The sequence below is a fragment of the Paracoccus sp. S-4012 genome (genome assembly GCF_009674885.1).
Lineage (GTDB): Bacteria > Pseudomonadota > Alphaproteobacteria > Rhodobacterales > Rhodobacteraceae > Paracoccus.
Window position 1 is genome coordinate 1 of record NZ_WKKA01000016.1, and the last position, 57,671, is coordinate 57,671.

The following is a 57,671-nucleotide window of genomic DNA, read 5'->3' on the forward strand; positions in this document are numbered from 1 at the left end:
CACAACCCGCCGGTCGTCGACCCGAGGCTTGCCCTGGCCCGGTTTCGGCAGCAACGGCTCGACAAGCATCCACTCCGCGTCGCTCAGATCGTATCGCGCCATGAAACCCTCCCGCCAACATGCAGAAATGAATCACCTCACACCAAAAACTGGAATTCCCCTATTGAGTACGACTCCTAGGCGCGGGCCGCTCGCTGCTCCCACCAGTCCAACGGAAACGGTTCCAACATCCGTGCTAGCGTCACGTTCGGTCCTTTCCTACCGTCCAGAATCGCCTCGACGATGTCGGGGGCGAGAAGCGTCAGCCGCAGGACGCGGGTCATGTAAGACGGCGCAATCCCCTCGCGCTCGGCCACTGTCGTCCCGGCGATAGAGGTGCAGACGCAGGTCCTGCTTGATGTCCTCGGCGTCCATGCCGGGGACCGAGCCCGACCGCGCCAGCCGTTCGGCCCGGATGGTGATGTTGCGGGAGACGCGCGAGCGCGCGTCGCAAATGGGGTGGAAACGCTCTATGAAGTTTCGCCTTCGTCCAGGCGGGACGGGCACGCGGCCCGAGTGACCGGGACCGGCGAAAATTCGTTGGAGCGGCGGCCTTGGCGGGCTCAGCACAAAGAGAAACCGCTGAAACCCGGATGGATTCCAGCCGCTTGAGAGGCGAACTCTTTCGAAGAAATTCTTGAGGTCAGCCAACGAATTTTTGCGGAGACTGGCCCAGATTGCCTTGCTGGAGGGCGTCGGCGTTCGCCCGCCTTGAGCCAGGCCTCGATGACTTCTTCGTCCGAGTCCCGTTCATACCTTGCGATGTTCGCCGGCCCGATCGTCACGGACCGCTCCTTCTTGCTGTCCTTGAACGCAAACTTGAAAGTCGCGTGCGTGAACGAGCCGCCAGAAAGACGTTTCTCCCAATTCTCGTCAAACGACTTGAACAGATCCTCGCATTTGCGGGTCTCCATTTCGGAGATCTTCCCCGGCCAGCGACGGCGAAACTCCACGAAACGTACGCCGGCAATACCCTCGATATCGCCATGGGACATCGAATCCGGACCGAGTTCGCGCAGCGGATCCAGCGTGTAACGCTCGAAACGGTCGAAGTAATCCTCGCTGCCGAACGACGCCTCGCCAAAGACCTTGAGGTAAAGTTCCCGCTCGCCCTTGGTCCCAGCGTTCACGCCGATCTCGTCGGTCACGCTGTCATAGATCAGCACGTCATGTTGTTGTGGCCGATAGAACGCGATCCCGCTTTCACCGTCGTCCTGGTGCTCGCCTTCCCGGCGCATCGGCATGCCGTGCCGTACGAGTAGCCAGATCTTCTCGCCTCGCGGAAACGCGAATATCCGGCTGTTTCGGCCGCGTCGCTTCACCTCGAACCAGTTGTCCATCCGGTCCTGCATGGTTTTCGCAATGGCGTCCGTCACGGACGGGAGCTCTGCAGCCTTTTTCTTCGGGCGGGAACCGGCGAAATACATGAAGTTGGAACGCTGAAACGCCACCGTTTCGGCATGCTGGCGCTGCAGCAGCATGGGCTGCGCAAGCGAGATCTGGACCGAGACATCGGCTACCTCGGATCCTTGTCGATCTCGATTCCGGCAGCTGCGGCACGGTCGAGCAGTTCGTCCATCGCCTCATGGGACGCGGTTTCGTGCACGTAATAGAGCGCGTTGACCGGCGTTCTCGGCTGACTGCAAGGCGCCGACGAAGCAACGGTTGATCAACGACGATCTCGACGCCTTCACCCGGATCCCGGCGATGTACGGCAACTCGTGTCGGCCGTGGTGTAGTGCAGGCCTCGACGGTACGGGTGTCGGCATCGGCTGTGTCCGGCGCAGGCTCCGCCGACCGGCGCATGGCCGGCAGTTCAATCATCGTGTCCATGAAGGTCAGTCCTGACCGGCGACGACGAGAGCTTCCGGCAGTCCCGCACGCAGGTCGCGGCCCATATCGCCCGTGCTGTCTCGCTCGGGCGGAGGGGCATGTGATGGCGTTTCACGAGGTCCGGTTCCCAGACAACATCAGCCATGGCGCGCGGGGCAGGCCGGAACGACGCACCCAGATCGTCGAACTCGCCTCGGGCGACGAGGAGCGCAACGCCAGCTGGGCGAATTCGCGCCGCCGTTATGACGTCGCCTATGGCATCCGCCGCGCCGACGATCTGGCGGCGGTGGTCGCCTTCTTCGAGGCGCGCAACGGTCGCCTGCATGGCTTCCGCTTCAAGGACTGGGGTGACCACAAGTCTTGCTTGCCTTCGCGCCGAGCACGCGCGTGATGGCGGCCTTCATTCCTTCGTGCGCATCGGGAGATGACAAGCTTCACCCCGGTCAGCCCACGACGCACCAGATCGCGCAGGAAACTCGTCCAGAACGGCTCGGCCTCGGAAGGGCCGATGTGCAGGCCGACGATCTCGCGCTTTCCGTCCGTGTTGACGGCCACTGCGATTATGGCCGCCACCGAGACGATGCGCCCGCCCTCGCGCACCTTCAGGTAGGTGGCGTCGAGCCACAGACAGGGCCAGTCGCCGGCGAGCGGGCGCTTGAGGAAGGCGTTCACCCGTTCATCGATGTCCTTGCACAGCTTGGACACCGACGATTTCGAGATGCCGGTCATGCCCATGGCCTGCACCAGTTCATCGACCTTGCGGGTCGAGACGCCGTTGACAGGCTTCCTGGATGACGGCGACAGCGCCTTCTCCACCGTCTTCCGCGGCTCCAGGAAGCCGGGAAAGTAGACCCCGGAGCGCATCTTCGGGCTCTTCAGGTTCATCGTGCCTCACCTGCTGACCTGCCCTCCCCGGCGTCCCTCGATCATGACGAGAGTCCTTGGACTTGGTATTGGTGGGTTTCGGGTTGGGCAAGCGCGCCGGGCGCGGAGCTCACGGATTGCTCAAGTGCCCGGCGCTCTTGTGACGGGGCCATTCCGCCGAGCGAGGAATGCGGCCTGACATGGTTGTAGTCGTAGCGCCACAGCGCCAGCTTGCGGCGCGCATCGGCCAGGCTGTCGAAGATCTCCTCATTGAGGCACTCGTCGCGCAGGCTGCCGTTGAAGCTTTCGATGAAGCCATTCTGCTGGGGCTTGCCGGGATCGATGTAATGCCAGGCGACGTCGTTGTCCTTGGCCCATCTGAGAAATGGCCTTGCTGGTGAACTCGGTTCCGTTGTCGCTGACGATGGTCTGGGGCTTGCCGTAGAGCCGCAGCAGCGCGTCCAGTTCCCGCGCGACCCGGGCGCCGGAGATGCTGGTATCGGCGATCAGGGCGAGGTTCTCGCGGCAGCAATCGTCGTTCACGGCCAGGATGCGGAACCGGCGCGATGCCCCGAACGTGTCCGACACGAAGTCCATCGACCAGCGCTGGTTGGGGCGCAGGGCCTCTGGGATTGGCGATCGGGTGCCGCGGGCGCGCTTGCGGCCACGCCGGCGCCGGACCGACAGGCCTTCCTCGCGATACAGGCGATAGAGCTTCTTGTGGTTCATGGTCATGCCCTGGCGCTCGAGCAGGATGCCGATCCGGCGATAGCTGAACCTGCGGCGCTTCTCGGCGATCTCGCCCATCGCCTTGCGGATGTCCGGGTTGTCAGGCGGCCGCTCGCGCCGCACCGTCTTCGGATCGACACCAACCAGGGCACAGGCCCGGCGCTGCGAGACGTCATGATCCCGCATCGCCCGGAGCGCCGCATCCCGCCGCGCCATTGGCGTCGTCAGCTCTTTCCCAGGAGGTCCTTCAGCACGACGTTGTCGAGCATGGCCTCCGCGAGCAGGCGCTTCAGCCTGGCATTCTCGTCCTCGAGCTGCTTCAGGCGTCTTGTGTCGGACACGTCCATCCCGCCATACCGTGCCTTCAGCTTGTAGAACGTCGCCGGGCTGAGCCCGTGCCTGCGGCACACCTCCGCCGTCGCCATCCCGGCTTCCTGTTCCTTGATCATCCCGATGATCTGCGCATCGGTGAAGCGGCTTTTCCTCATCTCGTCTGCTCCTTCAGGTCGGGCAGACTCTACATCACGGCGAGGGAGCTTACGGGGGGCAGGTCATGCCAAGTCGGGTGTCGAGCGAGCGCTCGCGGTAGCCGTTGCGCCAGGTCTGGCGGGCCTCGCCGCGCTCGTAGCGGCCAGCGCCGATCAGGCCGTCGACGTCGGCGTCCATGATCAGCCGCAGCACGTTCTCGGCAATGAGGCGCAGGAAATCGGGATCGCCGCTCTTCGCGGCAAGCTCGGCCAGCGGTAGTCTGTCGTCGGTCATCGGGGTTTCCCTTCGGTCAGGTTGAAGTCGATCAACTCCACCTTACCCGACAGGCCCGGCGACCGCTCGACGCACGGCGAAACCGGCAGCGAAATCTCCACCGCAAAGTCCACCCACGTCGCTCCCCACGCCCTGCGGATCGAGACTGCCCAATCTGCGCATATCCCGCGAACCAGCTCGCGCGTCCGCTCCGGCTTCAAAGCTTTCGGCGGACGACATCCTGGAGCATTTCTCGGGCCGGCGTCAGGTCCGCCACGATCCGCTTCAGCCGGGCGTTCTCGTCCTCAAGCTGCTTCAGCCGCCGCATCTCGTCCGGCAGCAGGCCGCCATACTTCTTCTTCCAGGCGAAGTAGGTCGACTGCCCGATCCCCGCCTTGCGGCAGATCTCGGCGACCGGCGTGCCTGCCTCGCCCTGCTTCAGGATAAACGCCTTCTGCGCCTCCGTGAACCTCGATGCCTTCATCGTTCTCAGCTCCTCCCCCAGCCGGGAAAGCGTAGCCGAAAACTCCAGTTTCAAACGGTCCAGTTCTCAGGAAGCAGAGCACAGTCTCAAAGGCTTCTCCCTTATAACGGCATCACCTGCTCGATGAGCCGGGCCGGCAATGTCTGAGACAATTCGGCGATGTAGGGCTTCTTCTCCTTCCCGGGAACCCAGCGGACAGCCCGCAAGATCTACCGGACCCGTAACAGGGCCCGCTCCGACGGGTTCGAATACATCGAGCGCTTCTACAGCCCGCGTCGCCGCCATTCAAAGCTGGCTATCTCAGCCCGATGGAGTTACAAGCGCCAGCCATGCGGGCTCGACCTGCTGTCCACGAAACGGCAGCGGGCCAATTTGTGACTTCCAAGGATCATCCAGACAGGAGAGCGCCGCAGCTTGGTCTGCCCTTCCGCCGCGGCCGCGACGTCGCGGCATGGCCGGACTTCACGCCGCGGCGGCATTCACCGGCCGCAGCGGCCCGGTCACGACGAAGATGGCAGAACGGCCGGCATGAGTGCGGCCTGCACCTTCTTCGGCAGGCTCGCCCGGATCACCCGATAGGATTCCCCGATCCGGTGCCGCAGTTCCTCAACGGGCGTGTCGAGTGGCAGCGCGATCCAGCTTCGGTGAAAATACGTCACCGGCTGGCCAATCCCGGCCTCGATCAGCATCTCGGCCACTTCGACGCTCTCGGTCTTGACCGACAGCCGTGCATCCACCGCACCGATCACCGCGAAGAGCTTGCCACCCACCTTCCACGCATCATGCCCGCCGCCCCAGGGGTCCGACCACTCGGCCCCCGGCAGCGCCCCGCAGATCGCGTTCACCGTCTCGCGCGTCATCCCGCACTGTGCGCCCGGCGCTTGACAGCGGCAAGCGCTTCCGCCAAGCGGGGCGCATGAACGCGACCGTCGCCAGCATCTGCTGCATTATCGCCTGAGGATCAGCCGCGGGCCGTTCACGCATGACCGATGAACCCCGCGCGAGGGGGAAGTCATGGCCGAGCCTGTCACCATCCGGCTGACGAACAGCAGGACGCGGAAGAAGGAGGTGTTCGAGCCTCTCGATCCCGCCAACGTCCGCCTCTATCTCTGCGGCCCCACGGTCTATGACCGCGCGCATCTGGGCAATGCCCGGCCGGTCATCGTCTTCGACGTGCTGCAACGGCTGCTGCGGCATGTCTATGGCGAGAATTCAGTGACTTACGTGCGGAACTTCACCGATGTTGACGACAAGATCAACGCCGAGGCCCGCCGCCGCCGCGAGGCCGGCGCGGAGGGCACGCTGAAGGAACTGATCCGCGAACGCACCGCGGAGACGATCCGCTGGTATCACGACGACATGGACGCCCTCGGCGCCGCCCGCCCCGACCACGAGCCGCGGGCGACGGACTACATCCCGCAGATGCAGGCGATGATCGCCGACCTGATTGGGAAGGGCCACGCCTACGAGGCCGAGGGGCACGTCCTCTTCGACGTCCGCAGCTACCCGGCCTACGGCCAGCTCTCGGGCCGCAGCGTGGACGACATGATTGCCGGCGCCCGCGTCGAGGTGGCGCCGTTCAAGCGCGACCCGATGGATTTCGTGCTGTGGAAGCCGTCGAGCGACGAGGAACCGGGCTGGGACAGCCCTTGGGGCCGCGGCCGGCCAGGCTGGCATATTGAGTGCAGCGCCATGTCCGATGCTTTGCTGATGAAGGACCCGGAGCACGACAAGTCATTCGATATTCATGGGGGCGGGATTGACCTGATGTTTCCCCACCATGAAAACGAGATTGCACAAAGCTGCTGCGCCAACCCGGACGGAAAGTTCGCGCGGGTCTGGCTGCATAACGAGATGCTGCAGGTCGAGGGGAAGAAGATGTCCAAGTCATTGGGCAACTTCTTCACGGTGCGGGATTTGCTGGATCAGGGGATACCGGGGGAGGTGATCCGGTATGTGTTCCTGATGACGCATTACCGCAACCCGATGGATTGGACGGCGGAGAAGGTGCGAGAAGCGAAGCATACTTTGACAAAATGGTATCGTCAGAGCGGACTGAGCACGTCCACCCAACCATATCAGCCCGTCGTGGATGCCCTCGTCGATGACTTAAACACCCATGAGGCGCTGGCCCAATGTCATGCACTTTCGAATGGCGGTGACTTTCCGGCGCTGCGCGGCAGCCTAACCTTTCTCGGACTGATGGGCGATGCCATTCCCGGATGGGCGCGAGTTCCGGGGTTCTCTGACGCCGAAACTGGCGTTGTCCGCGATATCCTCTGGCAGCGCAGCCGTGCGCGGGAGCGTCAGGACTACGCGACGGCTGACAGACTCCGCGACGGCCTGAAGAAGGCGGGTGTCATCGTGCGAGACGTGGCGGATGGCGAGCCGGAGTTTGAGAAGACGCCGGAGTTCGATGTGAACGTTCTGGATCAGGTGCAGGCCGACCAATGAAAACCCGCCTCACCCTCTACGACACCACCCTCCGCGACGGCCAGCAGACCCAGGGCGTCCAGTTCTCCGCCGCCGAGAAGACCGAGATCGCGCTGATGCTGGACGGCCTCGGCCTCGACTACATTGAGGGCGGCTGGCCCGGCGCGAACCCGACCGACAGCGACTTTTTCGCCGCCGCCCCGAAGACCCGCGCCACCATGACCGCCTTCGGCATGACCAAGCGCGCCGGGCGCTCGGCCGGGAATGACGAGGTGCTGGCGGCGGTGCTGAACGCGGGCACGCAGGCGGTCTGCCTCGTCGGCAAGACGCATGACTATCATGTGCGCGAGGCGCTCGGAATCACGCTGGACGAAAACATCGACAACATCGCCGCCTCGATCGCGCATGTCGTGGCCGAGGGCCGCGAGGCGCTGTTCGACGCCGAGCATTTCTTCGACGGCTGGCGCGCGAACCGCGACCATGCGCTCGCGTGCCTGATCGCCGCGCGTGACGCAGGCGCGCGATGGATCGTCCTCTGCGACACCAATGGCGGCACCCTGCCGGACGAGATCGGCCGCGTCACCGCCGAGGTGATCGCCGCCGGCATCCCGGCCGAGCGGCTGGGCATCCACTGCCACGACGACACCGGCACCGCCGTCGCAGGCAGCCTCGCGGCGGTGGAGGCGGGCGCGCACCAGATCCAGGGCACGCTCGGCGGCCTCGGCGAGCGTTGCGGCAACGCCTCGCTGACGACGCTGATGGCCAACCTGGCGCTGAAGCCCGCCCTCGCGGAGCGCTTCGAGACCGGCGTCACCCCCGAGGCGCTGTCGGGGCTGACCCAGATCAGCCACCGCCTCGACGAAATCCTGAACCGCGCGCCGCTGCGCGAGGCGCCCTATGTCGGCACCTCGGCCTTCACCCACAAGGCCGGCCTGCACGCCTCGGCGATCCTCAAGAACCCGCAGACCTACGAGCATGTGGACCCGGAGAGCGTCGGCAATACCCGCGTGATCCCGATGTCGAACCAGGCCGGGCAGTCGAACCTGCGCGCGCGGCTGGCCGAGGCGGGGATCGAGGTCGAGCCGGGCGACCCGGCCCTCGGGCGCATCCTCGAGCAGGTGAAGGTCCGCGAGGATCAGGGCTATGCCTATGACGGCGCGCAGGCCAGTTTCGAGCTTCTGGCGCGGGCCGAACTGGGCCGGATGCCACGCTTCTTCGAGGTCGAGCGATACCGCGTCACGGTCGAGCGGCGGCGGAATGCGCTCGGCCGCCGGATCTCGGTCTCCGAGGCGGTCGTGGTGGTGGAACTCGGTCAGCAGCGGGTGCTGTCGGTGAGCGAGAGCCAGGACGAGACCGGCTCGGACCGCGGGCCGGTCAACGCGCTGTGGCGCGCGCTCGGCAAGGACCTCGGGCCGTATCAGAGCGCGATCGACGACATGAGCCTCGCCGATTTCCGGGTGCGGATCACCGGCTCGGGGGTGGATGCGACGACGCGGGTGACGATCGACAGCGTGGACGGGCAGGGGCACCGCTGGTCCACCGTCGGCGTCTCGCCCAACATCGTCGATGCGAGCTTCGAGGCGCTGGTCGATGCGATCCGCTGGAAGTTGATCCGCGACGGCCTCGCGCCAGCATGACCGACTGGGCCGCCGGCTTCGCCGCCGCCGAGCCCGACCGCGCCGCGGCGCTGACGCTGCTGCCGGTCCGGCCGCGGCTGCGGATGCTGGCGCTGCTGGCGCTCGGGCATGAGCTGGACCGCGCGGCGCGAGCTTCGGCCGAGCCGATGCTGAACGAGATCCGGCTGCAATGGTGGGTCGAGGCGGTCGGGCGGCTGCCGCAGGGCGCGGCGCAGCACCCGCTGCTGGGGGTTCTGGCGGAGCACTGGCCGGGCGAGGGGGAGCGGCTTTCGACGCTCGTCGAAGGATGGCGGCTGCGCTGCGATCCGGCGCGGCCTGGATCGGCGGAGGCGGTCATGGCGGCGGTGGATGCGACCGCCGCGGCGCTCGCCTGGTTCGGCGCGACCAGGCTTGGGGCGGAGGTCGAGGCGCCGGTTCGGGCGCAGGGCCGCGCGCTCGGGGCGGCCGCGGTGCTGGCGCAGCTGCCGCCCGTTCTCGCGCCGGAGGTTGCGGCCATGGGGCGTGCGGGCGCGGCGGCGGCGGCGGCGCAGGCCCGCCTCGTGCCGCGATCGGCCGCCCCGCTCCTCTATGCCGGGCCGCTGGTCGGCCGTCGCCTCACCGGCAGCCCGCCACCCAGCGAGTTCGCCCGCCGCGCCGCCCTGCTGCGCTTTGCCGTAACGCGAGACTGGCGGATTTCGCTTCCGCGTTAGCCGAATCTTAGCCTTCCCGTGCCAGTCTCCGCGACAGGCGGCGGACGGCATGGCGCATGAGCCATCGACAACCCTTCGCGAAGGCAAGGCCCGGCGCGCGTCCCGTCCGGGTGCTGCTGATCGACGATTCGCCCACGATGCGCCGCCTGATCGCACTCTCGCTCGCCCGCGACCCGCGGATCGAGGTCGTGGGCGGCGCGGGCGGCGCTGCGGAAGCGCTTGAGAGGATCGCCTCGCTGCGGCCGGACGCGCTGACCCTCGACGTGGAGATGCCGGGCACCTCCGGCCTCGACCTGCTCGAGCAGCTGATGCGCGAGCGGCCGATGCCGGTGGTCATGGTTTCGTCCGCGACGCAGGCGGGCAGCCATGCGGCGGTAACGGCCCTCGCGCTCGGGGCCGTCGATTGCGTGGCGAAGCCGAAAAGCTACATGGAGGAGGACTGTTTCGCAGGCCTCGCCGACAAGCTGGTGGTCGCGGCCGCCGCCAATCTCGGCGCCCCCCGCTGCCACTGGACCGGCCGCGCCACGCGCGCCCCGCCGCCGGCGCAGGACTTCGACTGGAACGGATCCATCGTGCTGATCGGCGCCTCGACCGGCGGCATCGAGGCGGTCGGGCGGGTGCTGAGCGGCTTTCCCGCCGACGGCCCGCCCACCGTGGTCATCCAGCACATGCCCGAGGGCTTCCTTGCCAGCTTCGCGGCGCGCCTTCAGGGCGGTGTCGCGCCCGAGGTGGTGCTGGCGCGCGAAGGTCTGCCCCTGCGGCGCGGCCGCGTGGCCATCGCGCCGGGCGGCGCCCATCACCTCGGGATTGCCGCCTCTGCCGAAGGGCCGGTCTGCCGCCTCCTGGCGCAGCCGCGCCGCAACGGTCACTGCCCCTCGGTCGATGTCACGTTTGAATCCGCCCTCACCCTCGCGCCCGCGGTCGTCGCGGCGCTTCTCACGGGGATGGGCCGGGACGGGGTCGCCGGGCTGGCCCGGCTGCGGCAGGCAGGGGCCGCCTGCCTCGCGCAGGACCGCGAAAGTGCGGTCGTCTGGGGCATGCCCGGCGCCGCCTGGACCTCGGGCGCAGCCGGCGAGCTTGTCGGCCTCGACGCCATGGCCGGGCGGCTGCTCGCGCTCACCTCACGCCGCGCGCGGGGATGAGCGCGCGCCGCTCAGCGCAGGATGCCGCCGCCGGCGTATTCGGCCGTCGCGCCCAGCATCTCCTCGATGCGGATCAACTGGTTGTATTTCGCCAGCCGGTCCGAGCGGGCGAGGCTGCCGGTCTTGATCTGGCCGCAATTCGTCGCCACCGCGAGGTCGGCGATGGTCGCGTCCTCCGTCTCGCCCGAGCGGTGGCTCATCACGCTGGCGAACCCCGCGCGGTCGGCCATGCGGACGGCGTCCAGCGTCTCGGTCAGGGTGCCGATCTGGTTCACCTTCACCAGCAGCGCATTGCCGCAGCCGCGCTCGATCCCCTGCGCGAGGCGGGCGGGGTTGGTCACGAACAGGTCGTCGCCGACGAGCTGCACCCGGTCTCCGAGGCGATCCGTCAGCAGCTTCCAGCCCTCCCAGTCGTCCTCCGAGGCGCCGTCCTCGATCGAGAAGATCGGGTAGTCGGCGACGAGGCCCGCCAGCCACTCGACATTTTCTTCTGGCGTCAGGCTTTTACCGTCGCCTTCCATCGCATAGCGGCCTTCCTTGAAGTATTCCGTAGCCGCGCAGTCGAGCGCGAGGACCATGTCCTCGCCCGGCCGGTAGCCCGCCTCCTCGACGGCGCGCAGGATGAAGTCGAGGGCCTCGCGCGCGCTCGAGAGGTTCGGCGCAAAGCCGCCCTCGTCGCCCACGCCGGTGTTGTGGCCCGCCTGTTTGAGGCCCTTCTTCAGCGTGTGAAACACCTCGGCGCCCATGCGGACCGCGTCCGTCAGGCTCTCGGCGCCGACCGGCATGATCATGAATTCCTGGATGTCGATCGGGTTGTCGGCGTGCTGGCCGCCGTTGATGATGTTCATCATCGGCACCGGCAGCAGCCGCGCCGAGGTGCCGCCGACGTAACGGTAGAGGGGCTGACCGGTTGCCACCGCCGCGGCCTTGGCAACCGCCAGCGACACGCCGAGAAGGGCATTGGCGCCGAAGCGCGACTTGTTCGGCGTCCCGTCGAGCTCGATCATCATGCGGTCGATCGCCACCTGCTCGGTCGCGTCCTCGCCGATCAGCGCCTCGCCAAGCTCGCCGTTGACCGCCGCCACCGCCCCGAGGACGCCCTTGCCGAGGTAGCGGCCCTGATCGCCGTCGCGCTTCTCGACCGCCTCATGCGCGCCGGTCGAGGCACCCGAGGGAACAGCCGCGCGGCCCATGATGCCGTCTTCCAGCGTGACATCGACCTCGACGGTCGGGTTGCCGCGCGAATCAAGGATCTCGCGGCCGAAGATGTCGATGATCGTGGTCATGGGGCCTCCGGGGCGCTGACAGGGGGTCGCGCCTCCTTTAGCGGCGCGCCTGCCCGGCGGGAAGCCCGGTCAGCCGACTTCGACGTCCACCCAGACCGGCAGGTGATCCGAGGCCCGCCGCGCATCCTCGCCCGCCTCGACACCCTGGTCCAGCACCTCCAGCTGCGGCGAGAGGGCGAAACGGTCATAGCGCAGCTGTGGCCTCAGCGCGGGCCAGCTCGGCCCCGGCGAGATCAGCTGGAATCCCGCGAGCGCCTCGAGGCCCTTGGCGTCGGCCCATTCGTTGAAGTCGCCGGTCAGAACCGTCGGCTCCGCCCCGAGGCGCGCCGACTGCATCGCGAGGCGCGCCAGCTGCGCCCGCCGGGCGCTGCGCGTCAGCCCCAGATGGACGGCGACCATCGTGATCTCCGGCAGCATCGCCGCGACGGCGCCCCGCGGCTCCAGCCCCGGCAGTGGCAGCCGCCGCACGCGGACCTCGCGGGCGAGGTCGGGGCGCATCAGGATCGTCTGGCCATGCCAGCCGAGCGAGCTCTGGGTGGTTCCGGTCAGGTCAACCGGCACGAGGCCCGTCTCGCGCTCGATCAACGCGCGGGGCAGGGCCTCGGGACGGGCGCCGAAGCGGAAATCGACCTCCTGCAGCGCGATCGCGTCGGGGTCCACGGCCCGGATCGCGGCGAGGTTGCGCAGCGGGTCGTGCGGCCCGGTAATGCCGCGGCACTTGTGCAGGTTGTATGTCGCCAGCCTGAGCTTCATCACGTCCCGCAGAAGGTGGCGCGCACGCGCTCCTGCGGCGCGGGAGCGCGGGCGAAGTCGTCCCACTCGGCCCGATCCTCGCGCGGGTGGGTCACCGCGTCAAACAGCGCGTGGAAGGGCGCGCGGTCCCCTTCGCGGGCGGCGTCGATGACCGCCTCGATGCGGTGGTTGCGGGGGATGCGGCGCGGGTTGGCGGCGGCCATCAGCGCAGCATCGGGCTGCCCGCGGCGGCGCCATTCGGCGGCCCAGGCGTCGAACCGGGCCGGGTCGCGGAACTCGTCGCGCGCGGTGCCGTCGGCGAGGCCGGCGAAGGTGCGGGTGAAGTCGGCCTCTCCGCCCGCCATGACGACCAGCAGCCGCTCGGCCAGGGCGCGGTCCTGCTCGCGCGGGTCGGCGATGCCGAGCTTGGCGGCGAAGCGTTCCAGCCAGGCGGCCTCGTAGGCCTCGGGGAAGCGGTGGACGGATTCGGTCGCGGCCTCGATCGCCGCCTGCCGCTCGCCCATCAGCGGGATCAGGCAGGTGGCGAACTGCGCGAGGTTCCAGACCGCGATCTGCGGCTGGTTGATCCAGGCGTAGCGGCCGCCCTGGTCGATGGACGAAAACACCGTCTCGGGGTGGAACACGTCCATGAAGGCGCAGGGGCCGTAGTCGATGGTCTCGCCCGAGACCGCCATGTTGTCGGTGTTCATCACCCCGTGGATGAAGCCGAGGGCCATCCACTGCGCCACGGTGCGCGCCTGCGCCGCGACCACCGCGTCGAGGAGGCCCAGCGGCCCGTCCGCCTCCGGGTAGTGGCGGGCGATCACGTGCTCGGTCAGCGCCCGCAACGCGTCGGTGTCCTGACGGACGGCGAAGAACTGGAAGGTGCCGACGCGGATATGGCTCGACGCCACGCGGGTCAGGATCGCGCCGGGGAGGGGGGTTTCGCGGAACACCGGTTCGCCGGTCGCCACGGCGGCAAGCGCGCGGGTCGTGGGCACGCCCATCGCGGCCATGAACTCCGAGACGATGTATTCGCGCAGCACCGGCCCCAGCCAGGCCTTGCCGTCGCCGCCGCGCGAGAAGGGGGTGCGGCCGGAGCCCTTGAGCTGGATGTCGAAGCGCGCGCCGTCCGGCGCCACGACCTCGCCCAGCAGCAGCGCGCGGCCGTCGCCGAGTTGCGGAACGAAGCCGCCGAACTGATGACCGGCATAGGCTTGGGCAAGGGGGGCCGCGCCCTCGGGCACGGCGTTGCCCGCGAGCACTGCAAGGCCCTCGTCCGACGCGAGCCAGTCCGCGTCGAGGCCGAGACGGGCGGCGAGCGGGCGGTTCAGCGCCAGAAGCTCCGGTCCCGGCACCGCGGTCGGCGGCTGGCGGGCGAACATGCGCTCGGGCAGGCGGGCGTAGCTGTTGTCGAAATGGATCATCGCAGGGCCTCGCGGGTCGGCGGTTCCCTGTGATCTAGGTAGCCCGAGGCCCCGGCGGAAGGCCGGGGCCGCTGGCGCCTCAGCCGGTGAAGCTGCGGATGGTGGCGAGCGCGCCGTCCAGCTCCTTGCCCTTCTCGTCGCGAAGCGCCGCCTCGATCAGCCGCCGCGCCCAGTCGGCAGCGTCCTCGCGGCCCGCGACAAGGGTGATGCCGTCCATCACGCGGGCGAACTTGCCGTGGCCGCGGGCGTGGGTGTCGGAGTAGCCCTTCACCAGCCGCTGCGCCCGCAGCGTCTCGACCCCGAGGTCGTAGTCGGTCGTCGCATGGCGCAGCGCGGCGTCGAGCCAGCGTTCCCGATGCGCCGCCTCCTGCGCGTGGCGCAGCGTCCGCAGCCGCCACCCCTGCATCCCGCCGAGCGCGTAGAGCATCGAATGCGCCACGATCCCGTCCGAGCGGAAGCGCCGGCCGCGGTTGAAGAGGCGGTCGATGATCCGCATCGCGCGCGGACTGGCCTCGGCGCGGCGGCCCATGCCAGCCGGGAACATGCCCACGATCTCCTCGGCGCGGGGGTGCATGAACTCGGTCAGATGGAGCGACTGGCCATCGCGGCGGCGCATCTCGCGGTCGATGCGGGCGAAGCGCTGCGGCCGGGTCTTCAGCTCGGCCACGCGGATCACGTCGTCATAGGCCATCGCGTTGGCCAAGTATTTCGCTGCCGTGGCGGTGAGCCGCCAGCCCTGCGCCTCGCTGTCGGTGGACAGCACCCGGCCGAGCGTGTCGAGATAGTCGCGGCCGTAGGCGCAGTCCTGGAACTCGACCACCTTGCGAAGCCCGGCCCGCGCCATGTCGCGGACCTCGGGTGGCAGGGCGTCCACGCGAGCCGAGAGCGCGGCCCAGTCCTTCATCGCGGCCTTTGGGCCCGCGACCGGCATCGGCGGGGGCGGCGGCGCGTCGCCCGGCATGGAGCCGAGCTGGGTCGGGATCGCCGCGTCGAAGCCAGACTGCGGGCTGACGGGGTAGGCGCCCTCGGGCCGCTCATCCTCCTCGATGCCGCGGATCGCGGCGTCGGCGGCGGCGTTGAAGGCGCGCAGGCTGGCCTCGACGCCCTTGCCACCGGCGCGGATCGCCTCCTCGAAGGCCTCGCGCGGGAAGGGCAGCGCGCCCGAGCCCGCGAGCGCGCCGAAGAGCGAGGCGGAGATGACCGAGCCCAGATCGACGGCCATGCGGTCCATGTCGAACATCACCAGCCGGCGGGCGGCGATGCGGGCCGCGGCCTCGACTTCCTCGGCATTGGCGATGCCGTCGCCGGGCACGATCTTCTCGGTCACGGCGAGCGCCCGCTGGGTCGAGGCGATCAGCGTGGTGCGATCGGGGGTGACGAAGCCGCGCATGATCGCGCGCCCGGCCTCCATCATCTCGGCGGCGATCAGGATGTCCACGTCGCCCGGCGCGGGGGACAGCGCGAAGACCGGGATCGGGCCACCGGGCGCGACCGGGGCCATCTCGACATAGTAGATCGTGGCCCCGGTCCGCTGCGCCACGCCCGCGACCGAGGTCGCCTGGGCGGCATAGCCGTTGCGGCGCGCGAGATCCTCGATCCAGTTGGTCAGCACGCCGCCGCCCTGGCCGCCCACCGCGAGGACGGCCAGCTTGATGACGCCCTCGAGCGCGGGGTCCTGCGGCTGCGGGGCGAAGCGTTCGGCGAGGGTCATGCTGCGGCCTCGAAGGTGAGCCGGCGGGCGGCGCGGCGGCGGGCGAGGCGGTTGCGCCATTTCGCGCGCACCCCGTCGAGCCAGACCTCGAAGCGGCCGGGATTGTGGACGATGTCGGCGCGGTAGAAGCTGGGGCAGAGGACGGCGGCGTCCGCGACCTCGCCGCAGTTGCCGCAGCCGACGCAGCTCTGGTCGATCGCCGCCACCGGATCGTCGCGCAGCGGGTCGTCGAGCTTCTTGAGGCCCAGCGACGGGCAGCCCGACAGCCGCATGCAGGCGTGGTCGCCGGTGCAGACGGCCTCGTCGACGCCGAAGCGCGGCGCCTCGACCCGGCGGCCCTCCTTGATCGCCTTGGCGCGCAGCGGCTTTTCGCGGCGCTGCTTGTTCAGCATGCATTCGCTGCTGGCAACGATCACCCGCGGCCCCGGCGCATCGGTGGTCAGCGCCTCGCGCAGCGTGTCGCGCATGCGCTTGACGTCATAGGTGCGGTCGATCTGCCGGATCCACGGCACGCCCACCCCGGCCAGCGCGCGGGTGATGGGGTTCTTGGTGGACTTCGTCGCGTTGTCGGCGCGGCTCGACAGCACGTCCTGCCCGCCCGTTGCGGCCGAGTAGAAGTTGTCCACGATGATCGCCACGCCGTCCGACTTGTTAAAGACCATGTTGCCGATCGAGGTCGAGAGCCCGTTGTGCCAGAACCCGCCGTCGCCCACGATCGAGATCGGCCGCCGCGCGCCCGGTCCCGCCTTGGCGCCCGCGTCGAAGGCCGCGTTGCTGGCGGGGCCGAGGCCGTAGCCCATGGTCGAGCCGCCGATCTCGAAGGGCGGCAGCGTGGCGAAGAGATGGCAGCCGATGTCGGCGGTGATCTGGTGCTGGCCCAGCTCCTCCTCGACCAGCTTCATGGCGGCGAAGATCGGCCGTTCGGGGCAGCCGGTGCAGAAGCCTGGCGGGCGGATCGGCACGGTCTTGCTGAGGTCCGGGATCGCGACCGCCGGCGTGTTCGGCGCGCGACCGATCGCGGGCAGCAGGTCGGGCGCGGCCTCGCGCAGGAAGCCCTGCACCGCGTCGATCAGCACCTGCCCGGTATATTCCCCGGCCATCGGCAGCAGGTCCTTGCCGTGCAGCCGCGTCTCCGAACGGGCGCGGTAGAGCATGGTCGAGAGCATCTGCTCGATGAACTCGGGCTGGCCCTCTTCCACGACCAGCACCGCCTCCTTGCCCTCGCAGAAATCGAGGAACTCGTCCTTGACCACCGGATAGGTGACGTTGAGGACGTAGAGCGGGATCTGGCTGTTGCCGTAGAGGTCGGCGAGGCCGAGGCGCTGCAGCGCGCGGATCACGCCGTTATACATGCCGCCCTGAAGCACGATCCCCACGGGCGCGTCCTTCGGCCCGAACTGCTCGTTCAGCCCGTTCTCGACGATGAACTTCTCGGCCGCGGGCCAGCGCTCCTCGATCTTCTCCTTCTCGTGCTTGAAGGACATCGGCGGCAGCACCACGCGGCTGAAGTCGCGCTTGGGGTTGGCGAGCGCCTCGCCCACGGTCAGCGGCGGGCGGATGTTGTCGCGGGTCTCGAAGCTGCCGGTGACGTGGCAGCCGCGGATGCGGACCATCATCATCACCGGGGTGGAACTGGCTTCCGAGAGCTGGAAGCCGTCGCCGACCGCCTTCACGATCGAGGGCAGGTTCGGGCGCGGGTCCATCAGCCAGATCTGGCTTTTCATGGCGAAGGGATGCGAGCGCTCCTGCATGATCGAGGAGCCCTCGCCATAATCTTCGCCCACGATGATGAGCGCGCCGCCCTTCACGCCCGAGGACGACAGGTTCGCGAGCGCGTCGGAGGCGACGTTGACGCCGACCGCGCCCTTGAAGGCGACGGCGCCGCGGATCGGGTAATGGACCGAGGCCGACAGCATGGCCGCGGCCGCGGCTTCCGAGGCGTTGGCCTCGAAGCGCACGCCGTATTCGGTCATCAGCTCCTCGGCATCGGCGAGGACGTCCATCAGGTGGCTGATGGGGGCGCCCTGATAGCCGCCGACATAACCGACGCCGTTCTCCAGCAGCGCCTTGGTCAGCGCGAGGATGCCCTCGCCGGTGAATGTGTCGCCCGCACCTTTCCGCAGGTGCTCGACCTCGGCCTTGAAGGAACGTTCGGCCATCGGGACCTCCTCAGGGTTTGTCGTGCAGGTTGGCGAGCATCTTCTGCAGCGTGGCGGTGAAGGCCGCGCGCTCGCGCGGCGGGATGCCGTGGAACAGGTCCTCGGCGGCCTGCGCCATGCTGGGCCAGAACCGCTCGAATGTCGTCCGGCCGGCGGCGGTCAGGTAGACGCGCACCGCGCGGCTGTCCTCCTCATGCGCCTCGCGGCGGATCAGCCCCTCGGCCGCGAGCGCATCGAGCGCGCGGCTGAGGGTGGATTGCTCGGTCACGGTGTAGCCCGCGAGTTCGCGGATCAGCGGGCCGTCGATCACCGACAGCACCGCGAGCGCCCGCATCTTGGGCGTGGTCCAGCCGAGGCGGGCCATCTCGGCCCGCAGCCCGGCGTTGTAGCGGCCCATCAGGCGGTTCATCAGGTAGGGCGCGAAGCCGTCGAGGCCGATCGCCGCCAGTGCGCCGGCCTCCGCCTCGCGTTCCTCCAGACGCACCGCCCGCATGGCCGTCAGCCCCGCGCCACGAGGGCGAGGGCGCGGATCGGCGAGCCGGTGCCGCCCTCGATCTTCAGCGGCGCCGCGATCAGGATCGCGCCCTTCGCCGGCAGCCGGTCGAGGTTGGCGAGCGATGCCAGGCCGAAGCGGTTCGCCTTGTGCAGAAGGTTGTGCGCCGGGAAGGGCGGATGCATCGCGCCGGCCTGGCCCGCGTCAGTGCCGATGCACTGCGTGCCCCAGCCGACGATGCCCTTGCCGACGAGATACTCGATCACCTCGGCAGTCGGACCTGGCGTGTGCGGCCCGGTCGAATCGGCATTGAGGAAAGCTGCCTCGTCATTGGCGAAGCGGTCCCAGTCGGTCCGCATGACGACCCACTCGCCATTCCCGATCTCGCCGTGCTCGGCCTCCCAGGCCTTCACGTGGTCGACCGTCAGCAGGAAATCGGGATTCTCGGCCGCCTCCTTCGAGCAGTCGATGACGTTGACCGGCGCGACCAGCCGCTGCACCGGCAGGGTGTCGGTGAAGCCGTCCTGATAGTCCCGGCCCGTGATCCAGTGGTGCGGCGCGTCGAAATGGGTGCCGCTGTGCTCGCCGACCTTCAGCCAGTTCCAGGCCCAGAGCGGGCCATCCTTGTCGTATTCGCTGATCTTGTGGACCTCGATCTTCGGCGTGTCCTTGGCGAGTTCCGGCGGCAGCTTCAGCAGCGGCGTGTCGGGGCCGAGCACGCCCGAGCAGTCCACGACCTCGATTCCCCCCGAGATCAGCATTTTCGCGAGATCGTCCAGCACCTTCACCGAAGCCATCATTCCCTCCCTCGAATGGTTCGGGCGAGAGTAGCGCGGCTATGTGCAAATGCAACTATTTTCTGACGCGGCGTCCGTCAGAGGATCTGCGCGAGGAAGGCCTGCGCCCGCGCGCTCGACGGAGCGGAGAAGAAGCGCTCGGGCGGGTTCGTCTCGATGATGCGGCCCTGGTCCATGAACACGACCCGGTCCGCCACTCGGCGGGCGAAGCCCATTTCGTGCGTGACGCAGATCATCGTCATGCCGGCCTCGGCCAGTTCAGCCATGACGTCCAGCACCTCCTTGACCATCTCGGGGTCGAGGGCCGAGGTCGGCTCGTCGAAGAGCATCACCTCCGGGTTCATGCAGAGCGCGCGGGCGATGGCGACGCGCTGCTGCTGCCCGCCCGAGAGCTGCGCCGGGCGCTTGTCGGCATGGTCGCGCAGATGGACCCGGTCGAGGAGGCGCAGCGCGGTGTCGCGCGCCTCCGCCTCCGGCACGCCGCGGGCGCGGCGCAGCGCCCAGGAGCAGTTCTCGGTCGCGGTGAAATGCGGAAAGAGGTTGAAGCTCTGGAACACCATGCCGACCCGCTGGCGCATGGCGGCGAGCGCGCGGCCCTCGCGCGGCCCCGGTAGCGGCGCGCCGCCGATCTGGATCCGGCCCTGCTGGAAATCCTCGAGCCGGTTGATGCAGCGGATCAGCGTGGACTTGCCCGACCCGGACGGTCCGCAGATGACCACCGTCTCGCCAGGATCCACCGTGAGGGTGATGTCCTTGAGCGCATGGAAGCCGCCGTACCACTTCTGCAGCCCGGCGATGTGGACTGCGGGCGTCATGGCGCCTTCATCCTCCGCTCGAGCCAGTGGACGAGGCGCACGGCGGGCAGCAGCACCGCGAGGTAGATCAGCGCCGCCGCGATCAGCGGGGAGGGGTTCGCCGTCAGCGCCTGCGCGTCGGTCGCCTGCTTCAGCAGGTCGGGCATGGCCACGACCGAGGCCAGCGAAGTGTCCTTGGCGATGGCGACGCTGTTCGATGTGTGGGACGGAATGGCGATGCGGAAGGCCTGCGGCAGGATGATCTCGGCGATGATCGACCGCCCCGGCACGCCGAGCGCCTGCGCGGCCTCGATCTGGCCCTTGGGGATCGCCTCGATGCCGGCGCGGAACACCTCCGCGGTGAAGGCCGAGAACACGCAGGAGAGCGCGATCACCGCGGACCAGTAGCCGCTGAGGCGGATGCCGGCGAAGGGCAGCGCGTAGTAGATCAGGATCAGCAGCACCAGGATCGGGATGGCGCGGAAGAGGTCAATCCAGGCGATGGCGAGAACGCGCGCCCATTTCGGGCCGTAGAGCCGCGCGAGGCAGATGGCGACGCCCGCGACGGCGCCGATGGTCAGGACGGCAGCGGCCAGCAGCAGCGTGTTGACGAAGCCGCGCAGCAGCATCGGCAGCACGCGGGCCATGACCTCGAGGTTGAGGAAGGTTTCGATGAAGGTCATTGGGACGGCAGGGGACCGCGGCGGCGATGCGTTGGGGAACGGTGCGTGCGGAGCACGCACCCTACGGGGCCGGTTCCCGCCATGATGCGTAGGCTGCGTGCTCCGCACGCACCGGCAACCCCGATCAACGGTGCAGCCCCGGCCCCCACCCTCACGGGATCTCCAGCACCGTCACCGTGGAGCTGCCCTCGGGCGGCGGGCTGCCCAGCCATTTCTCGTAGATCGCCGCCATCGTCCCGTCCTCCTTCATCGCCGTGATCTGCGCGTTCACCTCCTCGAGCAGCGGCGAGTTCTTCTGCAGCATCAGGCCGTATTTGTCGCCCGTGGGGATGCGCTCCACCACCTCGATGCCCTGCATCTGCCGCGCCTGCGTCTCGAAGCCGAGGATATCGTTGATCGCCCCCGCGACGCGCCCGTTGCCGACATCGAGCAGCAACGAGTTCTGGTCGGGATAAGTGCGGACTTCGGAAAAGCCGACCTCGTCCATATGCGCGTTGATCCAGGCCTCGCCGGTCGAAGCGGCCAGCGTGCCGACGATCTTGCCCTGCATCTCCGCCAGCCCGGCAACCCCGCCGTCGGAAGCCGTCACGAGCCCGAGGTCGGCGTCGTAGTAGCCCTGCGTGAAGCTCTGGCTGTGCAGCCGCTCCTCGGTGATCGAAATGGTCGAGATGGCGATGTCGATGCGCCCCGAGGCGGTCGCGGCGAAGAGGGCCTGAAAGCCCATGTCGCTGATCGCGAGGTCGCGGCCCATGCGCTCGGCGATCTCCGTCACCATGTCCACCTCGAAGCCCTCGAAGGCGCCGGTTTCGGTCTTGTATTCCCAGGGCGGGTTGGCCGGATAGGCGCCGACGGTCAGCGTCTGCGCCGCCCCCGTTCCGGCGAGCCCGAGGGCCATGAGCGCGGCGGCAAGGAATCTCGGAATCATGTTGCGTCTCCCTGTGACAAGCTTTTCTTGGGCGCCGGGCTGATCTGCCGCGCCTATTCGACCCCGACGTGGAAGACCTGCCACACCCAGGTATCGTCGTTCATTCCGGCAAGATCCTCCCGCTCGGCCCGCGGATAGGCGACCATTGCCGGGCCCAGACCGCCGATATCGAGCGGCTCGCCCCCCATGTCGAGCGCGAGGATCGCCCCGTTGGCCCTGAGCTCGTCGCTGCCGATCTCGGCCGTGTAGCCGTCGAGCGCCTGCACCGTCACCGTCTCGCCCGACGCCCCCGCCGCCTCCAGCAGCGCCTCGAAGCTGGGGCCGCTGAACTCGAAAACCTCCCCGCCCAAGGGGAAGTCGGCCCGCACGGTGGTCTGGGGCAGCGCCCGCAGCGCCTCGAGCGTGAAGGCATGCGCCCGGTCGAAGTCGTTGCCGTTGTCGACAAAAAGCTTGTCGCGCAGCGGGTCCACGGGAGCGCGGTTGGTGTTGCCGACCGCTCCGCTCACCGTGACCAGAGCCGGCGCACCCGCCGCCGCCATGCCGCCTGCGGCCAGTGCCAGGACCAGGACGCTTCGTGCGATCATCCGAGAAATTCCTTTCGTCGATACGTTCCGGCGGACGCTAGGAAACGCCTTCCTTGAAATCCAGCGGATTCCGCGACAGCCTGCCGCGGCCGCAGCGGAGGGGATGCGCGCATGGCCGACAATTTCACCCGGACGATCAGCCGAGCGGGCGGCGCGGCCGCCGCCGCGACCGCCGAGACGCGGGCCGAGGTCCGCCTGCCCACGCAGGAGCTGCGCGACGACATCCCGTTCTTCACCAAGGTTCTCGGGATGCGGATGGACATGATCTACCCCGCCGACGACCCGGCCGTTGCGGTGTTCTCCGGCCACGGGCTCAGGCTCCGCATCGAGAAGGACGCCCCCGAGCCGCCGGGCACCATCCGCATCCTGACCGACGACCCGGACGGCTTCGCGGACGGACGGCGCAGCCTCACCGCCCCGAACGGCACCCGCGTCGAGATCGACGAACTGAACCCGCCACTCGTGCTGCCGCCGACCGAGCATGCCTTCGTCGTGCGGCGGCTGAAGGATCAGGCGTCGTGGATCATCGGCCGGGCGGGGATGCGCTACCGCGACCTCGTGCCCTCGCGCCTCGGCGGCTCGATCATCGCCAGCCACATCGCGGTGCCGGGCGGGCCGGTGCCGGACATGGTGCATTTCCACAAGGTCGGCTTCCAGCTGATCTTCTGCTATCGCGGCTGGGTCGACCTCGTCTACGAGGACCAGGGCGAGCCGTTCCGCCTCGAGGCGGGCAACTGCGTGATCCAACCGCCCACGATCCGGCACCGGGTGCTGCACGCCTCCGATAATCTGCAAGTAATCGAGATCGGCGTCCCGGCCGAGCATGTGACCGAGATCGACCACGAGATGCAGCTGCCGAACGGTCCCGCCCGGCCGGACCGCGTGTGGGAGGGGCAGCGCTTCGTCCATCACCGCGCCGAAGGGGCCGAGTGGCGCCCGTTCCGCATCCCCGGCCTCATCGCCCGTGACACCACCATCGGCGAGAACACCGGCGGCGTCGCGGGGGTGCAGGTCGTGCGCCGCGGCGACGGGCCGATCCCCGCTACCCGCCACGATGGCGACATTCTGTTCACCTTCGTAATGGAGGGGCAGATGACGCTGGAAGGCGAGGGCAAGGAGCCCTTCGGCCTCACCGCGGGCGACGCCTTCGTGATCCCGCCGGGCATGGTGACGCGCTACGCCGAGCCGAGCGAGGACGTGGAACTGCTGGAGGTGACGCTGCCGGCGCGGTTCGAGACGGTGGCGGTCTAGGGCGCAAGCAGCCGGAAGCGCACGCGCTGCGAGCGGCCCTGCGCGTCGATGACCGCGAGTTCGGAGAACCCGGGGGTGGCCGCGACCTCGGCGGTCTCGCCGCGCAGGGCCGCGGCGGCGGGGGCGCCGTTCAGCAGCCACTGATAGGGCGGCGTGCCACCCCGCAGGCGGACGGTGAGGGGCGCGTCGCGCGGGGCGATCTCGGCCCCTTCGGGGGGGAACAGGATCGCGAGCCGGCCGCCCGGCGTGGTCAGGCGCGGTGCCTCGGCCGGCGCCGCAAGGGCGGGCGGAAAGCGCCGCAGCGCGGCGGGCAGCCGCGCGGTCGAGAGCGTCAGGGCCTCGGACGGGGGTGGGGGCAGCGGCACCGCGCGGGGGCCGAGTGCGTCGAAGAGGTCGAACAGCACCGGCGCCGCGAGGTCGGCTCCGAAGGCGCCGGGAACCGGCGTGCCATCCGGCCGTCCAAGCCAGACGCCGCCGACGAAGCCGCCGTCGAAGCCGACCGCCAGCGTGTCGCGGTGGCCGTAGCTGGTGCCGGTCTTGAAGGCGAGACGCCCGGCCTCGGCCCCGGTGGGGGGCGCGATCTGCGCGAGGGTGGCCGCCGTGTACCAGGCCGCGACCGGGCCGACGAGCGGGGTGCCTTCGCCGCCCGTCGCGCCGGGGTGGACGTGCAGCGTCACGGGCCGCCCGCCGCGCGCAAGCGCCGCGTAGCCCTGCACCAGATCCTCAAGGCTCACTCCGGCCCCGCCCAGCACCATCGCCAGGCCCGGCACCCCGCCCGCGACCTCGACCCGCATCCCCGCGCGCCGGAACGCCGCCGCGATCCGCGCCGGGCCGAGCGCCTCCGCCACCGCCAGCACCGGAATGTTCAGCGACTCGGTCAGTGCCCGGCGCACGGTCACGGTGCCGCGGAAATGGCCGTCGAAATTCTGCGGCTGCCAGCGGCCGAAGGCGGTGGGGCGGTCCTCGACCAGCGTCTCGGGATGGATCAGACCGTCGTCGAAGCCCAGCGCATAGACGAAAGGCTTCAGGGTCGAGCCGGGCGAGCGCAGCGCGCGGGTCATGTCGATGAAGCCGCCCGAGGCCTCGTCGGACCAGGCGGCGGTGCCGACATGGGCGAGGATCTCGCCCGTCCGGTGATCGGCCAGGATCGCCGCGGCCGAGACCCGCGCGGCCTGCCCGGCGGTGGCGCGCGCGACCACCGCCTCGGCGGCGCGCTGCAGGGCGGGGTCGATGGTCGTCTCGATCCGCGGCACGCCGGGGTTCTCGCGCGCGAGCCGTTGCGCGAGCAGCGGCGCGAGCGTCGGGAAATCGCGGCGGCGGTCGGGCAAGGGTGCGGCCTGCGCCGAGGCGAGCGCCTCGGCGTCGATCAGCCCGAGCGCATGGGCGCGCGCCAGCACCCGGTCCCGTGCCGCCTTCGCTGCCCTGCGCCCCGCCTCGCGGTCGGGCCTGCGCGCCTCCGGCGCCTGCGGCAGCGCGACCAGCAGCGCGGCCTCGGCGGGGGCCAGCCGCTGCGGCTCCTTGCCGAACCACATCAGCGACCCCGCCCGCACCCCTTCGACATTGCCGCCATAGGGGGCGAGCGTCAGGTAGAGCTGCAGGATGCGCTCCTTGCCGAGGCGCCGCTCGAGCGCCAGTGCCACCCGGGCCTGCCGCAGCTTACCCGCCCAGTCGCCGGTCGGCCCCCGCTCCAAGAGCCGCGCGACCTGCATCGAGAGGGTCGAAGCGCCGGAGACGACGCGGCGGTGGCGGATCGCCTGAGCGCCGGCGCGCAGGACGGCGCGGGGGTCAACGCCCGCGTGGCTGCGGAAGCGGCGGTCCTCCCAGGCGATCAGCATCTCGATGAAGGCCGGGTCCACCCCGGCGGCGGGCGGGGCGAGGCGCCATAGCCCGTCCTCGACCTGGAAGGCGCGCAGCAGGCTGCCGTCGCGGGCCAGCACCTCGGTCCCGGTGGCGACGGCCAGCGCCGGCAGTTCCGTCGCCGCGACCCAGCGGTCGAGCGCCGCGCGGCCCGCGTCCAGCCCCGCGCCGATGAGGCCGAGGGCAACGGCCGCCGCGATCAGCCGCCGACCGGCGCGGCGGTCGGCGTCAGCGGGTGATCTCGACATGGCCGCTCGCGGTCCAGCCGCGGCGCTCGGGGCGGTACATGTCCTCGACCGTCGCGGCCGGGTGGCTGAAGCGGCCGGGGATGACGGCGCGGAGGCGGTAGGCGAGGGTGAAGGGCTCGGCCGCGCCCCAGGTCACGGCGGCGGCGAAGCGGTCCTGCCGGAACTCGGCCATGTCCGTCCCTGCAAGGCCGCCGAGCCAGTCGAGCCCGGCGATCTCGCCCGCGCCGATGAGGTTGGGGTTGTCGATCTCGAAACCCGCGGGCAGCGGGTCGGTGACGATCAGCCGCCCGCCACCCTCGGCGAGCGGCGTGACCTCCAGCAGCGCCACGAGACGGGTGCCCTGCGCGACTTGGGCCGGATCGACGGGCAGGCCCTCGGGCGTGAAGTAGCGGCGGGTGATCTGCCAGGCGGTGCCGCCCGCCGCGAGCGGCTCGACCGGCACGCCGGTTACGGCGAGGGTCACGTCGATCGGCGCTTCGCCGCGGTTCTCGAGTGCGAGGGGCGCGAGGCCCGTCGGCTCGCCCAGCGAAACCAGCGGGCCCGTAAGCGGCGCGCCGCCGAGGGCCACGCCTGCGCCCGCGTCCGGCCCGGTCTGCAAGGCATGGCCGGCGAGCACGACCCATAGCGCCTCCTGCGTGGAGAGGTCCGCGCCCTCGGCGCGTCGTTCACCGATCATGGCCGAAAGCTGCGTTGCCGCCGCCTCGCGGTCCACCGCCTGCGTCCCGGCCTCGGCCGCAAGAGCGAGCGCCGCGGCGGTGTCACGCAACGGCGTCCCGTAGTCGGTGCGGAAGCCGGTTTGCGGCTCAGGCGCGCCGCGGGCGAGCATCGCCTGCGCCCTACGGAACATCGCGTCGGCGCGCGCCACGTCGCCATAGGCGGCGAGCGCGGCGCCCAGATGCGCGGCGGCCATGGGTGTGGCGAAGTGGTCGGCGGCGGTATCGACGTAGTAGCGCAGGTCGCTGACCGCGGCGGCATGCTCGCGCGACAGCACATAGGCCGAATAGGCGAGCGCCGCGTTCTGCGAGGCGTCGGCATATTGCGGCTCGCCCGCGGCGTTGAGGTGGTTCTGCAGGTTCTGCAGCGCGCGGGTCAGCGCCGCCTCGGGAACGGCATGGCCCTCGGTCCGGGCGCGCAGCAGGAAATCGGTGATGAAGGCGTCGAGCCAGGGATCGCCCGATTCCGCCCGCCAGAGGCCGAAGCTGCCCTCGGAGGTCTGGCGGGTGAGGATTTCCGCGATGGCATCAGCCATCGGACGTGCCGCCTCGGGCGCGCCGGGCACCAGGCCCGCGACATAAAGCTGCGGCAGCGCGGCGGCGGCGATCTGCTCGGTGCAGCCGTAGGGGTAGGTGGCGAGCCGGGTGAGCGCCGCGCCGACGTCGAGTTGCGCGAAGGCGCCGGTGGTGAGCGTGGCGGTGCCGGTGCCGGGGCGGAAGGCGCCGAGGGTGGCGGGGTCGAGCAGGGCCGACGCGCCGGGCGCGAGGGTGATGCGCGTGGCGCGGGTGATCGCCGGGTCGAGGCGCAGGATGGGGATCGTCAGGTCCTTCGTCACCTGCCGGCCATCGGGCAGGGTCGCGGTGAGGGTCAGGTTTGTGGTGCCCTCACCCTCCGGCGCCGCCAGCATCAGGCCAGTCGTGACGCGCTCGCCCGCAGCCAGCGTCACCTCGGGCGGCAGGCCGTCGAGGGCGAGGGCCGGGCCGTTCGTCACCTCGGCGCCGAGGGCGACCGCACCGGACGGACCCGCCACATGGGTTAGCGCGACCTGCGCCTCGGCCGTGTCGCCCGGCGCGAGGAAGGCGGGCGCGGTCACGGTCATCACCACCGGGTCGCGGACCAGCATCGTGGCCTCGGCCTCGCCGATGCCGCGGGCGGTCCAGGCGACGGCCATCAGCTTCACCTCGCCGTTGAAGTCCGGCAGCGGCACGGAAAGCTCGGCCATGCCGTCGGCGCCGACCGTCACGGGGCCGGAGAACCAGGCCATCAGCGCCTCGGTTGGCGGCGGGGCGAGGCTGCGGGCGCTCATCGCGTCGCCGCCGGTGCGGATCGCGCCGTCGCGGGCGCCGGAGGGCAGGATCAGGCGGCCGTAGAGGTCGCGCAAGGCCACGCCGAGTCGGCGCTGGCCGAAATACCAGCCGGCGGGTTCGGGCGCGGTGAAGCCGGTGAGGTTGAGGATGCCCTGATCCACGGCGGCGACGGTGGCGCGCACCGTGTCGCCGGGGGCGGCGCCCGCGACCATCAGGCGGACGGTGGCGGTCTGGCGCGGCGCTGTCTCGGCGGGGGCGATGAGGCTCGTGGTGAGGCGCCGGTTGCCGGGGTCCACGGCGGCATGGGCGATGCCGAGCGCACGCAACGGCGCGGGGTCGAGGCCGAGGGGGCGGATGGCGGTGACGGCGACATAGACGCCGGTGCCCCAGTCGTTGGTGACGGGCAGGGTGACGGTGTTCAGCCCCTCGGTCAGCGCGACGGTGGTAAGCGAATGGACGCGGTTCGAGAGGACCGCCACCGTCGCAACCCCCTCGGCGGCGGCGTCGATCGTTACGCGCGCGGTGTCGCCCGCGCGGTAGGCGGGGCGGTCGAGTGTCACCGCCAGGCGGTCGGGCGTGTCGGTCCCGGCGGTGGCCGCGCCCCAGCCGGCCTGGAAAGTGATCGCGGTCTCGGCCCCGGCTGCGGTGGTCACGACCAACTCGTATTCGCCCCAGTTCACCGGGACCGCGAGGCTCGCCGGACCCTCAGCCGAGAGCGCGAGGCTGCCGCCGTCGACGCGGGTGCGGCGCGTCACCGGCTCCCACATCCAGTCGCCGCCGAGGGCGAACCACTGGTATTCAGTTTCTATGCGGTTCAGCACCCATTCGGCCGGGACATCGCGCAGAGCGAGGTCGGGGCCGAGGGCGATGACGCGGAACGCGGCCTCGCCACCTTCGGGCACCGCATCGGAAAACTCCGGCCGGATGCCCACGACCGGCTGCTGCGGCATGACGAGGCGCGTCTCGCGCCGCTCGACCGGGCGGCCGGCGCCTTCGCGGACGGCGAGGATCAGGGTGGCCTCGACCGGCCGGGTGGCGGCGGCGAGGGAGGGCGGCAGCGCGATCTCGCCCTGCCAGCGGCCGGCGGCGTCGGTCTGGCCGGGCGGGAGGGTCACGATCTCGGGGTCGGCGGGCTCGTCGTGGCGGCCGAAGCGGTAGCCCTCCCAGCCGGGCACTTCGGTCGCGGGCGCGAGCCGCAACTCGCCCTCGACCGGCAGATCGGCCGCGGGCGGGCCGTAGAGCCAGCGGGCTTCGAGCGCGGCGGGGAGGCTGTCCACGGCAGCGAAGGGGCCGGGGGCGAGTTCCGGGTCGAGGTCGATCCGCTCGGGCCGGAAATCCTCGACCAGCAGGCGCAGGCTGGCCAGCGGCGCGCCGTCGGCCTCGAGCCGCAGGTCGATGCGCCAGCTGCCGCGCGGCGCGGTGTCGGGCACCCGCCAGTCGAGCACGAAGCCGCCATCGCCCGCCTTCTGCGGCATCATGCGCGCGGCCTCGACGCCATCGGGGCGGAAGATGACCGCCGTGAGCGGCAGGCCGGGGAGCGCGCGCGCGGCGGGATCGCGGGCGAGGATCGTGGCGTGGACCGTCTCGCCCGCGCGGTAGGCGCCGCGGTCGGTGGTGGCGAAGATGTCCACCGGGGGCGAGGGCGCGCGGCCCTCCACGCCACGGTCGGAGAGGTCGAATTCGGGGTCGAGGAGCGACAGGAAGGCCATGTCCTCGGTCGCGTCCTCCGCACCGCTGGCGGCGGTCACGAGAGCGGGGGCTGCGGCGTCCCGGCCGCGGGTGAGGCCTGCATCGAAGCGGGCGATCCCCTCGGCGTCGGTCAGCGCCCGGCCGAGGATGGCGTTGCCGCGGGAGACCAGTTCGACCGCGACGCCGGGCCTGGCGGCGGCGCCCGAGAGGCCGCGGACGACGACGGTGAGGCCGTCGGTGCCCGAATAGGTGGACAATCCGAGGTCGGAGATCATGAACCACTGCGTCGCGGCCGGACTGCGGTCCTCGGGCAGGCCGGGCACGGTGGCGGTCAGCGCGTAGACGCCGGGCTCCAGCGGTCCGGCGGCGGCGGCGATGTCGAGGCGGGTGGCGATCTCGGCGTTGACGGGGTGCGGGCCGCCGTCTGCGGCGGGGGCGATATCCGCCTCGCCGGTCCAGACGCGCTCCCCCATCTCGGCGGTGAAGGTCTCGGCCCGCCAGTCGGCGAGGGGGCGCGCGAAGGTGCCGTCGCGCAGCGAGCGGACGAGGTTGCGGTCGGACATGCGGTAGAGGGCGAGGGCCACGGTGCCGGTGTTGACCGTCCTGAGGGTGAGGCCCTGATCGCTGCTCGCGGGCAGCAGATAGGCGCGGCCGGTGAAGCGCGCCTGGGGGGTGCGGTCGCGGATGTAGAGGGTGACGGGCACGTCGCGCGACAGGACCTCGCCGGACGCGGCAGGGAGGCCCGCGCGCAGGGTCAGGCGCAGTTCCTCGCCATGGGTGACGCCGGTGACGCAGAGCTGGCTGTCCTCGGCCTCGACCGCGAGGACGGAATCGGGGAGCGCCACGAAGCTGCGATAGTCGGTGCCGCGGATCAGCGGCTCGGACAGCAGCACGCAGGCGCGCGGGGCGGGGGCGTCGGCATCCACCTGGGTATCCATCACGCGGAAGCCGTGGCGCGATTCGAAGCCGGCGAGCGCGCGAGCGAGGGCCGGGTCGGGGTCGGCGGCCAGCGCGTCGCGCAGCGCCAGCATCCCGTCCCGGCCGCGGCCGATGCGCTCGGCCTGCTCGGCCCAGAGGCGCAGCGCCGCGCTGCCGGGGCCGGGGTCGCGCAGCCAGGCGTTGGCCGCGGCGGACATGGCGGCGCGGCGGCGGGTCCAGTCGTCGTCCGCATCCGCGGCGGCGGCGAGAAGGCGGGCGAGGACGAGCCAGTCGTCGGGCGCATCGCTCAGCGCGGCGGCGGCGCCGGTCCAGCGGATCGCGCCTTGCGTGTCGCCCGCGGCCTCGGCCTCGGCGGCGTAGCCGCGCAGCGCGTCGGCGCCCTCGCCGGTGCCGGGATAGGCGGTGCCGAGACCTCCGGCCTGTGCCAGCAGGTCGGCGCGGTCTTCAGGGGTGAGCCACGAGGCCGCCTCGGCGCGGGCGGCGGCCGCGGCGGCGCGCGCGGGGTCGGTGACGAGGACCGGGCCGGAGGACGCGCCCGCGAAGGGCACCGCGGGGCCAGCGTCTGTGCCCTTCGGGAAGCAGGCGCGCGAGCGGTGGTTGTAGGTCAGCGCCACGCAGGCCGTGTCGGCGAGGCAGGCGCGGGCGCAGGCGGCCTCGGTGGTGTTGAAGAGTTGGGCGAGGTCGCCGCCCGGCAGGTCCCAGCCCTCGTTGAGGATCACGCGCCGTTCGGGCAGCGGGGCCTCGGCCGCCGGCTGCGAGGCGACCGGCAGGGCGAGGGCCGCGAGAAGGGCTGCAAGGATCGGTCCGCGCATGGGGCAGGCTCCGCGAGGGCAGGCGGCGCCACGCTGCCACGGGGCGAGGCTTTCGGCAAATGCGGCGCGCGGGCGGCACGCAGGCGTGATCGTGACGCTGGTTTCGGGGCGGTGCGGGGCGGTATCACCGCCTGAGCCCTTGCGCGGCCCCGCGGCGCAAGCCATCCAGAGCGTGACAGACATCAAGGAGCCCATCATGACCCAGACCACCCTCCGCGCCCCGACCGGCTCGCGCGCTTTCCGCACCACCGTCGCGATCGTCGGCGGCGCGGCGCTGATCGCGCTCGCCTCGCGCATCCAGGTGCCGATGTGGCCGGTGCCCGCGACGATGCAGACCTTCGCGGTGCTGCTGCTGGCGCTGGTCCTCGGGCGCGGGCTGGCGGTCTCGGCCGTGACCGCCTGGCTGGCCTACGGCGTCTTCGGCGTCCCGGTCTTCGCCTCGGGCGGCGGCATCGCCTACCTCATGGGGCCCACCGCAGGCTACATGGCGGGCTTTCTCATCGCCGCCTTCGTCGTCGGCGGGCTGGCGCAGCGGGCGCCGATCCGCGGCGTCCTTCATGCCTTCGCGCTGGCGCTGCTGGGCAGCGCGCTGATCCTGGCGACCGGCGCGCTCTGGCTCGCGGGCTTCGTGGGCTTCGAGCAGGCAGTGGCCGCGGGCGTGGTGCCGTTCCTGCTGGGCGACCTGCTGAAGTCGGTGCTGCTCGCCCTCACCGTTCCGGCCGCCTCGCGGGCGATTGCGGCGCGTCTCTGAGGACTGCGGCGCGCTGAACTCCGGCCCGGCCGCGCGACTGCGGCCGGGCCATCGGCATGGACAGGCGGAAAACCCGCCAGTAACACTGCCTTGGGACCACTCCATCCGCCGCCCGCGGCGCTGGCCGGGTCCTTGCAAGATAACGCCATAAGCCGGAGCCGCCATCCATGAGCGGCAGGGAAAAACCGACCGGCGCCAACAGGAGAGACCGCCCATGTTCCTGCGCCTTGCCGCCGCTGCGACCCTCGCCCTCACGGGCGCGGCCTCCGCCCAGACCGCTATGCCCTTCGCGCTCGACTGGCAGTTCGAGGGTCCGGCCGCCCCCTATTTCATGGCCATCGACAACGGCCATTTCGAGGCCGAGGGCCTGACGGTCGAGATCTCGGCGGGGCAGGGCTCGCTGGACGCCATTCCGAAGGTCGCCACCGGCGCCTATCCGGTGGGCTTTGCCGATATGGCGAGCCTCATCAAGTTCCTCGACCAGAACCCCGACGCGCCGGTGACGGCGGTGATGATGTTCTACGACAAGCCCGCCTTCTCGATCGTCGGCCGCAAGAGCCTCGGGATCGAGGCGCCGAAGGACCTTGAGGGGCACACCCTCGGCGCGCCACCGCCTGACGGCGCCTGGGCCCAGTTCCCGGTCTTCGCGGCCGAGAACGACATTGACGTCTCTCAGGTGACGATCGAGCCGGTCGGCTTTCCTACGCGCGAGCCGATGCTGGCCGAGGGGCAGGTGGACGCGGTCACGGGCTTCTCGTTCACCTCGTTCCTCAACACCGTCCGCCTCGGCGTGCCGGAGGAGGACATGACCGTGCTGCTGATGGCGGATTACGGCCTCGACCTCTACGGCAACGCGATCATCGCCAATACCGACTTCGCCGCCGAGAACCCGGAGAAGGTCACGGGCTTCCTGCGTGCGGTCGCCAAGGGGCTGCAGGACACCGTCAATGACCCGGCGGCGGGCGTCGCCGCGATGGTGTCGCGCAACCCGGCGATGGATCAGGAGCTGGAGGTGCGGCGGCTGGAGCTGGCGCTGCGCGACAACATCATGACCGACTGGGTGCGCGAGAACGGCCTCGGCAACATCGACCCGGACCGCTTCGCCCGCTCGCTGGAGCAACTGGCGCAGACCTACGAGTTCCAGAACGAGCCGGATGCGAGCCGCTATTTCGATCCCGCCTATCTCCCCGACGACGGCAGCCTGATGGTCGAGTGACCGGCGGCTGACCAACCCCACGGCGCCGCGCCCGACGCGGCGCCGAATGAAAAAAGCGTCGGACAGGCAAGGCGGCGGATGACAGACCTCATCGAGATCAAGGGCGTCACCCACGCCTACAAGACGGCCGCCGGCGCGCTGCCGGTGCTGGACGACCTCAGCCTCTCGGTCCCCGAAGGCGGCTTCTGTGCCGTCGTCGGCCCCTCGGGCTGCGGCAAGTCCACGCTGACGCGGCTGATCGCGGGGCTGATGTTCCCCGACGCTGGCGAGGTCTGGCTGCATGGCGAGCGGGTGCGCTCGCCCCGCAGCACCGTGGGCATGGCGTTCCAGAACCCGGTGCTGCTGGAATGGCGCACGATCCTGCAGAACGTCATCCTGCCGCTGGAGATCGTCGCGCCGAGGATGCCGAAGGCGAAGAAGGAGGCGCGGGCGCGCGAGCTTCTGGCGATGGTCGGCCTAGAAGGGTTCGAGGGCAAGCGGCCCTCGGAGCTTTCGGGCGGGATGCGGCAGCGGGCCTCGCTCTGCCGTTCGCTGGTCCACAAGCCCGACGTGCTGATCCTCGACGAGCCCTTCGGCGCGCTCGACGCCTTCACGCGCGAGGACCTGTGGCAGCTCATGCACCAGCTCCGCGCCGAGGAGCCCTTCACCGCGCTGCTCATCACCCACGACCTGCGCGAGAGCGTCTATCTGGCCGATCAGGTGGTGGTGCTGTCGGGGCGCCCGGCGACGACGCAGTTCGTCCTCGACGTGCCGCTGCCGGGGCCGCGGCCGATCGAGATGCTCTACCAGCCGCAATCGGTCGAGTGGCTGGCCACGCTGCGCGACCAGATCGAGATCGCGCAGGGGCGCAAGGACGAGAAGATCCCGGCATGACCCGCGACGAAGTGCAGAAAATCGTCACCCCGATCATCGCGATCCTGGTCTTCCTCGCCATCTGGGAGGCCTGGGTCTGGTACATGGGATGGCCGACCTACAAGATGGCGGCGCCCTCGGACCTCTGGCCCGCCTTCTGGCAGTATCGCGAGCTGTTCGCGGTCAAAGCCTGGGAGACGCTGTGGCGGACGGTCGTGGGCCTCGGGCTCGCGGTGGTCGTCGGCACCATCCTTGGCATGATCATGGGCCTCAGCCGGCTGATGAACGACGCCCTCTACCCGTTGCTGGTTGGCTTCAACGCGATCCCGAAGGCGACGGTGGTGCCGGTGGTGGCGCTGGTCTTCATCGGCCAGCACGACTTCAACACGATCCTCGTCGCCTTCATGATCTCGTTCTTCCCGATCACGGTGTCGGTGGCGATCGGGCTTTCCACGCTGGAGCCGGAATACCGCGACATCCTGCGCTCGCTCGGGGCGTCGCGCTTCACGGTGTTCTGGAAGATCGCGCTGCCGAAGACGCTGCCGGAGTTCTTCGGGGCGCTGAAGGTCGCGGTGACGCTGGCCTTCATCGGCACGAACCTCGTGGAGATCGTGACGCCGCACGGGAAGGGTCTGGGGAGCCTGTTCGACTCCGGCCGGATCGCGTCGAACTATCCGCTGATGTTCGCGGTGCTGATCGCGCTCGCGGTGCTGGGGATCGCGCTCTACTACATCGTGGTGGCGTTGGAGCGGGTCTTCGCGGGCTGGGCGGAGCGGCGGCCGACGTGACATGCGAGCGCCCGGCCGCAGGGCCGGGCGCAAAGGCATAAGCGGCGGCGTCAGTTCGACGCGACGCGACGGTTGCCGGACGGGCGATAGAAGATGTGGCTGCCGATGCGCGCGGTGCGCAGGAACTTGCGTGACCAGGAGGGGCGCACCGAGGTCGCGTGAAAGTAGGTCGCGCCTTCGGTCAGCGTCCGCGGGGCACCGTTCAGCGCCGCCTCGGCCACGTCATGGGCGCGCATATAGGCGGCCTTTTCGCGGATCGGGCGCTGCTTGCCGCCGCAGTTGTAGCTGAACTGGCAGGCGCCGGCCTTGCCCTGATTGACGACGCCGCAGACGGAGTTCGGAAACTGGCGATCGTCCACACGGTTGAGGATCACCTCGGCCACCGCCTTCTGGCCGGCGATCGGCTCGCCGCGGGCTTCGAAATAGATCGTGTCCGCCAAGCATTTGAGGTCGGTCGCGCTTGCCTGGGCGGCGTTGGCGGAGGCGGGGAGGATCGTCGCGGCCGCGGGCAGCGCGAGGGCGACGGTCAGGACAAGGCGAAGCGAGAGAGTCTTGGACGAGAGAGAACTGGTTACAGCAGGCATGACTGGTCCTTGTCCCGGGAATCCAGTGATTCGCGGGCTGGTTTCGGATACAGGCGGATGCGCCGCAGGGGCCGCGAGCAGGTGGCCCGTGCGGATCACCGGCGACCTAGACATGCCCGGTGGCGCGCCGGAACCCGTCGGTTCCGGATTCAGCCGCCGAAGCGCTGCATTTGATTAAAACTGGCAGAAACCTGCCGGCGCGATTCGTCGGGTTGAGCCAATCGCCGCCGACCCGCTGCTAAGTCGATCAACTGGCGGGAGAATCCCCACGAAGGCGTGAGCGAATCGATTCCTGCGCCGCGGCGAGGCGGGCGACCGGGACCCGGAAGGGCGAGCAGGAGACGTAATCCAGGCCCGCGCGGCGGCAGAAGGCGATGGATTCCGGGTTGCCGCCATGCTCGCCGCAGACCGAGAGCGTGATCGCCGGCCGGCTCTCGCGCGCGCGGGTGGCGCCGGTCAGGATCAGCTCGCCCACCCCGTCCTGGTCGAGGATGTGGAACGGGTCCTCGGGCCAGACGCCCTGCGCGACATAGGTGCCCATGAACCGGCCGGCGTCGTCGCGCGACAGACCATAGGTCATCTGCGTCAGGTCGTTGGTGCCGAAGCTGATGAAGGAGGCATGCGCCGCGATGTCACCGGCGCGCAGGCAGGCGCGCGGGGTCTCGACCATGACGCCGAGGCGGTAGTCGAAGGCCGTGCGCCGCTGGTTCCTGACCGCCGCGGCCACGGCGTCGATGCGGGTCTTGACGATCTCGACCTCGCGCATGGCCGAGACGAGCGGGATCATGATCTCGGGCACCACGGGCGCCCCGTCGCGGGCGGCGTCGATGGTGGCCTCGAAGATGGCCCGGGCCTGCATGTCGTAGATCTCGGGCACCGCGAGGCCCAGGCGGACGCCGCGCATGCCCAGCATCGGGTTCGCCTCGGACACCGCCTCGATCCGCCGCACCACGTCGGAGAGCGGGCGGTCGAGCGTCTCGGCCAGTTCCCGCATGCCCTCGCGATCCTGCGGCAGGAATTCGTGCAGCGGCGGATCGAACAGGCGGATGCAGACCGGCAGGCCCGCCATGATGCCGAAAAGCTCGGCGAAATCGGCGCGCTGCATCGGCAGGATGCGCTCGAGCGCGAGGCGGCGGTCCTGGGCGCTGTGGGCGAAGACCATCTCCTGGATGGCGGGCAGGCGGTCGGCCTCGAAGAACATGTGCTCGGTCCGCGCCAGCCCGATCCCTTGGGCGCCGAAGCCGAGGGCGGCGCGGGCCTCGGCCGGGCTGTCGGCATTGGCGCGCACGACCATGTCGCAGGCGGCGTCGGCCCAGGCGAGAAGCGTGCGGAAGTCGTCGTCGACGGCGGGCGGCAGCAGCTCCGCGGCGCCGGCCAGCACCTCGCCGGAGGTGCCGTCGATGGTGATCTCCTCGCCCTCGAGGAAGCGGCGCTTGCCGGCCATCATCCAGCCTGACCGCGCGTCGATGTGAAGACCCGCGGCGCTGACGATGCAGGGCAGGCCGAAGCCGCGGGCGATGACGGCGGCGTGGCTGGTCATGCCGCCGCGCTCGGTCAGGACGCCGCGGGCGGCGTGCATGCCGCGCACGTCTTCGGGCGTGGTCTCGCGGCGCACGAGGATGCAGGCCTCGCCGCGGGCGGCGGCCTCCTGCGCGCGGGCCGAGGAGAAGACGATGCGCCCCGTGGCGGCGCCCGGCGAGGCGCCGATGCCGCGCAGGATGGCGTCGCGCGGCGCCCGCGGGTCCACCTGCGGATGCAAGAGGTCAGTGATCGCCCGCGGCTCGACCCGCATCACCGCCTCCTCGGGCGGGATGACGCCGTCGCGGGCGAGCGCCACCGCGATCTTGACCGCCGCGCGCGCGCTGCGCTGCACTTTCACCGCGTCGATGATCGAGAGCTTGCCCTCGGTCAGGACATAGTCGATCCGCATCTCCTCGCGCAGGCGGCGGCGGACAGCCTCGCCGGCACGGACCAGCTCGTCGAAGATCTCGGCCGCCGCCTGCTGCAGCGCCGGGCCGCGCGCGTCGGGGGCGAGGTAGAGCTCGCTCGCGCCCTCGCCGCGGATGCGGCCCTGGGTCTGGCCGAGGAAGCGGCCCGAGATCCTGGGGCCGCCGGTCACGGGATCGACGAACTGGATCGTGCCCGAGCCGGTGAGGCCAGGGCCGAGGCCGATCGCCATGTCCTGCACCACGAGGCCCAGCGGCGCATCGGCGGGCGCGCCCTTGGCCTCGCGCAGGAGGCGGGCCGAAGGGCCGTCCCAGGCGCGGGCCATGGAGCGCAGCACCTCGGCCAGCTGCTGCGCCGGGTCCTGGGGGAAGCCTTCGCCGGTCTCGCCGCGGAAGGCGGCGAGCGCCGCGGCGAGCGCGCCTTCGCCCTCCTGCGCGAAGGCGTCGGGGTCGAGGCGGGCGACGTTGACGGCGTAGGACTGGACGAAGTTGAGGTAGAGCCGGTCGGCCGCGTCACCGCCGATGCGGCGGGCGAGGGCCGAGTGGCAGCTGTCGTTGATGCCGACGTTGAGGACGGTGCCCGGCCCGCCCCAGTCGGGATCGACGGCCGAGGGGCGCACCGCGAGGAGACCGTCGGCGGCGCGGATCATCTGCGTCAGCATCTCGCGCGGCGGCAGCTGTCCCGCGGCGATGCGGCGGACGACGCCCACCGGGATCGCGAAGGTGGTCGGCACCGGCAGGCCGATGCGGATCAGCCGCTGGAGGCACTTCGACCGCCAGCCGTGGACGCTGCGGCGGATGGGCGCCGTGGGGGTGATTTCGAGGGCAGGGTCGGGGGCGCTCATGACCCGACGCAGAATGCGGCGGCGCGGTGTTTGCTGCAACTGCGAAATGATGCGGCCCGCCTTGCACGCCGCGTCAACGGGCGGCATCACCGCGGCATGGACACCGAACGCACCCCCGACCGCATCCATCTGCGCGACCATCTGCTCGAGGTCGAGGTCGGCGCCTTCGCGGGCGAGCGCGGACGGACGCAGCGGCTGATGTTCTCGCTCGAGGCCGACCTGGCGCAGCCGGCGGCGGCGACCGGTGACGACGTGGACAGGGTGCTGAGCTACGACCTGCTGGTCGGAGCGGTGGCGGGCGCGCTCGCCGCGCGGCGGTTCGATACGCTGGAGGCCTTGGCCGAGGACGTGGCGGCGCGGGTGCTGGCGCAGCCGGTCGCGGCGGTCCGGGTGACGGTCGAGAAGCTGGACCTGGTGCCGGGGCGGCTCGGCTTCAGCCTGGAGCGGCGTGCGGGGGAACTCGCGGCCGCGAAGGCGCAGGGGGCTGCGCCGGCCGTGGTCCGCGCCTCGGAGGCGATGCCGGACCGGGCTGCGGTCATCGTGCCGGATGCGCCGGGGCTGCCGCTGCCGGAGACGGGCGACCCGGCGCAGTTGCGGCTGCTGGCGCTCGATCAGGGGGCCTGGGCTCTGGCCGCGCGGCTCGGGCTGCCGGTGGCCGACAGCCGGACGGAGATCGAGGCGGCGGCTGCGAAGGGCAGGGCGGTCGTCTGGGCGCCTGCGCGGATGGTGCGGGCGGCGGCAGACGACCCGGAGCCCGACCCGGAGCGGCTGGCGGCGTGGCTGCGCGGGTGTCTCTCGGGGAACTGAAACGCCGGCGGCCCGCGTCTCGGGAACGCGGGCCGCCGTTTACCCTTCCGCTGACCGCCCGTCGGGGGCGGCGGCAGATCAGAGCAGCTTCAGATCGCTGGCCGAGGCGCGGCCGTCGCGGCCGGACTGCAACTCGTAGGCAATCTTCTGGTTGTCGTTGAGGCCGGTCAGGCCTGCGCGCTCGACCGCCGAGATGTGCACGAACACATCCTTGCCGCCGTCATCGGGGGCGATGAAGCCGTAGCCCTTGGTGGAGTTGAACCATTTCACCGTGCCGGTCGCCATGACCTGTCTCTCCTTCAAGTTCCCGCGGCGGAATGCCCCGGGGTCGTGCAGCCCTTTCGTCAGTCCGGCTGCCCCGTGAAGGGGAGAGGCGTTAGAAAGTCAAAGCTCACGCAAAAGTAAGAATCCTCGATTCGCCGCGGATTGCAAGCGGCTTTCGTTAACAGATGTAACGTTGCGTCACTTCGCCGCCGACGCGCGCAGGTCGGGCGGTGTGGCCTCGTCGCGCAGGCAGGCGACGACCTCGTCAAGCGCCAGGCTGCGGCTGCCCTGCTGGTCCAGACGGCGCATCGACACCGTGCGCTCGGCCACCTCGCGCTGCCCGACGGCCAGAATCACGGGCACCTTGCCCAACGAATGCTCGCGCACCTTGTAGTTGATCTTCTCGTTGCGGGTATCGGCCTCGGCGCGGATTCCCGCCAGCCGCAGCGCCGCCGTCACCTCCTCGACATAGGCGTCGGCATCTGAAACGATCGACGCCACCACCACCTGCCGCGGCGCGAGCCAGAAGGGCAGCTTGCCGGCGTAGTTCTCGATCAGGATGCCCAGAAACCGCTCGAAGCTGCCGAGGATGGCGCGGTGCAGCATGACCGGCGTGTGCGTCGCCCCGTCAGGGCCGATGTATTCGGCGCCGAGGCGCGAGGGCAGATTGAAGTCGGCCTGGAAGGTGCCGCATTGCCATTCGCGCCCGATGGCGTCGGTCAGCTTGAAGTCGAGCTTCGGGCCATAGAAGGCGCCGTCGCCCGGATTGACCTCGTAGGGATAGCCCGCCTTGTCGATCGCGCCAGCCAGCGCGGCCTCCGCCTTGTCCCAGATCGCATCGCTGCCGACGCGCACGTCCGGGCGGGTGGAGAGCTTGATGTCGAACGTCTCGAAGCCGAGATCGCGGTAGACGCCCGAGAGCATCTCGAGGAAGGCCGCGCATTCGGCCTCGATCTGGTCCTCGGTGCAGAAGATATGCGCGTCGTCCTGCACGAAGCCGCGCACCCGCATCAGCCCGTGCATGGCGCCCGAGGGCTCGTAGCGGTGGCAGGAGCCGAACTCGGCCAGCCGCAGCGGCAGGTCGCGGTAGGATTTGAGGCCGTGGTTGTAGACCTGCACATGGCAGGGGCAGTTCATCGGCTTCAGCGCGTTGATGCGCTTTTCCTTCGCGCCTTCCTCGTCCACCTCGACGATGAACATGTTCTCGCGATAGGCCTCCCAGTGGCCCGACCGCTCCCACAGCATGCGGTCCACGACCTGCGGGGTTTTGATTTCCTTGTAGCCATAGGCAATCTGGCGGCGGCGCATATAGGCTTCCAGCTCGCGGTAGATGGCCCAGCCGTTCGGGTGCCAGAACACCATGCCCGGCGCCTCTTCCTGCATGTGGAAGAGCTCCATCTCGCGGCCCAGCTTGCGGTGGTCGCGCTTCGCGGCCTCCTCCAGCATCGTCAGATGAGCCTTGAGCTCGTCCTTGGTGCGGAAGGCGACGCCGTAGATGCGCTGCAGCATCGGGCGCGAGGCGTCGCCCAGCCAGTAGGCGCCCGCGACATGGGTGAGCTTGAAGGCGTCGGCGGGAAGCTGACCGGTGTGCTGCAGGTGCGGGCCGCGGCAGAGGTCCTGCCAGTCGCCGTGCCAGTACATGCGGATCGGCTCGTCGCCGGGGATGCGGTCGAGGAGCTCAAGCTTGAACGGCTCGCCTGCGGCCTCGTAATGGGCGCGGGCACGGGCGCGGTCCCAGACCTCGGTGCGGACCGGGTCGCGCGCGGCGATGATCTGGCGCATCTTCGCCTCGATCGCGGCGAGGTCGTCGGGCGTGAAGGGCTCGGCGCGGTCGAAGTCGTAGAACCACCCGTAGTCGCGCACCGGACCGATCGTGACCTTCACGTCGGGCCAAAGCTCCTGCACCGCCCGGGCCATGACATGGGCGAGGTCGTGGCGGATCAGTTCGAGGGCCGGGGCGGCGTCCTTCAGCATGTTGATGGCGAGGGCGCCGGAGGTCTCGATGGGCCAGGCGAGGTCGATGTGGCGGCCGTCGAGGCTGGCGCTGATGGCGTTCTTCGCCAGGCTCGGCGCGATCGAGGCGGCGACTTCGGCGGCGGTCGTGCCGGAGGGGTAATCGCGCGAGGCGCCATCGGGAAAGGTGAGGGAGATCATGGACATCGCGCGTCCTCCTCGTCGGTCTGGCGCCTACGGCACGCCCGGTTGCGGGTTGTCGCGCGGTCATGGCGGGATCATGGGGTGGTGTCAATGCGAAGGCCGGGGGTTTCACACCCCCGGACCCCCGTGGGATATTTGCAGACAGAAGAAGGAGGGGCCTGTGGCCGATTTTCTGACGACGGCGCAGGGGCGCAGGTTGGCCTATGAGCGGGTCGAGGGGGAGGGGCCGGGAATCGTGTTCCTCGGCGGCTTCAACTCGGACATGCAGGGGACCAAGGCGCTGCATCTGGACGCCTGGGCGCGGGCGCAGGGGCGGGCGTTCCTGCGGTTCGACTATTCCGGGCATGGCGAGAGCGGCGGGCGCTTCGAGGACGGCTGCATCGGTGACTGGCTCGAGGATGCGCGGGGGGTGATCGATGCCGTGACCGAGGGGCCGCAGGTGCTGGTCGGATCGTCCATGGGCGGCTGGATCGCGCTGCTGCTGGCGCGCGAGCGGCCGGAGCGTGTCGCGGGGCTGGTGGGTATCGCCGCGGCGCCGGATTTCACCGAAGCGGGGTTCTGGGCGGAGTTCTCGGCCGAGGAGCGCGCGGCGCTGATGCGCGACGGTGTGGTGCTGCGGCAGAGCGACTATGGCGAGCCCTATCCCCTTACGCGGCGGCTGATCAAGGACGGGCGGCGGCATCTGCTGATGGACGCGCCGCTCGGGCTGCCGATGCCGGTGCGGCTGTTGCAGGGGACGGCGGATGCGGAGGTGCCCGTGGACTGGGCGCTGCGGCTGCTGGACCGCGCCGAGGGGCGGGACCTGCGCCTGACGCTGGTGAAGGGCGCCGACCACCGCTTCTCGACGCCGGACTGCCTCGCGCTGATCGAGGCGGCCGTGGCGGAGGTCACGGCGCGGGCGTGAGGCCCGCGCCGGAGCGGCTTCAGAGTTCGAAATGCTCGCCCATGTCGGGCTTGGCGCCCGTCACCCGCGCCTTGGCGACCTCGTAGAGGAAGCCGAGGCCGCCGGTCGTCGTCCAGACCTCGCCGCTGGAGATGGTGAACTTCAGAAGCCGCACGTCCGGGTCGTCGCGGCCTTCCTCGAACCAGCTGGCGGACACCTGGCTCCAGATCTCGTCGAGCTTCGCCTGGTCGTTCGACAGCTCCAGCCGTCCCTCGAGCCTGGCGTAGAGCTTGCCGCTGCCCTCCGCCACAAGATGCATGGCGTCCTGCGCGCCGCGGCTGACGGCCTCGGCAAGATGGGTGCCCTGCGCGGTGATGAACCACAGCGCCCGATCGTCGTCTTCGGTGATCTGGTGCGACATTGGCTGGAAGTGTTGGTCGGAGCGCAGGCCGAGCATGCCGGCGTTGATGCCCTTGAGCCGCGTCCAGAAGGTCGCGCGGTGCTGGGCGGGGGACTGGGTGGTCTTGTCGTCGGCCATCTCGTGCTCCGTTGAGGGCGCGCCGCGAGGGTGCGGCGCTTGCCCCGTTCAACGGCGCATGGGCGGCGCGGTTCCTGTCAGACGGCGAGCCGGCCGGTGGACGCGGCCGGCGCGTCGTTCACGGCCGCCAGCGACACCGGCGGGGCGCCGCGGGTGCGGCTGCGCTCGATGCCCGCCGCCTCGTCCATGAAGTCGAGCACCGCCGGGCGGATGTTCAGCCGCCAGCTCTTGCCGGCGAAGATGCCGTAATGGCCTGCGCCCGGCTCGAGATGGTTGCGCTTGCGCTCAGAGGGCACGCCGGTGCAGAGGCCGAGCGCTGCGACGCACTGGCCGGGCGCGGAGATGTCGTCCTCGGCCCCCTCGACGGTCATCACCCAGCTGCGGTCGATGCGGCCGATGTCCACCGGCTTGCCGGCCATGGTGAAGCTGTTCCGCCCGATCTCGTTGCGCTGGAAGATCCGGTCGACGGTCGAGAGGTAGAACTCGGCCGTCATGTCCATGACCGAGAGATACTCGTCATAGAAGCGGTTGTGACGGTCGTTGGGTGTAGCCTCGCCGCGGGCCTCGGCGAATATCTGGCTGATGAAGGCCTGCGCGTGGGTGCCCGTGTTCATGGCGATGAAGGAGGCGAGCTGCGCCAGGCCCGGATAGACCATGCGCCCCGCGCCGCGATACTTGAAGCCGACCTGCTGGATCGCGAGATGCTCGATCTCACCCATCGTCATGCGGTTGCCGAAATCCGTCACTTCGGTCGCGGCCGCGTCGGGATCGATCGGCCCGCCGATGAGGATGAGCGAGCGCGGCTGCGCCTCGGGGTTCTCCTCGGCCAGGATCGCGGTCGCGGCGAGCGCGAGCGGCGCGGGCTGGCAGACGGCGACCACGTTCAGGTCGGGGCCGAGATGGGCGAAGAAGTCAACGAGGTAGCGGGTGTAGTCCTCGACGTCGAAATGCCCCTCGCTCACCGGGATGTCGCGGGCGTTGTGCCAGTCGGTGATGTAAACCTCGGCGTCCTGCAACAGCGACACCACGGTCGAGCGCAGCAGCGTCGCGTAATGCCCCGACATCGGCGCCACGAGCAGGATCTTGCGCTTCACCTCGCGGCGGGCGACGCGGAAATGCAGCAGGTCGCCGAAGGGACGGCTGAGGACCCGGTCCACGTAGACGATGTGGTCCTGGCCGCCGGGGCCGGCGATCGCGGGGATGTTCCAGTCGGGCTTGATGACCATGCGGGCGAAGCTGCGCTCGGTCACGCGGCCCCAGGCGGACATCACCTTGAAGGCCGGGTGGGGGATCAGCGCAAAGGCCGGGTAGGATGCGAGGGCACGCGCGCTCGCGCCCATCCACTCGGCGCTGTTGCGCAGCGCTTCCATCGCGTCGTAGCGGGCCATGCCGCGGTAAATGAAATCCATCGTCAACCTTCCGAGCCGCTATGGCGACTTCTGCGGCACTGCGGCGAAAACGCGGCTTGTCGGCATCCGGTTCACCGCCTTATTCTGGGTGAAATAGGGGAGGGCGGATATCATGGCAAGCTCCGAGGACCCTGCGCCGACGCGCCGTCGCCGCAATGCGGCAAAAACGTCGCTAGAGGATGCTGCAGACGCGAAGAAGTCGCGCGGCGCGGCGGCGGACGGGCCGGGAAAGCCGCCGCCGAGCCGCGGCAAGGCGGCCCCCGTCGCGGCCGAATCGCCCACGGATGAGCAGCCGAAGCGGAGCCGCACGCCGAAGGCCGCAACGCCGGAGGCCGCGGAGGCGCGGGCAGCGCCGGAAGCGGCCGCCGCCGACGCTCCGCCGGCAGAGGGTGGCGCCGCGCCGCGGCATGCGCTCGACGGTCTGCCGGGGGCCAGCCTGCTGCCCGAGAAGATGGCCGAGAACATCGGCCGCATCGAGGAACTGTCGATGAGGCTGATGCAGGCCCTTGCACAGCGACGTTCGCCGGCGGCCGGGGTGCAGGGACCGGGGGCGGACTTCTACGTCACCGCGGCGCAGGCCTGGGCGCGGAACTGGGTCGAGGACCCGGTCAAGGTGATCCAGGCGCAGACGCGCTACTGGGGCGAGACGCTGCGCCACTATGCCGAGGTCCAGGGGGAGTTTGCGCGCGGCCGCCTGTCAGCGCCGCCCGACGAGGGCCCGGCCGATCCGCGCTTCAAGAACCCGCTCTGGTCCAGCAACCCGTGGTTTGCCTTCCTGAAGCGTCAGTACAAGATCAATGCGGATGCGCTCGCCCGGTCGGTGGCCGACCTCGAGGTCGACGACCCGGTCGCCAAGCGCCGCATCGCGTGGTTCTCGCGGCAGATCATCGACATGATGTCGCCGACGAACTTCCTCGCCACCAACCCCGACGCGTTGGAGAAGGCGATCGAGACCGAGGGCGAAAGCCTCGTCCGAGGCCTCGAGAACCTCGTCGCCGATGTCGAGAGCGGGCAGGGCGAGCTGATGGTCTCGCTGGTGGACAAGTCGGCCTTCACGGTCGGCGAGAACATCGCCACTACCCCCGGCGAGGTGGTCCTGCAGGACCGCATGTTCGAGCTGATCCAGTATGCGCCCACGACCGACAAGGTCCACGCGCTGCCGCTGATCCTGTTCCCGCCCTGGATCAACAAGTTCTACATTCTCGACATGAAGCCGCAGAACAGCCTCATCAAGTATCTGGTAGACAAGGGCCTCACGCTCTTCGTGGTGAGCTGGAAGAACCCCGATGCGTCGATGAACGACACCGGAATGGAGGACTATGTCGCAGCCCAGATCCGCGCGATGGACGAGGTTCTGGCCCGCACCGGGCAGGACAAGCTGAACGTGGTCGGCTACTGCATCGGCGGCACGGCGCTGTCGATGGGGCTCGGCGTGTTGAAGGCGCGCGGCGACGAGCGGGTGAACAGCGCCACCTTCTTCACCACGCTCACCGACTTCTCGGAGCTGGGCGAGTTCACCACCTTCCTGCAGGATGATTTCCTGTCGGGCATCGACGAGGAGGTGGCGCGCACCGGCGTCCTCGGGGCGCAGCTCATGGCGCGGACCTTCAGCTTCCTGCGCGCCAACGACCTGATCTGGGGCCCGGCGATCCGCAGCTACATGCTGGGCGAGACGCCACCCGCCTTCGACCTGCTCTACTGGAACGCCGACGCCACCAACCTGCCCGGCCGCATGGCGGTCGAATATCTGCGCGGCATCTGCGTGACCAACGCCTTCGCCACCGACGAGGGCCTCGAGGTGCTGGGCGAGCGGGTGCGGCTGTCGGACATCGACCTGCCGATGTGCTCCATCGCCTGCGAGGGCGACCATATCGCGCCCTGGCTCGACTGCTGGCGCGGCTTCTCGAAGACCGGGGCCGAGGACCGGACCTTCATCCTGTCGCAGTCGGGCCATATCGCCGGCATCATCAACCCGCCGAACCGGATCAAGTATGGCCACTATACCTCTGAGGCCGGCTTTGACGCGACCGCCAAGGACTGGCGCGAGGGGGCCGCGTTCCACGAGGGCAGCTGGTGGCCGACTTGGACCGAATGGTTGACGCCGCGCTCCGGCCAGATGGTGACCGCGCGCGAGCCCGAGGGCGGCATTGCCCCGGCGCCGGGGAGCTATGTCCACGAGTCCGCGACCTGAGGCCGCAGGGGTGAATTTATGCTGCGCTGCGGCAAAACCGGCTTGCAATGCTGCGGTGCGGCATGTATATGTGATGACGTGATACCCGCGGGCAGCCCGAGGCCGTCCGTTTCCACACTGACCCGAAGGTGACGCAGATGATCAAGACCACCGACTACACCAAGGCCATGCAGGACATGCTGGCCAACATGCCCGTCGACACCTCGTCCATGAACGAGACGTTCCGCACCCAGGCCGCGCTCGGCGAGAAGATGGCCCGCGTCGCCCTGCAGGCGGCCGAGCGGTCGACCGAGATCTCGGCCCAGTGGGCCAAGGACAGCATCTCGCGCATGGGCGAGATGATGACCCAGAAGGACCAGCCGGCCGACTACGCCAAGGCGATGAGCGACTTCGCCGCCGCGGCCGCCGAGCTCGCCTCCGAGCACATGGCCGCCTATGCCGAGGTTGCCAAGAAGGTCCAGATGGACACCGTCGACCTGATGCTCTCGGCCGGCCGCGACGTGACGAAGGACGCGCAGAACGCCGCGACCAACGTCGCCGCGAGCGTGGGCCGCAAGCCCGAAGCCGCGCCGAAGGCCGACAAGGTCTGATTGCTGCAGCTGCGGCGAGACCGGGAAGGGGCGGGCGACCGCCCCTTTTTCATGCCTGCCGTCCACCCCAGGGAGGCCGGTCGAAAAGCCTTTGCATCTGCAGCTAGGCGGGGCCAGACTTGCCGCAGACGCGAAGGAGGGCGGGATGGCCGATGAACGTGATGCACGCGCGAATGACGCGACCCGGCCGCCGCTCCTCATCAAGCGCTACGCCAGCCGCCGGCTCTACAACACCGAGACCAGCGACTACGTCACCCTCGACGACATCGCCGCTGCGATCCGCGCGGGCCGCGAGGTGCGCATCGTGGATCTCAAGTCCGGCGACGACCTGACCCGGCAATACCTGCTGCAGATCATCGCCGAGCACGAAAGCCGGGGCGAGAACGTGCTGCCCGTGGACGTGCTGACCGACCTCGTGCGCAGTTACGCCACGAGCGCCCGCAGCGTCGTGCCGCAGTTCCTTGCCGCGAGCTTCGAGATGCTGCGCGACGGGCAGTCGAAGATGATGGAGAACCTCTCCGCCTTCCCCAATCCGATGAGCAGCATGCCCGGCTTCGAGGCGCTGCGCCGCCAGCAGCAGGCCTTCCTGCGCGCCATGATGGCCGGCTGGCCTGCGACGGGAACCGGCCCCGCGCCCGGGGACGAGGAGGCCCCGCCGCGCCCCCCGCGCGACGACCCCGAAATGGCCGAGATCCGCCGCCAGCTCGCCGAGCTGCAAAGCCGCATCTCCAAGCTCTGACTTGCAGCGCGGCAGGGCTGCCGCTAGACGAACTGTCACGGACGGTTGGCCGAGTGGTCGAAGGCGCACGCCTGGAAAGTGTGTAGGCGGGGAACCGTCTCGAGGGTTCGAATCCCTCACCGTCCGCCACTGTCTTGTATAAATTTCTGGTTTTGTTAAGAAATTGTAAGAGGCGCCGATACGGTCCCCCGCAATTTCCCCCTGCATGAGCGGGAAGATGCGGGGGCATCTGGGACAGTGCGACGGCGCGTCAGATGTTCTCTGTCTTACCCAGCGTGCTGATGATGAGGGTGAGCGCCTCCTCCATAGCGGGACTATGCATGTAGAAGGCCTCCCACATGGCCGCGCTCGAGCGCGGTGTCCCTTGTCATAACCGCCATCTGAAGGATGCTGGTAGCCGCCAAGAGGTGCTCGTGAACGGTGCGCCCGCTCATGCTCTCACCCCCGTCAGCGTGCGCAGCTCGTTCCAGATGATGTCGGCCGACGAATGAGCGCAGTTGGCAATCTCGAAGTCGCCCCAGGCCGTGAAGGTGGCGATCTTCATCTGCAGGTCCGTCGCGTTCGCGGAGGGGGTGTGCATGATCGCGGCCTCGATGCCGGACAGACGATCCACCTCGGCCTCGAAGATCGGCACGGGCAGTTCGGCGAGTTCACCATTCAGCCTCATGAAGGGTCAGCCAGTCCCGGAACAATGCAGCGATCGACGTCTCGAGCTGGGCAGCAGCCGCGGGGATGGCGCCCGTTGCTGTGACCCCCGACCCTCATCCACCTGCAACCAGAGCCGGCGGTGACATTGCCCTGCCTAACAACTTTGGACCGCCCGAGGCAGGAGTTTTCGGGCTTTGTCACGACGGCGGGCTAGTGGCGCCGTCGGGGAAGTGCAGCGCGCTCGGGACCTTGTTATCGATGGCGCTATGGGGGCGATCGTAATTGTGTCTGCGCCAATTCTCCAGCTGCTGCGCCCATGCGCCCACATGCTGCTGCCGTGGAGCCGTATCCGGGACCGCATCGACCAGCGGAACTCAAGCTCGTAGAAGCAGGAGGTCAGCCAGACGCCGCCAAGAACACCGCCGTGCGGCTTGCGAGATCATGCGCGGCCGACCCGGTCGACGCGGGCGGGAGCTGCTTCGCCGCGGTGATCGTCGCTGTTGCCTGCGCCTCGGTCACCGGCGGGGGGGCGAGCAGGATGCCCCCGCCGTCGACGAGTCCGGGCCGCTGACCTGGAGTCAGGACCAGCGTCCGGCATCCGAGAGCGGCCGCGTCATGCGCCAGGCCGGGGATGCCGTGCCCCGGTGCGCTCATCGAGACGATGTCGAAGGAGGCCAGAAACCCGCGCGCCGTGTCGCTGTCGCCTTGAGCAAGGCTGTAGAGCGACGCCGGCCGCAGGATACGGGCGCCGTGAGACAGGTAAGAGGAGAACGAGTCCCCCGCGGACAGGTGGAGCCAGCGGGGTAACGCTCCGATATCGCCCCGCCGCACTGCGGGCGCGCGGCGCAGCGGATCGAGGGTCGAGCATTCGGGAAGTTCCGCCAACCGCGGGTCGAGGTGGTGGAGATACGCCCCGGACGCCGCGTCCGTCGGCACGACACTGCCGAAAAGGCGCGACAGCCGAAGCTTGGCGGTGAACTCGACCTCGGGCGTCCAGACCCAGGCAGCCGAACCGCCTTCACGCAAGCGCAATTGCTCCGCGACCGCCGCAGCCTGAGGAAGACAGCCGCCGAGGCCGAGAATGTCGAGGACCGGCCCAGGATGCTCTCGCGCCAGCGACGGCGGCAGGAGCACGGCGCCGCGGCCCTCGCCGTCGCTGTCACAGGGCAGGCGGATCGGTTTGCCACCCGCCAGCAGACGGTCGAGCGGCGAGCCTTCGGGCGCATCCCACGGGCACAGGGCCAGCGTCCCGCGCGCCATCTCGGAGGCGCGGTCGGCGCGTCGCGGCGCGGCTGGATGCGAATTTCGCACCGAGACAAGCTCGGCGAAGGCGTCGAACTGGCGCGCGGTCTTTTGCTGCGCGTGGCGGCGGAAGGCGGCCAGCGGACGGGGCAGGGTCACGGACTGCACTCCCGCCGCGGCCATCCGCAGCCACAAGTCGTAATCCATCGCGTAGGTCAGGCCGCCGTCGATCGTGCCGCCAGCCCTTTCATAGGCCGCCCGCGTGAAGAATACCTCGGGCTGGGTGAGATAGCGGCCGTCGAGCCAGTTGCGTTCGACGTCCAACAGTCGCGCCAGATCGAGGGGCGGGTGCTTTCGATCGGCCGTGACGAGGTCGACGATGCTGCCCTCGCGGAAATGCAGGCAGTCGCCGACGATCACATCGGCGCGCGAGGCCAGCCACGTCCCCGCAACGGCGAACAGCGCTCCGGGCAGCAGCAGGTCGTCGGCGTTGAGCCAGCAGAAGAGGTCCGCCTCGCTCCTCCGAAAGCCCAGAGATACCGCGCCGCTCTGGCTGAGGCCCGGCTCGACGATCACCCGCAGCCGGTCGGCATGGCGCGCGAGGGCGTCGAGCGTGCCATCCATCGAGCCTCCGTCCACCACGGTGACTTCAAGGCTCGGATAGCCCTGATTCAGGATCGACAGGAGGCTTGCGTCGATGGTGCCTTCCGCGTTCAGCGACGGCATCACCACGGCGATCCGCGGCCATTCCACGGCCTCAGGCGACTGTTTCAGCCGAGCCGCCGCCTGACGCGCCTCGCGTTCGGCGAAGGCTGCCATGGGATCGCGGGGCCAGGCGGCGTCGCCGCCTCGCAGCGGCCAGAGCGGCAGCGGGCGGTCGAACGCTTCCACCGGCTGGAGCCGCCCGTGATGCCTGACGAGGGCCGGGTCGCCGCATTCAAAGCCCGCAAGCTGTGCCGCGAGCCTGAGGGCGGGCGACTCGGGGGCGATCTCGACCGCGATGAGCAGTTCGCAATGGCCGTCAGGGCCCCGTGCGGCCGCGGTAACGAGCAACTCTGTGAGTTCCGCTGCGGTTTCTGGCAGAACCCGGTCGCGGTCCGCGCCGGCTAGAAGCGCGCGTCCGATCCGTGCCGCCTCCTGCGGCGTGGGCGCGGCCCGCCATTCGCGGAGGCCCCGTTCGAGCGCAGGGCGAAGCCCGCACCAGGCGGCAAGCTCGAGCGCGCGGGTCTCGAGGCGGTTGTCGAAGCTCTGGCGCCGCGCATGAATCCAGTTGAGCAGCTCGGCCGCCCCGGCCGCGTCGATGGCGCCGACGTCGCGCTGCTCCTCGAAGACCCGCAGGCGGGCATCGAGCAGCGTTGGCAGCAGCCGGGCTTCCCCGCCTCGGGTCAGAAGGTCCTCGGTGAAGCGGGCGGTTCCATCAACCTCCCACAACCGCGCCGCCGCCGAGATGACGGGACCGGCCACCTGCCGCGGTGATGCCCCAAGCTCGACCGCCTTGCGGGCCATGCGCAGCGCGTCGGCGTGCCGCCGCGCCTGGGCCGCGGCGTCGAGCATGCTGAGCGCGAGGCGCAGGTCCGGTTTGCGCGTCAGGTAGTCCTGGCCAAAGGTAATGGCGTCGTCATGCCGACCGGCGAGGACAAGGCGGCTGGCGAGCTCCGCGATGACGTCGGGGTGCTCCTGCGGGGTCTGGGCGAGCCGCCATGCCGCGTCGCCCGCAAGATCGGCCTCGCCCCGCGCGCCATGCCATTTCACCAGATCCATGTTGAGCGCGGGATCGGCCGGATATCGGCGCGCGCCGAGCTGCAGCGTGACGCCGGCGGCGTCGCTCGCGCCCTGCGCGGCCTCGCTGCGGGCGAGGACCAGATAGGCGTCCCTGGGCGCCTGACCCAAGGCCACGGAGATACGGCAGACCTCGGCCGCGGCCTCATGGGCGCCGGAGGCCGCGAGGTGGTTGGCGAAGGCCTGAAGCCGCCCGCGATCATCCAGCAGGCCCGCCACGGCCACCGCCGCGCCGCGGGGCAGCGCGCCGCCGCGGCCTTCGATGGCAGATTGGGCAACCCGCCAGGCGGCGGCGCGGTCCTGATCCGCGGCGATGCGGCGGAGCGAGCGGAACAGGCCGGAGAAGGGGAGGTCCGACGCCGAGTCCTCATCGAGAACGACCGCGAGAATCCCAGCGATCTCGGCGCGGCCTCCGGGTTGATGCCACAGGGGGTCGATGGCTTCGAGCAGGCCCGCTGGCTCGGCCTTTGCAGACGCGGCTGCGTCCGGCGAGACCTCGTGGTATTGATGCTGCCCGTTCGCTGCGACCAGGGCGGTGATCTGGTCCCAGTGAGCGGCGAGCGTCTCAACGGTTGTGCGCTGCGGGTCCGCCGCTTCGCTGTCTGCGAAGGACACGAGGTCGAGCCCGCTGCGCGGTTCGGGAATCTCCCGCGGCGACTGGCCCTCCGGCGCGTTCAGGGCCAACCCGGCGATCCGGCCTTCCGCGATCCTCAACGACGCCAGCTCCCGGCTGCCCTCCGGCGCGAGGATGGAGAGGCGCCGCAGACCGGACTCGTCCGCGTCAGAGAGCGTCAGGCGCGGAACCCAGACCGGCGGCGCCTTCGGCTTGACGGCCGGGGCGATGGCGGCGGGCGCGCTGCCTCCCTCGGGCGGCACCGGCGTGCTGCCGATGACCGAAAGCGCGCCGTAGTTCGCCGCCTCCAGCGACGTCAGGCCCAACGACAGACCGCCCTCGTGCCGGCCGTCCGGGTCAAGCCGCTCGAAGCGCAACTCATCGAAGTCGATCGTGAGGGCTTCGGTCTGATCGACCGAGGCCGGGCAGACGCGGAACCCGACCATGCGCGCGCCTTCGGACAGCCCCAGTTCGATGCGAAACCGCTTGGTGACAGCCGGTTGAAGGAAGATGTCGCGCGAGGAAGCGCGCCAGGTCTCGCCATCGGGGACCAGCGTGAAGCGCAGCATGGTACGGCGATCCGACCGCACCGCGACATGGGCGACGAGGCGGACCTCCGCCTCCAGCAGTCCGCTCGGCGCTGCGAGAAGGAGGCCGGCGACGGTCTCCGGGCCTGCGAAGGCGAAGTGCCATGTCGCAGCGCCGCGGCGCGAGAGGCCCGGCGCTGCGAGCCATTCCTCGATCTTCAGGCCCTCGGCGGCATGGCCGATGGCGCTGTCGATGGCCAGGCGCGACAGGGCCTCAGGCAGCGTCGTAAGGTCGGTGTTGCGATCCTCGGCCGCGATTGGGCCGTGGACGAGGTATGCGGCCGGGAAGGCGCGGCGCAGAGTCTCGCGCGAGAAGGCGATCTGGCCGCGGATTTCCGGGTCGCCGGCGATGTTGACGATCTCGTCGCAGGTGATGAAGCGGGGCAGCACATGCTGCGCCACCCGCCACTCGGCCCTGTTCGCCCGCTCGGGATCGGCGCTGCAGATGAACCGGTCCCAGGCTGTGTCGAAGGCGAGGTCGGCCTCGCGTTGCGTGATCTGCACCTGCAGCCAGGCGAGATAGCCCTTGTGCAGGAAGTCGTGGAAACCGGGCGAGCCGATCCCATAAAGCGCGTTGCCGTTCAGATGCCGCTTGATGCTGTCGCCAAGGACGCCGTGGCCGCGATAGATGCTGCCGATGATCCAGGCATCGGGATGGCGCCGCGCGAGGCGGTCCAGCGCGTCGAGCCAGCCACGGCGCAGCGGGCGGCAGTCCACCTCCGTCAGCGCCGCGAAGCCCTTGTAGCCCCAGGCTCGCAACTGCGCGAGCGCACCGAAGAACAGCAGGTTCGGACCGGCCTTGTAGCCGTAGCGCGGCATCGGCCCACTGGCCCGGCGGATATAGCGGTCGTCCTCGCCCTCGAGGCCGAGGAACGCCACGCGCATGGCCCGGAAACAGCGGCGCGCGGCGGGGGAGGCGGCGAAGGCGTCCTGAAGCCGCCGCTCAAGTTCGGGATCGGCGGGGCAGTTGAAGATGAAGGCGAGGTCCGTGGTGGGCGCACCGCGGCTGTCGCGGGGGTAGCACTGCCGGTCGTTCCACAGCGCGAAGTTCTCGACCGCGGCGTCGCAGTCGCGGGGGATCAGCGGCACGACCACGACCGACACGCCCGCCCCGCCCAGCGTCGCAGGCGACAGCATCCCGCATCCGACCGCGAGCGAGACCGGGCATTCGCTGTTCAGGCTGTCGATGCGGAGGGGAAGGTTGTGCTCGTCCAGAAGCCGCATCAGCCTCTCGACGGCGGTGATCGTCATCGCGACGTTCGCATCCCGCTCAACGTCCGGCGGACCCAGGTCGCTGGCGCGATCCAGGTCGAGGAGCAGCAGGTGGGCGCGGCGTTCCTGCAGGGCGATGATGAAGGCGCGAGTGACCGGGCTCGATTCGAGTTCGGCCTGCCGGACCCCTCCGGGTGGGTCCAGGAGGTCGGCGGAAATATCGTCGATCCGCCGCGCACGAGGCGCGAGGTCGTCGGCGACGGGCTGCCGATGACCGATCAGGATCGCGTCGGCGAGCGGAAGAGCCGCGACGGCCGCGAGGCGGTCTGCTTCCTCGCCGCCGACGATCACCACCAGGGGACGCGGCGGCACGGCCGGGCCGGCTGCCAAGGGGGCTTCAAACGCGATCATGTCACCTCGAAACAGAGATCTTCGATCAGGATGGTTGCTGCGGAGAGATCCTCCCGAGCCGCGGCTTCGAATAGCAGGACCGGCTCGACCACCATGCCCGGTTCGCGGACGCTCAGGGACAGCTCGGCGCGCGCCATCGCCGGAATTAGGGGCAGGACTTTCTGGGACTGGAAGTTGAATGACCCGGCCTGCCGCCATTCGCGCAGAACGACGTGCAGGCCGGCGATGCCAGTCCGACTGACGATGCGGTAGTCGAAGGAGACGCGGGCCAGCGAGAACATCGGCGCGACCCGGCTGGCCGCCAGCCGCACGCCGAAATACTTCATGCCGGGCGCGGCCCGGAGCGATAGCTGCGTTCCATCGTCCACGTCGCGGCAGCCCGCCTCGGCCACCCCCTCGGTGAGCCAGTCCGCGGGCAGCAGGTCGGTTTCGTCTTCGTTTTCGGAATCGAGCATGTTTCGTCTCTTCACACTTTGATGGCGGCACGCTGCGGCGGGGCAGCCGGGTCGCGCCCGTATCCCAACCGGCGCAGTTCGGGCGCATAGCGTGCCTCGAACCGGGCGATCTGGGCGTCGGTCAGGTAGTTTCGATAGTTTTCGACCTTGCGCTTCCAGAAGAAGCGCCCGTTCTTGCGCGTCCGCGCCTCCGCGGCCTCGAACACGCGATCGGGGTCAATGTCATCCAGACCGAGGAAACCGGCGATCCTGCGAGCTTCGGTTTCGAAATCGCGGGAGAGATCCTCGTAGCGGAGGACGTGGACGGCTTCGCCCCCGGCGGCGAGGTCGATGAAATGGCGGGCATGCTCGAAGATCGAGCCGTAATCCTCGACATGGGGCAGCAGAGTGCCGTGTTCGAGGAAGATGCCGAAGAACACCTCCATTTCCTCCGCGCTCAGTTCATCCACCGAGGTAACGGCGATGGGGAAGCGATCGCCGGCCTGCGGCGCGACCTTGGCGGAGGCGAAGTTCAGATAGGACAGGAACGCATCGAGCGGATGGCGATAGATGTAGATGACCTTGTCGGTCGCCAGCGGCCGACCCTCATGGCGGTCGAGGACCCGGTTATGATGCGCCTTGTAAAAATACCAGCGGCGGCCCTGGAAGTCCCATGAATGTTCGTAGGGAACGCCCTGGTAGATGTCGGTCAGATAATTCTGCAGGTCATCGCGCTGTTGCGGGATTCCGACCATCGCGGCGACGATGGCGCGCAGCCATGTGTTGCCGCATTTGGGAAATGAATAAAGTCCTACTCGACACTCTTGCACTACACATCCTTTCGCACCCCGAGGCACCTTCCTTGGCAAACGTGAGGGCTCCATCTGCCTCACCCGCGGGCGTATCGATCCTCGTAGCGGGTGATATCGTCCTCGCCGAGATAGGCCCCGGTCTGCACCTCGATCAGCACCATCGGCAGCTTGCCCGGATTGCTCAGCCGGTGAATGGCGCCGAGCGGGATGTAGACGGATTCGTTTTCCGTCAGCAGCCGGACGGTTTCGCCGACCGTGACCTCCGCGGTGCCGGACACGACGATCCAGTGCTCCGACCGATGCACATGGCTCTGCAGGCTCAGCGCCGCGCCGGGATTCACGACGATGCGCTTGACCTGGAAGCGGCCGCCCAGCGCGAGGGTCTCGAACCAGCCCCAGGGGCGGTGGTCGCGCAAAAACGAGGTCGCCTGCCGGGCGCCCTTGGCCGAGAGCACTTCGATCACGCGGCGCACCTCCTGCGCGCGCGAGCGGTCGGCCACGAGGACGGCGTCGTCGGTCACCACGGCAACGATGTTCTCGAGCCCGAGGCCGACGAGCTCGACCCCCTCGCTCTCGGACCGCAGCAGCGTGTCGCGGCAGTCGATGGCGGTGACGCTGCCGCCGCAGGCGACGCCGTCGGCGTCCTCGCCCATGCCGGTGGCAACCGCGCTCCAGTCGCCGAGGTCGGACCAGGCGGCCTCGAAGGGCACGACCGCAAGGTTCGAGGCCGCTTCCATGACCGCGTAGTCGATGGACACGGATCGCGCCGAGCCGAAGGCGGCCGGATCGAGGCGCAGGAAACCGAGGTCATGCTGCCCGCCCGCGACGGCGTTCCGCACCGGCCCGACGAGGTCGGGCGCATGTTCCTCGAAGGCCGCCACGGCCACGCCAGCCTCGAAGAGGAAGATCCCGGCGTTCCACAGGAAGCCGCCGTCCTCGATCATCGACTGCGCCGTCAGCCGGTCGGGCTTCTCGACGAAGCGCCGCAGCGGCCAGACGCCATCCACCCCCGCGGCATGGTCGATCTCGAGATAGCCGTAACCGGTCTCGGCCCGGTCCGGCCGCACGCCGAAGGTGACGATGCGCCCCTTGCGCGCCGCGTCGATGCCCTTGAGCAGCGTGGCCCGGAAGGCCTCGGCGTCCGGGACCACGTGGTCGGAGGGGGCGACGATCATCAGCTGCCGTGGATCGCGCTCGGCCAGGAACAGCGCCGCCGCGAGGATCGCGGGCGCGGTGTTGCGGGCCTCCGGCTCGACCAGCACGGCGGCGGGATCGACGCCGATCCCGGCCAGCTGCTCGGTCACGATGAAGCGGAAGTCGTTGCTGGTCACCACCACCGGCGATGCGAAGGCAGGTCCCGACAGGCGCTGCGCCGATTTCTGGAACAGCGACCCGCCCGGAAGCACGGCGGCGAACTGCTTGGGGAAGCTGCGCCGGGAGAGCGGCCAGAGCCGCGTCCCCGAGCCGCCCGAGAGCAGCACCGGCACGATTTCCCCCGCGCGGACGGGCGCGCCCGCCGCAGGTTTCTCCTGATGGATCATGCCGCAACCCCCCGGACGCTGTCCTGATGCCGAAGAAACCACGCGTAGGTCTCGCGCAGGCCCTCGGCGAGGCCGATCCGCGCGGTCCAGCCCATCCGGCTGAGGCGCGAGACATCCATCAGCTTGCGCGGGGTGCCGTCGGGCCTGGTCGGGTCGGTCTCGATCGCGCCCTCGTAGCCCACGACCGCCGCGACCATCCGCGCCAGGTCCATGATCGACACGTCCACGCCCGCGCCCACGTTGATGTGGCTCAACATCGGCCGCGTGTTCGCCTCGTAGGTGGCGCGGTCGAGGTCCATGACGAAGACCGAGGCCTCGGCCATGTCGTCGACATGCAGGAACTCGCGCCGGGGCGTGCCGCTGCCCCAGATCCGGACCCTCGGCGCGTGGCCGGTCTTCGCCTCGTGGAAGCGGCGGATCAGCGCCGGCAGGACGTGGCTGTTCTCGGGGTGGAAGTTGTCTCCCGGCCCGTAGAGGTTGGTCGGCATGACGGAGCGATAGTCGCGGCCATGCTGGCGATTATAGCTCTCGCAGAGCTTGATACCCACGATCTTGGCGATCGCATAGGGCTCGTTCGTCGCCTCCAGCGGCCCGGTGAGCAGCGCCTCCTCCGCGATCGGCTGGGCGGCGTCGCGCGGATAGATGCAGGACGAGCCGAGAAACAGCAGCCGCTCCACGCCGGCGGCATGCGCCTCATGGATCACGTTCGCCTCGATCATGAGATTCTCGTAGAGGAACTCGGCCGGGTAGGCGTTGTTGGCGTGAATCCCGCCCACCTTGGCGGCGGCGAGGACGATGGCGTCGGGGCGTTCCTGCTGCAGGAACGCGCGGAC

At 70.0% G+C, this 57,671-nt stretch carries 41 protein-coding genes, 1 tRNA gene and 8 pseudogenes (1 of these 50 running past the window's edge); 18 read left to right on the plus strand and 32 right to left on the minus strand.

Features of this window, described 5'->3' with window-relative positions; translation table 11 throughout:
* Window positions 1-176: 176 nt before the first annotated feature.
* Window positions 177-356 (minus strand): annotated as a pseudogene (locus tag GI374_RS19395) (hypothetical protein); the annotation flags it as partial.
* Window positions 357-602: 246 nt separating this feature from the next.
* Window positions 603-1,520 (minus strand): hypothetical protein, encoded by a 918-nt coding sequence (locus GI374_RS15655; protein WP_154337991.1) that lies wholly within the window; start codon window positions 1,518-1,520, stop codon window positions 603-605.
* Between the two features lie 372 nt (window positions 1,521-1,892).
* On the opposite strand from GI374_RS15655, the pseudogene GI374_RS19885 reads away from it, so the two are divergent.
* Window positions 1,893-1,976: pseudogene (locus tag GI374_RS19885) on the plus strand (phage tail tape measure protein); the annotation flags it as partial.
* A pseudogene (locus GI374_RS15660) lies at window positions 1,976-2,248 on the plus strand (DUF2460 domain-containing protein); the annotation flags it as partial. The pseudogenes GI374_RS19885 and GI374_RS15660, both read left to right, overlap by 1 nt.
* On the opposite strand, the pseudogene GI374_RS15665 reads toward GI374_RS15660, so the two are convergent.
* From GI374_RS15665 to GI374_RS15680, 4 pseudogenes are all read right to left on the minus strand, one after another.
* A pseudogene (locus GI374_RS15665) lies at window positions 2,244-2,763 on the minus strand (transposase); the annotation flags it as partial. The pseudogenes GI374_RS15660 and GI374_RS15665 overlap by 5 nt on opposite strands.
* A gap of 35 nt (window positions 2,764-2,798) precedes the next feature.
* Window positions 2,799-3,953 (minus strand): annotated as a pseudogene (locus GI374_RS15670) (IS3 family transposase).
* Window positions 3,954-4,020: 67 nt separating this feature from the next.
* Window positions 4,021-4,227 (minus strand): annotated as a pseudogene (locus GI374_RS15675) (transposase); the annotation flags it as partial.
* 119 nt (window positions 4,228-4,346) lie between these two features.
* Window positions 4,347-4,690 (minus strand): annotated as a pseudogene (locus tag GI374_RS15680) (transposase); the annotation flags it as partial.
* A gap of 81 nt (window positions 4,691-4,771) precedes the next feature.
* Between GI374_RS15680 and GI374_RS19400 the strand changes: the two are divergent.
* Window positions 4,772-5,010, plus strand: a pseudogene (locus tag GI374_RS19400) (IS3 family transposase); the annotation flags it as partial.
* Between the two features lie 180 nt (window positions 5,011-5,190).
* On the opposite strand, the gene GI374_RS15685 reads toward GI374_RS19400, so the two are convergent.
* Entirely contained in the window at window positions 5,191-5,550 is a 360-nt protein-coding gene (locus GI374_RS15685; protein WP_154337992.1) for an MmcQ/YjbR family DNA-binding protein, read from the minus strand.
* 154 nt (window positions 5,551-5,704) lie between these two features.
* Between GI374_RS15685 and cysS the strand changes: the two genes are divergently transcribed.
* From cysS to cheB, 4 genes are read left to right on the plus strand one after another with little or no spacing between them, the layout of a single operon-like run.
* Entirely contained in the window at window positions 5,705-7,144 is a 1,440-nt protein-coding gene (gene cysS, locus GI374_RS15690; protein WP_154337993.1) for a cysteine--tRNA ligase, read from the plus strand.
* A complete protein-coding gene (gene cimA, locus GI374_RS15695) occupies window positions 7,141-8,760 on the plus strand; it encodes a citramalate synthase (RefSeq protein WP_154337994.1) in 1,620 nt (539 codons plus the stop codon). Before cysS ends, cimA begins: the two co-directional genes overlap by 4 nt.
* On the plus strand, window positions 8,757-9,449 hold the full coding sequence (locus GI374_RS15700; RefSeq protein WP_154337995.1) for a squalene/phytoene synthase family protein: 693 nt from the start codon (window positions 8,757-8,759) through the stop codon (window positions 9,447-9,449). The genes cimA and GI374_RS15700 overlap by 4 nt, the downstream gene beginning before the upstream one ends.
* Before the next feature lie 56 nt (window positions 9,450-9,505).
* A complete protein-coding gene (cheB, locus tag GI374_RS15705; RefSeq protein ID WP_154337996.1) occupies window positions 9,506-10,591 on the plus strand; it encodes a chemotaxis-specific protein-glutamate methyltransferase CheB in 1,086 nt (361 codons plus the stop codon).
* A gap of 11 nt (window positions 10,592-10,602) precedes the next feature.
* Here cheB and eno read toward each other — a convergent pair whose 3' ends face one another.
* The 11 genes from eno to GI374_RS15760 form a co-directional block, all read right to left on the minus strand.
* Window positions 10,603-11,877 (minus strand): phosphopyruvate hydratase, encoded by a 1,275-nt coding sequence (gene eno / locus GI374_RS15710; protein ID WP_154337997.1) that lies wholly within the window; start codon window positions 11,875-11,877, stop codon window positions 10,603-10,605.
* Between the two features lie 69 nt (window positions 11,878-11,946).
* Complete coding sequence (locus tag GI374_RS15715) at window positions 11,947-12,630, minus strand: endonuclease/exonuclease/phosphatase family protein (RefSeq protein WP_154337998.1); 684 nt, start codon at window positions 12,628-12,630, stop codon at window positions 11,947-11,949.
* Window positions 12,630-14,036 carry a YdiU family protein gene (locus tag GI374_RS15720; RefSeq protein WP_154337999.1) on the minus strand — a complete coding sequence of 469 codons (1,407 nt, stop codon included), beginning with the start codon at window positions 14,034-14,036 and terminating at the stop codon, window positions 12,630-12,632. The genes GI374_RS15715 and GI374_RS15720 overlap by 1 nt, the downstream gene beginning before the upstream one ends.
* A 79-nt stretch (window positions 14,037-14,115) precedes the next feature.
* On the minus strand, window positions 14,116-15,747 hold the full coding sequence (locus GI374_RS15725; protein ID WP_154338000.1) for an indolepyruvate oxidoreductase subunit beta family protein: 1,632 nt from the start codon (window positions 15,745-15,747) through the stop codon (window positions 14,116-14,118).
* Window positions 15,744-17,906 carry an indolepyruvate ferredoxin oxidoreductase subunit alpha gene (locus GI374_RS15730; RefSeq protein ID WP_154338001.1) on the minus strand — a complete coding sequence of 721 codons (2,163 nt, stop codon included), beginning with the start codon at window positions 17,904-17,906 and terminating at the stop codon, window positions 15,744-15,746. Before GI374_RS15730 ends, GI374_RS15725 begins: the two co-directional genes overlap by 4 nt.
* A 10-nt stretch (window positions 17,907-17,916) precedes the next feature.
* Window positions 17,917-18,399 carry a MarR family winged helix-turn-helix transcriptional regulator gene (locus GI374_RS15735; protein ID WP_154338002.1) on the minus strand — a complete coding sequence of 161 codons (483 nt, stop codon included), beginning with the start codon at window positions 18,397-18,399 and terminating at the stop codon, window positions 17,917-17,919.
* 5 nt (window positions 18,400-18,404) lie between these two features.
* Complete coding sequence (locus tag GI374_RS15740; RefSeq protein WP_370515404.1) at window positions 18,405-19,199, minus strand: cyclase family protein; 795 nt, start codon at window positions 19,197-19,199, stop codon at window positions 18,405-18,407.
* A 74-nt stretch (window positions 19,200-19,273) separates the two neighbouring features.
* Complete coding sequence (locus GI374_RS15745) at window positions 19,274-20,011, minus strand: amino acid ABC transporter ATP-binding protein (protein ID WP_154338004.1); 738 nt, start codon at window positions 20,009-20,011, stop codon at window positions 19,274-19,276.
* Window positions 20,008-20,673 (minus strand): amino acid ABC transporter permease, encoded by a 666-nt coding sequence (locus GI374_RS15750; protein ID WP_154338005.1) that lies wholly within the window; start codon window positions 20,671-20,673, stop codon window positions 20,008-20,010. The genes GI374_RS15745 and GI374_RS15750 overlap by 4 nt, the downstream gene beginning before the upstream one ends.
* 151 nt (window positions 20,674-20,824) lie before the next feature.
* Window positions 20,825-21,598 carry an ABC transporter substrate-binding protein gene (locus tag GI374_RS15755; RefSeq protein WP_154338006.1) on the minus strand — a complete coding sequence of 258 codons (774 nt, stop codon included), beginning with the start codon at window positions 21,596-21,598 and terminating at the stop codon, window positions 20,825-20,827.
* Between the two features lie 53 nt (window positions 21,599-21,651).
* Window positions 21,652-22,182: a molybdopterin-dependent oxidoreductase gene (locus GI374_RS15760; RefSeq protein WP_154338007.1), complete on the minus strand. Its 531-nt coding sequence runs from the start codon at window positions 22,180-22,182 to the stop codon at window positions 21,652-21,654.
* A gap of 111 nt (window positions 22,183-22,293) precedes the next feature.
* On the opposite strand from GI374_RS15760, the gene GI374_RS15765 reads away from it, so the two are divergent.
* Window positions 22,294-23,433: a cupin domain-containing protein gene (locus tag GI374_RS15765; protein WP_154338008.1), complete on the plus strand. Its 1,140-nt coding sequence runs from the start codon at window positions 22,294-22,296 to the stop codon at window positions 23,431-23,433.
* On the opposite strand, the gene pbpC is transcribed toward GI374_RS15765, so the two are convergent.
* The gene (gene pbpC / locus GI374_RS15770) at window positions 23,430-25,538 is read right to left on the minus strand and encodes a penicillin-binding protein 1C (RefSeq protein ID WP_154338009.1); all 2,109 of its coding nucleotides are present in this window, start codon (window positions 25,536-25,538) and stop codon (window positions 23,430-23,432) included. The genes GI374_RS15765 and pbpC overlap by 4 nt on opposite strands.
* Complete coding sequence (locus GI374_RS15775; protein ID WP_154338010.1) at window positions 25,519-30,999, minus strand: alpha-2-macroglobulin family protein; 5,481 nt, start codon at window positions 30,997-30,999, stop codon at window positions 25,519-25,521. The genes pbpC and GI374_RS15775 overlap by 20 nt, the downstream gene beginning before the upstream one ends.
* Before the next feature lie 196 nt (window positions 31,000-31,195).
* Here GI374_RS15775 and GI374_RS15780 point away from each other — a divergent pair, with 196 nt between their 5' ends.
* From GI374_RS15780 to GI374_RS15795, 4 genes are all read left to right on the plus strand, one after another.
* A complete protein-coding gene (locus GI374_RS15780; protein WP_195759956.1) occupies window positions 31,196-31,750 on the plus strand; it encodes a biotin transporter BioY in 555 nt (184 codons plus the stop codon).
* Window positions 31,751-31,964: 214 nt separating this feature from the next.
* A complete protein-coding gene (locus GI374_RS15785) occupies window positions 31,965-32,966 on the plus strand; it encodes an ABC transporter substrate-binding protein (protein ID WP_154338012.1) in 1,002 nt (333 codons plus the stop codon).
* 78 nt (window positions 32,967-33,044) lie between these two features.
* The gene (locus GI374_RS15790) at window positions 33,045-33,839 is read left to right on the plus strand and encodes an ABC transporter ATP-binding protein (protein WP_154338013.1); all 795 of its coding nucleotides are present in this window, start codon (window positions 33,045-33,047) and stop codon (window positions 33,837-33,839) included.
* Entirely contained in the window at window positions 33,836-34,606 is a 771-nt protein-coding gene (locus GI374_RS15795; RefSeq protein ID WP_154338014.1) for an ABC transporter permease, read from the plus strand. The genes GI374_RS15790 and GI374_RS15795 overlap by 4 nt, the downstream gene beginning before the upstream one ends.
* Before the next feature lie 50 nt (window positions 34,607-34,656).
* Here GI374_RS15795 and GI374_RS15800 read toward each other — a convergent pair whose 3' ends face one another.
* Together GI374_RS15800 and GI374_RS15805 are read right to left on the minus strand one after the other, a co-directional pair.
* Window positions 34,657-35,289 (minus strand): cell wall hydrolase, encoded by a 633-nt coding sequence (locus GI374_RS15800; RefSeq protein WP_370515406.1) that lies wholly within the window; start codon window positions 35,287-35,289, stop codon window positions 34,657-34,659.
* Window positions 35,290-35,437: 148 nt separating this feature from the next.
* The gene (locus GI374_RS15805) at window positions 35,438-37,981 is read right to left on the minus strand and encodes a putative PEP-binding protein (protein WP_154338016.1); all 2,544 of its coding nucleotides are present in this window, start codon (window positions 37,979-37,981) and stop codon (window positions 35,438-35,440) included.
* 96 nt (window positions 37,982-38,077) lie between these two features.
* On the opposite strand from GI374_RS15805, the gene GI374_RS15810 reads away from it, so the two are divergent.
* Window positions 38,078-38,788: a dihydroneopterin aldolase gene (locus GI374_RS15810; protein ID WP_154338017.1), complete on the plus strand. Its 711-nt coding sequence runs from the start codon at window positions 38,078-38,080 to the stop codon at window positions 38,786-38,788.
* 78 nt (window positions 38,789-38,866) lie between these two features.
* Here GI374_RS15810 and GI374_RS15815 read toward each other — a convergent pair whose 3' ends face one another.
* Both GI374_RS15815 and thrS read right to left on the minus strand, forming a co-directional pair.
* Window positions 38,867-39,073 carry a cold-shock protein gene (locus GI374_RS15815; protein WP_154338018.1) on the minus strand — a complete coding sequence of 69 codons (207 nt, stop codon included), beginning with the start codon at window positions 39,071-39,073 and terminating at the stop codon, window positions 38,867-38,869.
* Between the two features lie 177 nt (window positions 39,074-39,250).
* Entirely contained in the window at window positions 39,251-41,212 is a 1,962-nt protein-coding gene (thrS, locus tag GI374_RS15820; RefSeq protein ID WP_154338019.1) for a threonine--tRNA ligase, read from the minus strand.
* A 157-nt stretch (window positions 41,213-41,369) separates the two neighbouring features.
* Between thrS and GI374_RS15825 the strand changes: the two genes are divergently transcribed.
* On the plus strand, window positions 41,370-42,113 hold the full coding sequence (locus GI374_RS15825; protein ID WP_370515407.1) for an alpha/beta fold hydrolase: 744 nt from the start codon (window positions 41,370-41,372) through the stop codon (window positions 42,111-42,113).
* A gap of 19 nt (window positions 42,114-42,132) precedes the next feature.
* Here GI374_RS15825 and GI374_RS15830 read toward each other — a convergent pair whose 3' ends face one another.
* Both GI374_RS15830 and phaZ read right to left on the minus strand, forming a co-directional pair.
* Window positions 42,133-42,630 carry a pyridoxamine 5'-phosphate oxidase family protein gene (locus tag GI374_RS15830; RefSeq protein WP_154338021.1) on the minus strand — a complete coding sequence of 166 codons (498 nt, stop codon included), beginning with the start codon at window positions 42,628-42,630 and terminating at the stop codon, window positions 42,133-42,135.
* Window positions 42,631-42,707: 77 nt separating this feature from the next.
* Entirely contained in the window at window positions 42,708-44,039 is a 1,332-nt protein-coding gene (gene phaZ / locus GI374_RS15835; RefSeq protein WP_229583402.1) for a polyhydroxyalkanoate depolymerase, read from the minus strand.
* A gap of 112 nt (window positions 44,040-44,151) precedes the next feature.
* Between phaZ and phaC the strand changes: the two genes are divergently transcribed.
* The 4 genes from phaC (at window position 44,152) to GI374_RS15855 (ending at window position 47,688) form a co-directional block, all read left to right on the plus strand.
* A complete protein-coding gene (gene phaC / locus GI374_RS15840; protein ID WP_154338022.1) occupies window positions 44,152-46,230 on the plus strand; it encodes a class I poly(R)-hydroxyalkanoic acid synthase in 2,079 nt (692 codons plus the stop codon).
* A 137-nt stretch (window positions 46,231-46,367) separates the two neighbouring features.
* Complete coding sequence (locus GI374_RS15845; RefSeq protein WP_154338023.1) at window positions 46,368-46,820, plus strand: Phasin; 453 nt, start codon at window positions 46,368-46,370, stop codon at window positions 46,818-46,820.
* Window positions 46,821-46,965: 145 nt separating this feature from the next.
* On the plus strand, window positions 46,966-47,559 hold the full coding sequence (gene phaR, locus GI374_RS15850) for a polyhydroxyalkanoate synthesis repressor PhaR (RefSeq protein WP_154338024.1): 594 nt from the start codon (window positions 46,966-46,968) through the stop codon (window positions 47,557-47,559).
* A 39-nt stretch (window positions 47,560-47,598) separates the two neighbouring features.
* Window positions 47,599-47,688 (plus strand) — tRNA-Ser (locus GI374_RS15855).
* Window positions 47,689-47,989: 301 nt separating this feature from the next.
* On the opposite strand, the gene GI374_RS15860 is transcribed toward GI374_RS15855, so the two are convergent.
* The 6 genes from GI374_RS15860 to GI374_RS15885 form a co-directional block, all read right to left on the minus strand.
* Window positions 47,990-48,226, minus strand: a complete 237-nt coding sequence (locus tag GI374_RS15860) for a hypothetical protein (RefSeq protein ID WP_154338025.1) — start codon at window positions 48,224-48,226, stop codon at window positions 47,990-47,992.
* 377 nt (window positions 48,227-48,603) lie between these two features.
* A complete protein-coding gene (locus GI374_RS19890; protein WP_154338026.1) occupies window positions 48,604-54,012 on the minus strand; it encodes a glycosyltransferase in 5,409 nt (1,802 codons plus the stop codon).
* A gap of 35 nt (window positions 54,013-54,047) precedes the next feature.
* Window positions 54,048-54,506 (minus strand): hypothetical protein, encoded by a 459-nt coding sequence (locus tag GI374_RS15870; RefSeq protein WP_154338027.1) that lies wholly within the window; start codon window positions 54,504-54,506, stop codon window positions 54,048-54,050.
* An 11-nt stretch (window positions 54,507-54,517) separates the two neighbouring features.
* Complete coding sequence (locus tag GI374_RS15875) at window positions 54,518-55,369, minus strand: sulfotransferase domain-containing protein (RefSeq protein ID WP_255453735.1); 852 nt, start codon at window positions 55,367-55,369, stop codon at window positions 54,518-54,520.
* Between the two features lie 5 nt (window positions 55,370-55,374).
* A complete protein-coding gene (locus GI374_RS15880) occupies window positions 55,375-56,838 on the minus strand; it encodes a mannose-1-phosphate guanylyltransferase/mannose-6-phosphate isomerase (protein ID WP_154338029.1) in 1,464 nt (487 codons plus the stop codon).
* Window positions 56,835-57,671: the 3' portion of a GDP-L-fucose synthase gene (locus tag GI374_RS15885; RefSeq protein WP_154338030.1), read on the minus strand. Its footprint extends 126 nt past the window's final position; the window shows 837 of its 963 coding nt (coding positions 127-963); the start codon falls outside the window, past its right edge — the gene reads right to left on this strand; the stop codon is at window positions 56,835-56,837. The genes GI374_RS15880 and GI374_RS15885 overlap by 4 nt, the downstream gene beginning before the upstream one ends.

Coding starts and splice junctions, on each gene's coding strand:
- GI374_RS15880 (WP_154338029.1), bottom strand. CDS start 56,838: ATGATCCATCAGGAGAAACCTGCGGCGGGCGCGCCCGTCCGCGCGGGG.
- GI374_RS15795 (WP_154338014.1), top strand. CDS start 33,836: ATGACCCGCGACGAAGTGCAGAAAATCGTCACCCCGATCATCGCGATC.
- cimA (WP_154337994.1), top strand. CDS start 7,141: ATGAAAACCCGCCTCACCCTCTACGACACCACCCTCCGCGACGGCCAG.
- cheB (WP_154337996.1), top strand. CDS start 9,506: ATGAGCCATCGACAACCCTTCGCGAAGGCAAGGCCCGGCGCGCGTCCC.
- GI374_RS15655 (WP_154337991.1), bottom strand. CDS start 1,520: ATGCTGCTGCAGCGCCAGCATGCCGAAACGGTGGCGTTTCAGCGTTCC.
- GI374_RS15745 (WP_154338004.1), bottom strand. CDS start 20,011: ATGACGCCCGCAGTCCACATCGCCGGGCTGCAGAAGTGGTACGGCGGC.
- GI374_RS15720 (WP_154337999.1), bottom strand. CDS start 14,036: ATGATCCATTTCGACAACAGCTACGCCCGCCTGCCCGAGCGCATGTTC.
- GI374_RS15785 (WP_154338012.1), top strand. CDS start 31,965: ATGTTCCTGCGCCTTGCCGCCGCTGCGACCCTCGCCCTCACGGGCGCG.
- eno (WP_154337997.1), bottom strand. CDS start 11,877: ATGACCACGATCATCGACATCTTCGGCCGCGAGATCCTTGATTCGCGC.
- GI374_RS15735 (WP_154338002.1), bottom strand. CDS start 18,399: ATGCGGGCGGTGCGTCTGGAGGAACGCGAGGCGGAGGCCGGCGCACTG.
- GI374_RS15845 (WP_154338023.1), top strand. CDS start 46,368: ATGATCAAGACCACCGACTACACCAAGGCCATGCAGGACATGCTGGCC.
- GI374_RS15700 (WP_154337995.1), top strand. CDS start 8,757: ATGACCGACTGGGCCGCCGGCTTCGCCGCCGCCGAGCCCGACCGCGCC.
- GI374_RS15810 (WP_154338017.1), top strand. CDS start 38,078: ATGGACACCGAACGCACCCCCGACCGCATCCATCTGCGCGACCATCTG.
- thrS (WP_154338019.1), bottom strand. CDS start 41,212: ATGTCCATGATCTCCCTCACCTTTCCCGATGGCGCCTCGCGCGATTAC.
- GI374_RS15860 (WP_154338025.1), bottom strand. CDS start 48,226: ATGAGGCTGAATGGTGAACTCGCCGAACTGCCCGTGCCGATCTTCGAG.
- GI374_RS15750 (WP_154338005.1), bottom strand. CDS start 20,673: ATGACCTTCATCGAAACCTTCCTCAACCTCGAGGTCATGGCCCGCGTG.
- GI374_RS15815 (WP_154338018.1), bottom strand. CDS start 39,073: ATGGCGACCGGCACGGTGAAATGGTTCAACTCCACCAAGGGCTACGGC.
- cysS (WP_154337993.1), top strand. CDS start 5,705: ATGGCCGAGCCTGTCACCATCCGGCTGACGAACAGCAGGACGCGGAAG.
- GI374_RS15715 (WP_154337998.1), bottom strand. CDS start 12,630: ATGAAGCTCAGGCTGGCGACATACAACCTGCACAAGTGCCGCGGCATT.
- phaZ (WP_229583402.1), bottom strand. CDS start 44,039: ATGGATTTCATTTACCGCGGCATGGCCCGCTACGACGCGATGGAAGCG.
- GI374_RS15875 (WP_255453735.1), bottom strand. CDS start 55,369: ATGGAGCCCTCACGTTTGCCAAGGAAGGTGCCTCGGGGTGCGAAAGGA.
- GI374_RS15780 (WP_195759956.1), top strand. CDS start 31,196: ATGACCCAGACCACCCTCCGCGCCCCGACCGGCTCGCGCGCTTTCCGC.
- phaR (WP_154338024.1), top strand. CDS start 46,966: ATGGCCGATGAACGTGATGCACGCGCGAATGACGCGACCCGGCCGCCG.
- GI374_RS15870 (WP_154338027.1), bottom strand. CDS start 54,506: ATGCTCGATTCCGAAAACGAAGACGAAACCGACCTGCTGCCCGCGGAC.
- GI374_RS15765 (WP_154338008.1), top strand. CDS start 22,294: ATGGCCGACAATTTCACCCGGACGATCAGCCGAGCGGGCGGCGCGGCC.
- GI374_RS15760 (WP_154338007.1), bottom strand. CDS start 22,182: ATGATCGCACGAAGCGTCCTGGTCCTGGCACTGGCCGCAGGCGGCATG.
- GI374_RS15755 (WP_154338006.1), bottom strand. CDS start 21,598: ATGATTCCGAGATTCCTTGCCGCCGCGCTCATGGCCCTCGGGCTCGCC.
- GI374_RS15805 (WP_154338016.1), bottom strand. CDS start 37,981: ATGAGCGCCCCCGACCCTGCCCTCGAAATCACCCCCACGGCGCCCATC.
- phaC (WP_154338022.1), top strand. CDS start 44,152: ATGGCAAGCTCCGAGGACCCTGCGCCGACGCGCCGTCGCCGCAATGCG.
- GI374_RS15830 (WP_154338021.1), bottom strand. CDS start 42,630: ATGGCCGACGACAAGACCACCCAGTCCCCCGCCCAGCACCGCGCGACC.
- GI374_RS15775 (WP_154338010.1), bottom strand. CDS start 30,999: ATGCGCGGACCGATCCTTGCAGCCCTTCTCGCGGCCCTCGCCCTGCCG.
- GI374_RS15790 (WP_154338013.1), top strand. CDS start 33,045: ATGACAGACCTCATCGAGATCAAGGGCGTCACCCACGCCTACAAGACG.
- GI374_RS15740 (WP_370515404.1), bottom strand. CDS start 19,199: ATGATGGCTTCGGTGAAGGTGCTGGACGATCTCGCGAAAATGCTGATC.
- pbpC (WP_154338009.1), bottom strand. CDS start 25,538: ATGTCGAGATCACCCGCTGACGCCGACCGCCGCGCCGGTCGGCGGCTG.
- GI374_RS15725 (WP_154338000.1), bottom strand. CDS start 15,747: ATGACCCTCGCCGAACGCTTCGCCCCGCAGCCGCAGGACCCCGCGCTC.
- GI374_RS15730 (WP_154338001.1), bottom strand. CDS start 17,906: ATGGCCGAACGTTCCTTCAAGGCCGAGGTCGAGCACCTGCGGAAAGGT.
- GI374_RS15685 (WP_154337992.1), bottom strand. CDS start 5,550: ATGACGCGCGAGACGGTGAACGCGATCTGCGGGGCGCTGCCGGGGGCC.